The sequence below is a fragment of the Streptomyces sp. NPDC052107 genome, assembly GCF_040680215.1.
Taxonomy (GTDB): Bacteria; Actinomycetota; Actinomycetes; order Streptomycetales; family Streptomycetaceae; genus Streptomyces.
Window position 1 is genome coordinate 1 of record NZ_JBFAWG010000042.1, and the last position, 55,657, is coordinate 55,657.

General features: G+C 70.9%; 55 protein-coding genes and 2 pseudogenes (1 of these 57 cut by a window edge). 34 read left to right on the plus strand and 23 right to left on the minus strand.

From position 1 onward, the window contains the following. Positions 1-246 precede the first annotated feature (246 nt). The 8 genes from AB0M27_RS31200 (at position 247) to AB0M27_RS31235 (ending at position 8,974) form a co-directional block, all read left to right on the plus strand. On the plus strand, positions 247-843 hold the full coding sequence (locus AB0M27_RS31200; protein WP_365726587.1) for a Fur family transcriptional regulator: 597 nt from the start codon (positions 247-249) through the stop codon (positions 841-843). Between the two features lie 102 nt (positions 844-945). Further along, a complete protein-coding gene (locus AB0M27_RS31205; protein WP_365726589.1) occupies positions 946-2,994 on the plus strand; it encodes a SpoIIE family protein phosphatase in 2,049 nt (682 codons plus the stop codon). A gap of 128 nt (positions 2,995-3,122) precedes the next feature. After that, positions 3,123-4,316, plus strand: coding sequence for a PP2C family protein-serine/threonine phosphatase (locus AB0M27_RS31210; protein ID WP_365726591.1), 1,194 nt, complete (start codon positions 3,123-3,125; stop codon positions 4,314-4,316). A gap of 128 nt (positions 4,317-4,444) precedes the next feature. Beyond that, positions 4,445-5,917 (plus strand): catalase, encoded by a 1,473-nt coding sequence (locus tag AB0M27_RS31215; RefSeq protein WP_365726593.1) that lies wholly within the window; start codon positions 4,445-4,447, stop codon positions 5,915-5,917. A gap of 62 nt (positions 5,918-5,979) precedes the next feature. Next, the gene (locus AB0M27_RS31220; protein WP_365726595.1) at positions 5,980-6,210 is read left to right on the plus strand and encodes a DUF2180 family protein; all 231 of its coding nucleotides are present in this window, start codon (positions 5,980-5,982) and stop codon (positions 6,208-6,210) included. Between the two features lie 140 nt (positions 6,211-6,350). Next, positions 6,351-7,652: an MFS transporter gene (locus tag AB0M27_RS31225; RefSeq protein ID WP_365726695.1), complete on the plus strand. Its 1,302-nt coding sequence runs from the start codon at positions 6,351-6,353 to the stop codon at positions 7,650-7,652. A 120-nt stretch (positions 7,653-7,772) separates the two neighbouring features. Continuing rightward, the gene (locus tag AB0M27_RS31230; protein ID WP_365726597.1) at positions 7,773-8,747 is read left to right on the plus strand and encodes an aldo/keto reductase; all 975 of its coding nucleotides are present in this window, start codon (positions 7,773-7,775) and stop codon (positions 8,745-8,747) included. A gap of 38 nt (positions 8,748-8,785) precedes the next feature. Further along, positions 8,786-8,974, plus strand: a complete 189-nt coding sequence (locus AB0M27_RS31235; protein ID WP_365726598.1) for a hypothetical protein — start codon at positions 8,786-8,788, stop codon at positions 8,972-8,974. Between the two features lie 9 nt (positions 8,975-8,983). On the opposite strand, the gene AB0M27_RS31240 is transcribed toward AB0M27_RS31235, so the two are convergent. The 3 genes from AB0M27_RS31240 to AB0M27_RS31250 all read right to left on the minus strand — a co-directional run bounded on the left by AB0M27_RS31240 (position 8,984) and on the right by AB0M27_RS31250 (position 12,115). Continuing rightward, complete coding sequence (locus tag AB0M27_RS31240; RefSeq protein WP_365726600.1) at positions 8,984-10,027, minus strand: cytochrome D1 domain-containing protein; 1,044 nt, start codon at positions 10,025-10,027, stop codon at positions 8,984-8,986. A gap of 51 nt (positions 10,028-10,078) precedes the next feature. Beyond that, complete coding sequence (locus AB0M27_RS31245) at positions 10,079-11,383, minus strand: Dyp-type peroxidase (protein WP_365726602.1); 1,305 nt, start codon at positions 11,381-11,383, stop codon at positions 10,079-10,081. A 300-nt stretch (positions 11,384-11,683) separates the two neighbouring features. Next, on the minus strand, positions 11,684-12,115 hold the full coding sequence (locus AB0M27_RS31250) for a PHB depolymerase family esterase (protein ID WP_365726604.1): 432 nt from the start codon (positions 12,113-12,115) through the stop codon (positions 11,684-11,686). A 108-nt stretch (positions 12,116-12,223) separates the two neighbouring features. On the opposite strand from AB0M27_RS31250, the gene AB0M27_RS31255 reads away from it, so the two are divergent. From AB0M27_RS31255 to AB0M27_RS31270, 4 genes are all read left to right on the plus strand, one after another. Beyond that, positions 12,224-12,535: a hypothetical protein gene (locus AB0M27_RS31255; RefSeq protein ID WP_365726606.1), complete on the plus strand. Its 312-nt coding sequence runs from the start codon at positions 12,224-12,226 to the stop codon at positions 12,533-12,535. A gap of 70 nt (positions 12,536-12,605) precedes the next feature. Next, complete coding sequence (locus AB0M27_RS31260) at positions 12,606-13,442, plus strand: carboxylesterase family protein (protein WP_365726697.1); 837 nt, start codon at positions 12,606-12,608, stop codon at positions 13,440-13,442. Next, positions 13,427-13,885, plus strand: a complete 459-nt coding sequence (locus AB0M27_RS31265) for an SRPBCC family protein (protein WP_365726609.1) — start codon at positions 13,427-13,429, stop codon at positions 13,883-13,885. The genes AB0M27_RS31260 and AB0M27_RS31265 overlap by 16 nt, the downstream gene beginning before the upstream one ends. After that, positions 13,885-14,214 carry a TfoX/Sxy family protein gene (locus AB0M27_RS31270; protein ID WP_365726611.1) on the plus strand — a complete coding sequence of 110 codons (330 nt, stop codon included), beginning with the start codon at positions 13,885-13,887 and terminating at the stop codon, positions 14,212-14,214. Before AB0M27_RS31265 ends, AB0M27_RS31270 begins: the two co-directional genes overlap by 1 nt. Before the next feature lie 165 nt (positions 14,215-14,379). Here AB0M27_RS31270 and AB0M27_RS31275 read toward each other — a convergent pair. The 3 genes and pseudogenes from AB0M27_RS31275 to AB0M27_RS31285 all read right to left on the minus strand — a co-directional run. Beyond that, a pseudogene (locus AB0M27_RS31275) lies at positions 14,380-14,886 on the minus strand (flavodoxin family protein); the annotation flags it as partial. Positions 14,887-15,051: 165 nt separating this feature from the next. Continuing rightward, positions 15,052-15,869, minus strand: a pseudogene (locus AB0M27_RS31280) (SDR family oxidoreductase). A 283-nt stretch (positions 15,870-16,152) separates the two neighbouring features. After that, a complete protein-coding gene (locus tag AB0M27_RS31285) occupies positions 16,153-17,367 on the minus strand; it encodes a helix-turn-helix domain-containing protein (protein WP_365726612.1) in 1,215 nt (404 codons plus the stop codon). Positions 17,368-17,540: 173 nt separating this feature from the next. Between AB0M27_RS31285 and AB0M27_RS31290 the strand changes: the two genes are divergently transcribed. Further along, the gene (locus AB0M27_RS31290; protein ID WP_365726614.1) at positions 17,541-19,859 is read left to right on the plus strand and encodes a molybdopterin cofactor-binding domain-containing protein; all 2,319 of its coding nucleotides are present in this window, start codon (positions 17,541-17,543) and stop codon (positions 19,857-19,859) included. 9 nt (positions 19,860-19,868) lie between these two features. Next, complete coding sequence (locus tag AB0M27_RS31295) at positions 19,869-20,345, plus strand: (2Fe-2S)-binding protein (RefSeq protein ID WP_365726616.1); 477 nt, start codon at positions 19,869-19,871, stop codon at positions 20,343-20,345. A gap of 171 nt (positions 20,346-20,516) precedes the next feature. Here AB0M27_RS31295 and AB0M27_RS31300 read toward each other — a convergent pair whose 3' ends face one another. Both AB0M27_RS31300 and AB0M27_RS31305 read right to left on the minus strand, forming a co-directional pair. Then, a complete protein-coding gene (locus AB0M27_RS31300; RefSeq protein ID WP_365726618.1) occupies positions 20,517-21,197 on the minus strand; it encodes a TetR/AcrR family transcriptional regulator in 681 nt (226 codons plus the stop codon). A 54-nt stretch (positions 21,198-21,251) separates the two neighbouring features. Continuing rightward, positions 21,252-22,202, minus strand: a complete 951-nt coding sequence (locus tag AB0M27_RS31305; protein ID WP_365726620.1) for an alpha/beta hydrolase — start codon at positions 22,200-22,202, stop codon at positions 21,252-21,254. A 253-nt stretch (positions 22,203-22,455) separates the two neighbouring features. On the opposite strand from AB0M27_RS31305, the gene AB0M27_RS31310 reads away from it, so the two are divergent. Together AB0M27_RS31310 and AB0M27_RS31315 are read left to right on the plus strand one after the other, a co-directional pair. After that, the gene (locus AB0M27_RS31310) at positions 22,456-23,127 is read left to right on the plus strand and encodes an HAD family phosphatase (RefSeq protein WP_365726699.1); all 672 of its coding nucleotides are present in this window, start codon (positions 22,456-22,458) and stop codon (positions 23,125-23,127) included. Between the two features lie 45 nt (positions 23,128-23,172). Continuing rightward, positions 23,173-24,393, plus strand: coding sequence for an acyl-CoA dehydrogenase family protein (locus AB0M27_RS31315; protein ID WP_365726622.1), 1,221 nt, complete (start codon positions 23,173-23,175; stop codon positions 24,391-24,393). Positions 24,394-24,441: 48 nt separating this feature from the next. Here AB0M27_RS31315 and AB0M27_RS31320 read toward each other — a convergent pair whose 3' ends face one another. Beyond that, positions 24,442-25,401, minus strand: a complete 960-nt coding sequence (locus AB0M27_RS31320; RefSeq protein ID WP_365726624.1) for a phosphotriesterase-related protein — start codon at positions 25,399-25,401, stop codon at positions 24,442-24,444. A gap of 239 nt (positions 25,402-25,640) precedes the next feature. On the opposite strand from AB0M27_RS31320, the gene AB0M27_RS31325 reads away from it, so the two are divergent. After that, positions 25,641-27,356 (plus strand): MFS transporter, encoded by a 1,716-nt coding sequence (locus AB0M27_RS31325; protein ID WP_365726625.1) that lies wholly within the window; start codon positions 25,641-25,643, stop codon positions 27,354-27,356. 144 nt (positions 27,357-27,500) lie between these two features. Here the strand turns inward: AB0M27_RS31325 and AB0M27_RS31330 are convergent, their stop codons facing one another. Beyond that, on the minus strand, positions 27,501-28,196 hold the full coding sequence (locus AB0M27_RS31330; RefSeq protein WP_365726627.1) for a type 1 glutamine amidotransferase domain-containing protein: 696 nt from the start codon (positions 28,194-28,196) through the stop codon (positions 27,501-27,503). A 186-nt stretch (positions 28,197-28,382) separates the two neighbouring features. Between AB0M27_RS31330 and AB0M27_RS31335 the strand changes: the two genes are divergently transcribed. Then, positions 28,383-29,267: a LysR family transcriptional regulator gene (locus AB0M27_RS31335; RefSeq protein WP_365726701.1), complete on the plus strand. Its 885-nt coding sequence runs from the start codon at positions 28,383-28,385 to the stop codon at positions 29,265-29,267. A gap of 40 nt (positions 29,268-29,307) precedes the next feature. Here AB0M27_RS31335 and AB0M27_RS31340 read toward each other — a convergent pair whose 3' ends face one another. After that, a complete protein-coding gene (locus AB0M27_RS31340) occupies positions 29,308-29,793 on the minus strand; it encodes a hypothetical protein (protein WP_365726628.1) in 486 nt (161 codons plus the stop codon). A gap of 286 nt (positions 29,794-30,079) precedes the next feature. Here AB0M27_RS31340 and AB0M27_RS31345 point away from each other — a divergent pair, with 286 nt between their 5' ends. Continuing rightward, complete coding sequence (locus AB0M27_RS31345) at positions 30,080-30,721, plus strand: phosphoribosyltransferase (protein WP_365726630.1); 642 nt, start codon at positions 30,080-30,082, stop codon at positions 30,719-30,721. 34 nt (positions 30,722-30,755) lie between these two features. Further along, on the plus strand, positions 30,756-32,168 hold the full coding sequence (locus AB0M27_RS31350; protein ID WP_365726632.1) for an RtcB family protein: 1,413 nt from the start codon (positions 30,756-30,758) through the stop codon (positions 32,166-32,168). A gap of 67 nt (positions 32,169-32,235) precedes the next feature. Here the strand turns inward: AB0M27_RS31350 and AB0M27_RS31355 are convergent, their stop codons facing one another. Then, complete coding sequence (locus AB0M27_RS31355; RefSeq protein ID WP_365726634.1) at positions 32,236-32,694, minus strand: archease; 459 nt, start codon at positions 32,692-32,694, stop codon at positions 32,236-32,238. 224 nt (positions 32,695-32,918) lie between these two features. Here AB0M27_RS31355 and AB0M27_RS31360 point away from each other — a divergent pair, with 224 nt between their 5' ends. Then, the gene (locus AB0M27_RS31360) at positions 32,919-33,344 is read left to right on the plus strand and encodes a CBS domain-containing protein (protein WP_365726636.1); all 426 of its coding nucleotides are present in this window, start codon (positions 32,919-32,921) and stop codon (positions 33,342-33,344) included. Positions 33,345-33,405: 61 nt separating this feature from the next. Here AB0M27_RS31360 and AB0M27_RS31365 read toward each other — a convergent pair whose 3' ends face one another. Genes AB0M27_RS31365 through AB0M27_RS31375 form a run of 3 tightly spaced genes read right to left on the minus strand, consistent with a single transcriptional unit; the run spans position 33,406 to position 35,701 of the window. After that, on the minus strand, positions 33,406-34,395 hold the full coding sequence (locus tag AB0M27_RS31365) for an acyl-CoA dehydrogenase family protein (RefSeq protein ID WP_365726638.1): 990 nt from the start codon (positions 34,393-34,395) through the stop codon (positions 33,406-33,408). Next, on the minus strand, positions 34,395-35,564 hold the full coding sequence (locus tag AB0M27_RS31370; RefSeq protein ID WP_365726640.1) for an acyl-CoA dehydrogenase family protein: 1,170 nt from the start codon (positions 35,562-35,564) through the stop codon (positions 34,395-34,397). The genes AB0M27_RS31365 and AB0M27_RS31370 overlap by 1 nt, the downstream gene beginning before the upstream one ends. Next, complete coding sequence (locus tag AB0M27_RS31375) at positions 35,564-35,701, minus strand: hypothetical protein (protein ID WP_365726642.1); 138 nt, start codon at positions 35,699-35,701, stop codon at positions 35,564-35,566. Before AB0M27_RS31375 ends, AB0M27_RS31370 begins: the two co-directional genes overlap by 1 nt. A 78-nt stretch (positions 35,702-35,779) precedes the next feature. On the opposite strand from AB0M27_RS31375, the gene AB0M27_RS31380 reads away from it, so the two are divergent. From AB0M27_RS31380 to AB0M27_RS31395, 4 genes are read left to right on the plus strand one after another with little or no spacing between them, the layout of a single operon-like run. Next, positions 35,780-35,953, plus strand: a complete 174-nt coding sequence (locus AB0M27_RS31380; protein WP_365726644.1) for a hypothetical protein — start codon at positions 35,780-35,782, stop codon at positions 35,951-35,953. Then, positions 35,950-36,738 (plus strand): SDR family oxidoreductase, encoded by a 789-nt coding sequence (locus tag AB0M27_RS31385; protein WP_365726645.1) that lies wholly within the window; start codon positions 35,950-35,952, stop codon positions 36,736-36,738. Before AB0M27_RS31380 ends, AB0M27_RS31385 begins: the two co-directional genes overlap by 4 nt. 14 nt (positions 36,739-36,752) lie before the next feature. After that, positions 36,753-37,370, plus strand: coding sequence for a TetR/AcrR family transcriptional regulator (locus AB0M27_RS31390; protein ID WP_365726647.1), 618 nt, complete (start codon positions 36,753-36,755; stop codon positions 37,368-37,370). A gap of 46 nt (positions 37,371-37,416) precedes the next feature. After that, positions 37,417-38,574, plus strand: coding sequence for an acetyl-CoA C-acetyltransferase (locus tag AB0M27_RS31395; protein ID WP_365726649.1), 1,158 nt, complete (start codon positions 37,417-37,419; stop codon positions 38,572-38,574). A gap of 136 nt (positions 38,575-38,710) precedes the next feature. On the opposite strand, the gene AB0M27_RS31400 is transcribed toward AB0M27_RS31395, so the two are convergent. From AB0M27_RS31400 to AB0M27_RS31415, 4 genes are read right to left on the minus strand one after another with little or no spacing between them, the layout of a single operon-like run. Next, entirely contained in the window at positions 38,711-39,757 is a 1,047-nt protein-coding gene (locus AB0M27_RS31400; protein ID WP_365726703.1) for a nitronate monooxygenase, read from the minus strand. Positions 39,758-39,768: 11 nt separating this feature from the next. Continuing rightward, positions 39,769-40,542, minus strand: a complete 774-nt coding sequence (locus AB0M27_RS31405; RefSeq protein WP_365726651.1) for a CoA-transferase — start codon at positions 40,540-40,542, stop codon at positions 39,769-39,771. Further along, entirely contained in the window at positions 40,539-41,393 is an 855-nt protein-coding gene (locus AB0M27_RS31410) for a CoA-transferase (RefSeq protein WP_365726705.1), read from the minus strand. Before AB0M27_RS31410 ends, AB0M27_RS31405 begins: the two co-directional genes overlap by 4 nt. 14 nt (positions 41,394-41,407) lie before the next feature. Then, complete coding sequence (locus AB0M27_RS31415; protein ID WP_365726653.1) at positions 41,408-42,184, minus strand: enoyl-CoA hydratase family protein; 777 nt, start codon at positions 42,182-42,184, stop codon at positions 41,408-41,410. Between the two features lie 79 nt (positions 42,185-42,263). Between AB0M27_RS31415 and AB0M27_RS31420 the strand changes: the two genes are divergently transcribed. Further along, positions 42,264-43,040, plus strand: a complete 777-nt coding sequence (locus tag AB0M27_RS31420) for an SDR family oxidoreductase (RefSeq protein ID WP_365726655.1) — start codon at positions 42,264-42,266, stop codon at positions 43,038-43,040. A gap of 42 nt (positions 43,041-43,082) precedes the next feature. Next, positions 43,083-43,994: an SDR family oxidoreductase gene (locus tag AB0M27_RS31425; protein ID WP_365726707.1), complete on the plus strand. Its 912-nt coding sequence runs from the start codon at positions 43,083-43,085 to the stop codon at positions 43,992-43,994. Positions 43,995-44,105: 111 nt separating this feature from the next. Here AB0M27_RS31425 and AB0M27_RS31430 read toward each other — a convergent pair whose 3' ends face one another. Further along, positions 44,106-45,821 carry a carbohydrate binding domain-containing protein gene (locus AB0M27_RS31430; protein WP_365726657.1) on the minus strand — a complete coding sequence of 572 codons (1,716 nt, stop codon included), beginning with the start codon at positions 45,819-45,821 and terminating at the stop codon, positions 44,106-44,108. A 269-nt stretch (positions 45,822-46,090) separates the two neighbouring features. Between AB0M27_RS31430 and msrA the strand changes: the two genes are divergently transcribed. Next, on the plus strand, positions 46,091-46,612 hold the full coding sequence (gene msrA, locus AB0M27_RS31435) for a peptide-methionine (S)-S-oxide reductase MsrA (protein WP_365726659.1): 522 nt from the start codon (positions 46,091-46,093) through the stop codon (positions 46,610-46,612). 556 nt (positions 46,613-47,168) lie between these two features. Here msrA and AB0M27_RS31440 read toward each other — a convergent pair. Together AB0M27_RS31440 and AB0M27_RS31445 are read right to left on the minus strand one after the other, a co-directional pair. Further along, the gene (locus AB0M27_RS31440) at positions 47,169-48,242 is read right to left on the minus strand and encodes an NAD(+)/NADH kinase (protein WP_365726661.1); all 1,074 of its coding nucleotides are present in this window, start codon (positions 48,240-48,242) and stop codon (positions 47,169-47,171) included. A 200-nt stretch (positions 48,243-48,442) separates the two neighbouring features. Further along, on the minus strand, positions 48,443-49,189 hold the full coding sequence (locus AB0M27_RS31445) for a helix-turn-helix transcriptional regulator (protein WP_365726663.1): 747 nt from the start codon (positions 49,187-49,189) through the stop codon (positions 48,443-48,445). 381 nt (positions 49,190-49,570) lie between these two features. On the opposite strand from AB0M27_RS31445, the gene AB0M27_RS31450 reads away from it, so the two are divergent. The 6 genes from AB0M27_RS31450 (at position 49,571) to AB0M27_RS31475 (ending at position 54,915) form a co-directional block, all read left to right on the plus strand. Further along, positions 49,571-51,277, plus strand: a complete 1,707-nt coding sequence (locus tag AB0M27_RS31450; RefSeq protein ID WP_365726665.1) for a hypothetical protein — start codon at positions 49,571-49,573, stop codon at positions 51,275-51,277. Positions 51,278-51,568: 291 nt separating this feature from the next. Then, complete coding sequence (locus AB0M27_RS31455; RefSeq protein WP_365726667.1) at positions 51,569-51,712, plus strand: hypothetical protein; 144 nt, start codon at positions 51,569-51,571, stop codon at positions 51,710-51,712. Between the two features lie 10 nt (positions 51,713-51,722). Continuing rightward, positions 51,723-52,046, plus strand: a complete 324-nt coding sequence (locus AB0M27_RS31460; RefSeq protein ID WP_365726669.1) for a DUF2795 domain-containing protein — start codon at positions 51,723-51,725, stop codon at positions 52,044-52,046. Positions 52,047-52,148: 102 nt separating this feature from the next. After that, positions 52,149-53,663 carry a cytosine permease gene (locus tag AB0M27_RS31465; RefSeq protein ID WP_365726671.1) on the plus strand — a complete coding sequence of 505 codons (1,515 nt, stop codon included), beginning with the start codon at positions 52,149-52,151 and terminating at the stop codon, positions 53,661-53,663. Beyond that, on the plus strand, positions 53,660-54,211 hold the full coding sequence (locus AB0M27_RS31470; RefSeq protein WP_365726675.1) for a cysteine hydrolase: 552 nt from the start codon (positions 53,660-53,662) through the stop codon (positions 54,209-54,211). Before AB0M27_RS31465 ends, AB0M27_RS31470 begins: the two co-directional genes overlap by 4 nt. Next, entirely contained in the window at positions 54,208-54,915 is a 708-nt protein-coding gene (locus AB0M27_RS31475; RefSeq protein WP_365726676.1) for a GntR family transcriptional regulator, read from the plus strand. Before AB0M27_RS31470 ends, AB0M27_RS31475 begins: the two co-directional genes overlap by 4 nt. Before the next feature lie 18 nt (positions 54,916-54,933). Here the strand turns inward: AB0M27_RS31475 and AB0M27_RS31480 are convergent, their stop codons facing one another. After that, on the minus strand, positions 54,934-55,657 hold the 3' portion of the coding sequence (locus tag AB0M27_RS31480; protein ID WP_365726678.1) for an alpha-L-fucosidase. 542 nt of this gene lie beyond the right edge of the window; 724 of the gene's 1,266 nt are visible here — the last part of the coding sequence; its start codon lies off the right edge, out of view — the gene reads right to left on this strand; the stop codon is at positions 54,934-54,936.

A 55,657-nucleotide genomic window follows, 5' to 3' on the forward strand; every position in this document is an offset into this window, starting at 1 on the left:
GATCTCCAGCACCAGTGTGTCCAGGCTCGACGCACCCGTGCGGATCGCGATCACCGCCGTACCGGCCACCGACAGGGCCATCGCGGCGGTCAGCACCACGGGGTGGCAGCGGCCGGTTGGCGCGACCGGTCAGCGGCGCCAGTCGCCGACGACCGCCGTCTTTCACGTCCAGTTCTTGAGGGGGATTCTATTGACTTGAGCCGCTCCAGAACTTAGATTGGCTACATAAAGGATTCTGGATGAAGCGTGCAAACGACCTCGACGGCGAGTCTGCACATTCTGGAGGCAACGATGGCCAGGAATCGATCGATGCCGACCGGCACCGGGCACCAAGACGCTCGTCATGCCACGACAGCGGACGGGGATGGAGCAGAACAGGAGCCGATGGCCCGAGCTGCCACGCGTCTGCGCGACGCGCGGCTTCGGGTGACTGCGCAGCGCATAGCGGTACTCGCCGCTGTCGAGGAGCTGTCCGGGCATCCCGAAGTCGAGGCCATTCGGACCCGGGCGCAGCAGGTGACAGGTCAATTGTCGCTGCAAGCCACGTACAACGTCCTTCGTGTGCTGACGGAGGCGGGCATGATCCGCTGCACTCAGATTGCAGGCCTTCCGGCGCGGTACGAACCTGAACGCAACGACAATCACCACCACTTCGTGTGCCGCCTCTGCGGCGACATCATCGATGTGGAATGCGTGATAGGTGCGGCACCCTGCCTTGACGCCGACCTACCCGATTCCTACCGGGTCGACGAAGCTGCTGTCACCTTCTGGGGTACTTGCGAACGCTGCGCATCCCCGGCCGGTACCTCCGGCAAGTCGTCCGGTGACGCCGAGCGGCGCTGATCACTTCGCCGACATATGACCCAGGCGTCCCATGCCCACGACACGCGGCGACGCCTGGGCCTCCTCTCCAAGCCGCGCTTCGCGCCCCATACCGGACTCCCCATGGCGGAGCGACGTGCAAACGTCGCTCCGCCATGGCGTGAGCCGGGAACTGCTCGCTTTGGACGCCGGCCGGTGCTGGTCTCGTGCGCGGCGTCGCACGGCGGTACGTCGTCTTCATGGCGCGCCCGAGGGCAATCCGAGTTCTTTGTCCAGTTCTTTAAGCATTTCCATTGTCTTGAGTCATTCCACAAACTAGAGTGGAACTCAAGAAGATCCGGAACCCCAGTACCGCAGAGTTCAGCGGTCGCGGAGGAACGGATCCCCAGCAGCACCACTGCGCGGTCACACATCCACCAGCGGCGCATCGACGGCGTCCATGGGGTGGGGTCGCGCTCGGCGCCTCGCGAACCGGTGTCTACCCAACACAGGACGATCATCGTGGTTACCTGCATCCGCCCAGGGCCGGAGAGTCCGGCCCTCGGCACCAGCACAGACGTCTTCCAGACCGCAGACAAGCTCGCTCAGGCCGCGGTGGCCGAACTGGCCGACTTCGTCGCCATCGAGGTGTCGGAGCCGATACTGCACGGCGACGTGTCCGCGCCCCGCCCTCTGTGCAGCGGCACACCGTTTCGACGTGCCGCCTTCCAGTCCAAGCCGGGAACCGGCGCCAGGCCCGCGTACGCGGTGGGAGAGGTGTCCCGGATCCCGCGTGCGACCCCCTACCGGCAGAGCCTTGTCGATCTGCGCCCTCGCCTCATCCTCGACCTGGTCCGCGACGGGCGGTGGCTGGTGCGTGATCCCGTACGCGCACACCGCATCCGGGAGGCACGGGCCCACTCCGCCATAGTGATTCCCCTGATCGCCGGGGACGCCGTTCTCGGCCTGGTGGGCCTGTACCGGCGGGCAGAGTCCGCTCCATTCGACGTGGACGACCTCCAGGCGGCCATCAGCTTCGCGGACCGGGCCGCGCAGTGTCTGGACGTGGTCCGTGACCGGATCCAGGGACGTGTCCACGCCCGGCTCCTGCAGCGAAATCTGCTTCCCGAGGTGCTTCCGTCCCTCGGAGCCATCGAGGCTGCCGAAGGGCAGCTTCCGGTGGAAGGCTCAGGCGGCGAGTGGTTCGACATCATCCCGCTGTCCGGTGCACGTGCGGCCTTGGTGGTGGGAGCGACACGAGGGCGGGGCGTCGATGCCGCAGTCGGCATGAGCCAGTTGAGAGCGATGATCATCACACTGGCCATACAAGACCTGGCGCCGGACGAGATACTCGCGCACCTGGACGACATGGCGACCCGCCTGGGGGAGCATCTGTTGTCGGGCCGGCTCCCATCCGACATGAAGTATGCGGGCTCCAGTTGCCTCTTTGTGGTGTACGACCCCGTCACCGGGCGCTGCACCTCGTCCCGGGCCGGCGGTTCGCAGCTCGTGGTCATCCACCCCGACGGTGTCGTCAGCGCGCCGGGCCTGCCCTCCCATCCGACTCTGGGCACCGATGGGCATCCTTACGAGGCCACCGAGGTCGACGTGCCGCCAGGTACCGTCCTGGTCCTGACAAGCGGCGGTATCGACGATGCGCACCGCGATGGCGAGGCGACCGCGACCACAGAACACCTCCATGAGGTGGTGAACCGGTCCGGACCCGACGTGCGGAAGATCATCGAGAGCACGTGTCGCGACATGGCCCTGGGCCATGAGCCGGCCCTGCTCGTGGCCCGTGCACAGGCCTTGGACGCGAAGAACGTCGCGAGTCTGGCCGTACCGTCCGACCCGGCGGCTGTCGCGGCTGTCCGCGCCTGGACCCGCCGGCAGTTGGCGACATGGATGCTCGACGAACTCGCCTCCACCACCACCTTGATCGTCAGTGAGCTCGTGACCAATGCCATCCGCTACGCGACCGGGCCGACAGAACTGCGCCTGATCAACGACGGTCCCACACTCATCTGCGAAGTCTCCGACACCAACGGTGCCGTTCCCCGTCTGCACAAGGCCCGCCCGAGCGACGAGGGCGGCCGCGGCCTGTCCATCGTCTCCGAGCTCACACAGCATCAAGGGACGCGCCTCACCGCTCGCGGCAAGACCGTGTGGACCCAGCAATCCCACTCGACGTGAGTCCATGTCCGAGAACCGGTACCTCCCGCGGGGCGCCGGCCGCCATGGGCGTCCAAGGACGGGCAACAGCATGAACCCCCATCGTCCACACACGGATACGCGCCCCTCGGACCCAAGGAGCTGAAGACATGGGTGTACAGGCCGAAGAGCCCATCCCGTCCCGCTGCAACAAACTCCCATCGCTCGCACGGGCGATGATCCCGAAACGGCTTCCTGAGCGAATGCGGGAGATGAGCGGCGCCTGCGAGTCGATGCTCGTCACCCCTCTGCTGGTGATCGCGCTGGACACGACTGCGGATCTGCTGGCACCCAACTTGCAGTTCAACCGGTTGCTCGGCGTGGCGCCGGCGCTGGCCGCCGCCATGTGGCCCGTGGCCGGCACGCTGGGCATCGGACTGCTGGCCCTGATAGCCGGCATCGCCCTCGCCGCCACCCACCACGATCTCGGACAGACACCCAGTGTGTTCACCGTCGTGGCGATCACGGCCGTCACGCTGGCCGCCGCATACGCCAGTCGGGTACGGCAGCACCGGGAGCGCACCCTCGCCGCGGTCCGCAGTGTGGCGGAAACCGCACAGCACGCACTGCGGCCGCCGATCCCACGGCACCTCGGGCACGTCGACATCGACACCGTCTACCAGGCCGCTGCCGCGCATGCCCGTATCGGCGGCGACTTCTATGAGGCGCGCCGGACTCCGCACGGCGTACGGCTGATCATCGGCGATGTGCGCGGCAAGGGACTTCCCGCCGTCGAAGCCGCATCAACGATGCTCAGCTCCTTCCGGGCGAACGTGCGGGACGCGCCCGATCTGCCATATCTGGCGAACACCTTGGAAACAAGCATGCAGCAACACTTCGAAGAGGTCCTCACCGACGACACGCTCGAGCGCTTCGTCACCATCGTGCTCGCGGAGATCCCCGCCGAGGAGCCCATCGCCCGCCTCGTCAACTGCGGACACCCCCCGCCGCTGCTGCTCCACAACGGCGAGGTGCGCGAGGTGGAACCCAGCGCACCCTCGCCGCCCATCAACATGGCCGCCCTTCTCGGCGACCACTACCAGCTCGACACCATCCCCTTCACCGTGGGCGACCGCCTGTTGCTCTACACCGACGGCATCAGCGAAAGCCGCGACCTGACGGGCACCTTCTACCCCCTCACCCAACGCATCCGCCGATGGGTCTCGGCCCCTCCCCACCAACTCCTCCACCAGCTCCACCGCGACATCAACGCCTACGTTCCTGGCACCCGCGACGACGACGTCGCCGCGCTCGTCGCTCACCGCGTCACACCGGGCGAACGGCGACATCTTCGCCACGTCTGACCCGTCCGCACGGGCCCGGCGGCCGCGAAACCAGGCAGATACACCGACACCGCAAACGAAGCGGCAGGCAGAGGGCAGTCATGTCCGATGCCGGTTTCCTCAACGATCCATGCCAGCGGAGGCACAAGGTGACAACACAAGACGGAGGGCGTCCCCTTCTCACCACCGAGACGGGTGCGCCTGTTGCGGACAATCAGAACTCCGAGACGGCCGGCCCCGGTGGGCCGCTGCTCGTCCAGGATCAGCAACTGTTCGAGAAGCTGGCCCGCTTCAACCGCGAGCGCATCCCGGAGCGGATCGTGCACGCGCGCGGCGCCGGTGCGTACGGCACGTTCACCGTCACCGCCGACGTGACGTCGTACACCCGGGCTGCGTTCCTCTCGGAGATCGGCAAGCAGACCGAGGTGTTCGTCCGCTTCTCGACGGTGGCGGGCAGCCTCGGCTCGGCGGACGCGGTCCGGGACCCGCGCGGCTTCGCGATCAAGTTCTACACCGAGGAGGGAAATTACGACCTCATCGGCAACAACACCCCGATCTTCTTCATCAAGGACCCGAGCAAGTTCCCGGACTTCATCCACACCCAGAAGCGCGACCCCTACACCGGCTCACAAGAGCCGGACAACGTGTGGGACTTCTGGGGCCTGAGCCCGGAGTCCACCCATCAGGTCACCTGGCTCTTCGGCGACCGCGGCATCCCCGCCTCGTACCGCCACATGAACGGCTACAGCTCGCACACTTACCAGTGGAACAACGAGGCCGGCGAGGTCTTCTGGGTCAAGTACCACTTCAAGACCGACCAGGGCATCAAGAACCTCGACCCCGCCGAGGCCGGGATCCTCGCGGGCAAGGACCCCGACAGTCACCAGCGCGACCTGCGCGAGGCGATCGAGCGCGGCGAGTGCCCGAGCTGGACGGTCCAGGTCCAGATCATGCCTGCGGCAGAAGCGGCCACCTACCGCTTTAACCCCTTCGACCTCACCAAGGTCTGGCCGCACGAGGACTACCCGCCCATCGAGATCGGCAGGATGGAGCTCCACCGCAATCCGTGGAACATCTTCGCCGAGGTCGAGCAGTCGGCCTTCTCGCCCGCGCACTTCGTGCCGGGCATCGGTCCCTCTCCGGACAAGATGCTCCAGGGCCGCCTCTTCGCCTACGGCGACGCCCACCGCTACCGCGTCGGCATCAACGCCGACCAACTGCCGGTGAACCGCCCGCACGCCACCGAGGCCCGAACCTACGGCCGCGACGGGGCCTTGTACGACGGCCGGCACGGCGGCTTGAAGAACTACGAGCCGAACAGCTTCGACGGCCCAGTCCAGACCGATCGGCCGCTGTGGGCCGCCACCGCGGTCTCCGGGCTCACCGGCAACCACGCCGCTCCGTCACACGCCGAGGACGACGACTTCGTCCAGGCGGGGAACCTCTACCGGCTGATGTCGCAGGAGGAGAAGGAGCGCCTGATCAACAACCTGGCCACCGCCTTGGCCGGCGTCTCCGCCGACCGTGACGACATCGTCGAGCGGGCGATCGACAACTTCCGCCGTGCCGACTCCGACTTCGGCAGCCGTCTGGAAGCGGGCGTGAAGGAACGACGCCGATGAGCCGGCGTTCCCAAGCCCACCGCCACCGGAATCAACTGAATCCCTCATAGGAGGCAGACTTGATGTGCTACGAGTGCACCCAGACGGGGCGGGGTGACAGCGCCGCCATCGGCGTGTGTTCCCTTTGCGGTCTGGCCGTGTGCGCCGACCATGCGACGATCGGCCCGGCTCCCGGCAAGCGCGTGATCGGCCTCGTCGTCGTGACGCGCCGCGTCGCCTGCACGACATGTTGCGGGACGCGCACCCGCACCGCACCCGTTCCTATCTCTTATCGAGATAACCGTCATCTTTGATCATCTCTCCCAAATGGGAAACAACGGCTGCGTCCGCACGTTGGCATGAACGGCGGCGAACGAGCGGCCGACGCTGGTTCCCCCGCCGACGGAAATCCACCGTCAAAGATCGGAGTGCTCTGATGTCACTGACGTCGGCCATGGGTCCGCGCACGGACGGTGTATCCGCCCGACAGGCCCGCGCGCACGAGCAGACACACGCTGTTCGCGGGTACGGCGCAGGGTTCTGGACGGTTGCCGCCGTGTTCGTGACGGCCATGGCGTTCTCCACGGTTCCCACCCCGCTGTATCCCCTCTACCAGGCCCATGACGGGTTCTCGACCTTCACGGTCACCGTCGTGTTCGCCGTCTATGCCATCGGGGTCCTGACCAGCCTGTTGCTCGCCGGGCACATCTCGGACTGGCTGGGCCGCAAGAAGGTCATGGCGTCGGCGCTGGCACTGGAACTGCTCGCCGCCGCGCTGTTCCTGGCCACGCCGTCCCTGCCGGTGCTGATCGTCGCCCGGCTGGTCACCGGTCTCGGCATCGGCATGCTGACGGCGACCGCCACCGCATATCTGCATGAGTTGCACAGCGCTCACCGGCCCGGAGCCTCGACGCGGCGGTTCGAGATCGTGTCGACCGTCGCCAACATCGGCGGCCTCGGGATGGGACCCATCACCGCGGGAGTGCTCGCGCAGTACCTGGTCGCGCCGCTCCGACTGCCGTACGCGGTCTTCGTCGTGCTGCTGGTGACCGGAGTGGCCGCGATCGCTCTGACCCCCGAGACCGTCCGCAGGCCCGCGGTCAGGCCGGCCTACCGGCCCCAGCGGGTCCGGGCCGCCCACGGCGACCGCGGAAATCTCGCCGCCGCGGCGGCCGGATTCACGTCCATGGCCGTGTTCGGGCTCTTCACGTCCGTGGTCCCAGGCTTCCTCGGCGGGGTCCTGCACCAGCCGTCCCGCGCCTTGGCCGGACTGGCCGTGTTCGCGGTCTTCGGAGCCGCCGCTGCGGCCCAGACGGGTACTGGCCGGCTCGGCACCCGGACGCGCTGGTACCTCGGGCTGCTCGCTCAGGCGGTGGGCATGACCGTTCTCGCGGTCGGTATGCGCCTTGGCAGCCTGCCCGTGTTCCTGCTCGCGGGGATCATCGCCGGAGCCGGCGCCGGGGTGCTGTTCAAGTCCGCCGTCGGACACGTGGCCGCCACGGCCGCCCCGGCTCAGCGCGGTGAAGCCCTCGCCGGTCTGTTTTTCGCCTCCTACCTCGGCCTGGCCCTGCTGCCCGTCGGCCTGGGCGTCGCCAGCCGGTCCATGAGCCTGACCGATGCGGCGACGTGGTTCACCGTCGTCGTGCTGGCACTGCTGGGCGCCGTCGCCGTACGGACGAGCCGCCACGGTCCCGGCGCGGCTGCTGAGACCCCTGGCGACGTGGGGAGTACGGGTCGTGTACGCCACGAAAGGTGAGCTCCACAAGGAAGAGCGGCGGCGCCGAGGTGACCGCTCCGGCGCGCCGCGCGCCGCGGTGTCCGGCGTCACCCGAGCCATCGGAAGAACCAAACGATCAATGACGCACGGAGGACAACCATGCGTAGCACCACACTGGGAACGACCGGCCTGCAGGTCTCCCGCATCGCCCTCGGCACCTGGCAACTGGGCGGCGACTGGGGTGACTTCGCCGAGGACGAGGCCAAGGCCGCCATCCACCGGGCCCGCGAGCTCGGGGTGAACTTCTTCGACACCGCCCAGGCGTACGGATTCGGTGCTTCGGAACGACTGCTCGGCGCCGCCCTGCGGAGCGAACTGCGGTGGCACCGCGACGAGTTGGTGATCGCCACCAAGGGCGGTCTGCGCAGGACCGCTGCCGGTATCGCCCGGGATGCGAGTCCCGAGGCGCTGCGCGAGGGCGTCGACGCCAGTCTGACCGCGCTCGGCGTCGACCACATCGACCTCTACCAGGTCCACTGGCCCGACCCGAAGGTGCCGTTCGCCGAAACCGCGGGTGCGCTGAAGGAGCTGGTCGAGGCGGGCAAGATCCGGCACGTCGGCGTGTCCAACTACTCCGCCGAGCAGATGGCCGACTTCTCCCGCACCCTTCCGGTGGAGACGCTGCAGCCGCCCTACCACCTCTTCCGCCGCGAGATCGAGGACACCGTTCTGCCCTATACCCGGCAGCACGGCATCGGTGTCCTGGTCTACGGGCCCCTCGCGCACGGCATGTTGACGGGCATCCTCAGCGAGGAGACCGTCTTCTCCGCCGACGACTGGCGCGCGAAGAGCAGCGTCTTCCGAGGCGAGACCTATGGGCGCAACCTCGCTGTCGTACGCGAGCTCCAGGAGTTCGCCGCCTTCCGTGACATGACGGTCAGTCAGCTGGCCGTCGCGTGGACCCTGGCTCAGCCGGGAGTGGATGTGGCGATCGTCGGTACGCGGCGCGCCCACCACGTCGAGGACAGCCTCGCGGCGGCAGACATGTCGTTGGACGAGGGCGACCTGAAGGAAATCGACTCGATCATGGCCGCGGCCGCGCCGGTCGCCGGCCCGTCCCCGGAGGGTGTGTGACGGCTGGGCAGGCCGGGAATGGACGGACTACGGTCGCCATGCCGACCGACGGCGCCGCCGGGAGCGCGATGACCGGACCGGACGACGCCCTGACAACATTGTCCCCCGGACTTCCCCCGCACTGCGCGGGCAAGGACCCGGCCCTCGCACTGGAAGCCGCCGACCGCCAGGGGATCGATCCGCCGCTCACCGAGGCTGACCCCGGATTCCGAACCCGCTCGACGTGATCGACTGCCTCAGCTCACCGCCACCCCGTACGGCTGGGAGCCCACCGTGACCGTCGCGACGACCTTGCGGGATGCGGAATCGACGACGGCGAGAGTGCTCGCTCCCTGGTTGGTGACGTAGATCGCGTCGTGGGTGACCTCCAGGTTGAACGGGTCGGTGCCGGGCGGGCCGAGGGCGATGGTCGCCGAGACGTGCTTGCTGCCGGTGTCGATCACGGAGACGTTGCCGGGTCCGAGGTTCGCGGAGTAGGCGTAGCGGCCGTCCGGGCCGATGGCCACGTCGAAGGGGCCCGTGCCGACGTTCACGGTGGTCGCCCTGCCGCTGTCGGTGGCGACAGCGAGGACGTGCCTGCCGACCTCGTCGGCGACGTAGGCGGCCTTGCCGTCCTTGGTGACGGCGACGGCCACCGGGGACTGCCCCGCTGGGAGCTGCCGGGTGACCTTGTGGGTGCGGGTGTCGATGACCGACAGGGTGCCCGATCCCGCGTTCGCGACGTACGCCTGGGCACCGTCGCTGCTGAGGGCCACGTTCACCGGGGACTTGCCGACGGGGATGGTGGCTGAGGCCCGCTGGGTACGGGTGTCGATCACGGAGACGGTGTTCGAGGCGCCGTTGGTGACGTAGAGGGACCCGCCGTCCGGGCTCAGGGCGACTCCGGTCGGGCTCTTGCCGACGGGCACCGTGGCCACGGTCTTGTAGGTGTGGGTGTCGAGAACCGAGACGCGGGCCGAGCCGCTGTCGGCGACGTACAGGCGTCTGCCGTCCTTGGTGACGGCCACACCCTCGGGCGCCGTGCCGGCCGGTACGGTCGCGATCACTTTGTGGGTGTGGGCGTCGATCACCGAGACGGTGTCGTCCTGCTGGTTGGTGACGTAGACGCGGCTGTCGGTGCCGGCAGACGCGGACGACGGGCCCGCGGCCACCGGATGTGCGGAGGCAGTGGGCAGGAGGGAGACCAGCAGCGCGGCAACGCCGACCGCGAGGACCGGCCGTGGTGTCCTGCCGCGGCTTGGGCGACGGCTCGCTGCTGGGATCCGCGCGGCAGACAACATCTCGCCTCCTGTGCGCAGTGCCGTGGTCCGGTCCGGCCGTCCAGGCCGGTATCAGGTCAGCAGCCCGCGGGCGTAGTAGTCCCTGTCGTCCCGGACGCCTGGGAGCGCGAAGAAGTAGCCTCCGCCCCGAGGGCTGATGAAGGGCACCAGGGCTTCGCCCTCCAGCCGGGTCTGCATGGTGATGTAGGTGTTGAGTTCCTGCTGGAAGCAGTTGAACGCGTGTCCCATGTCGAGCTCGGGCAGGTTGGGACTGCGGTCGTAGTCGAAGCTCCGGCGCAGGATGGTGCTGGTCGCCGCGGTCTGCGGGGTCTGGGGGTTGGCGAGCCGGATGTGGCAGTTGAGCGGGGTGATGAGTCCCTGGGGGTCGTTGGTGTAGATGGGGTCGAGCTTGTCGTTCTCGTTCTCGCCCAGCGCGTACAGGGGGGCGCCGCTCGCCTTGCGACGGCCGAAGATGCGCTCCTGCTGGGCGACGGGCACCTTCTGCCACGCCTCGATGAAGAAGTGCACGATCCGCACCACGTGATAGGTGCCGCCCGCGGTCCAGGCCGGTTCAGCGCTCTTCGGCTGGACCCAGACCGCCTGGTCCATCTGGGTGGCGCTGGTGGTGTCCGGGTTGGAGATGCCGTCCTTGAAACCGAACCAGTCGCGCCGGACACCGACGGGGCGGTGCGGATTGCGCTGGCCGTCGATGCGCCAGCGCAGCTTCGCCGCCGACTTGGTGTGCATCAGGATGTCGAGCAGGGCGTTCACCGTCGTGTCCCGGTTGTCGGCGCATATCTGGACCAGCAGGTCCCCCTGGCTCAGCGCCGGATCCAGGTCGTCATGCCGGAACGGCTTCATCGTGACGAGCTGGACCGGCTTCCGGCCGTGCAGACCGTATCGGTCGTCGAAGAGAGAGGCGCCCACGCCTACGGTCAGCGTGAGACCGTCCGCCACGACCGTGGGTCCCAGAATGCCCGAGCTTGACGGAGCCGCGGTCGAAGACGTTTCGGGCGGTCTTCCACCCGCCGTGAGGAAGCGGGCGCGCGCGGTCAGCGTGCGGAACAGCTCGGTGAGTTCCTTGCGGCCGGACGCGGTGACGTCGAGCGCGACAAAAATGGCGACCCGTTGTGGGTGAGGAGGAAGGGCGATGCCCGCCTGGTGGTAGCCGTGGAAGGGAATCGTCCGGGACTTCGGCTCTTGCGTGGGCCCGGGCGTCGTTCCCGCTTCCGCCGTACCGCCTTTGAGGGCGCTCTCGCCCGCCGTTCCGATCACGAGGCCGGCTGCGGTGCCCTGCAGAAACGTCCGCCGGGCGAACGCGTCCATCGGGCAACCCGACCCGCTCCATTCTTCGTCCGGAGACGTCTTGTCGGTCATGACGTCCTCCATTGACCGAGCATTCACCGAACACCTGCTTCATACGCTATTTCGGACGAGTCAGTCCCACCACTCGGGAGCACGACGGCATGGCGCGTGCGGGGACACCACGCGGCGGGCGGCCCGGTCGTCGATGACCAGGGAGTGAGCCAGTTTGCTGCGCTGTCCCAGCTGCCGAGGTGACGTTGAGGGTCAGACAGGTCGCTCTCTGTGATGATTTGGGGTGGATGGCAATCATCGCGCGCAGCCAAGGTCCATCAAGTAAGCGTGCGGGGCGCGGAAGGAGGAGCTGGGGGGCGGTCAGCCGCCCAGGGCTTGCACCATGTTGACGACGGCGGTCATCTGGGGGGCGCTTCTGATCGCGTAGTCGGAGCCGGTGCAGCCGAACCAGTCCCAGCATCCCTGCGGGTTGACGGGCCGGATGCTGGAAACGGCCTGCGGGTAGAGGACGACGAGGTTGTTGGTGTCGGCGTAGGTGTCGAGGTTGCCCTTCTCGGCGAAGGCGGTGCCGAGGAGTTGCTGGGCGGACAGGCAGCCGTGCAGGGCGACCACCAGCTTGCAGGGCGCGCCCTGGGCGCAGTTGGGCGGCACATAGAGCTGGCCGGTGCCGTCCATGGACAGTGCGCGGGCAGAGCCGCCGGGGGCGTAGGCGTTCTGGTCGAAGTAGGTGAGCGAGCCCTCCGGAGCGCCGGTGTCGCGTGGGTTGACCGTGCCCAGCCAGGTGGTGAGCATCTCGCGCTGCGGGTCGTCGTGGCAGTTGTTCAGGAAGGGGGGCAGCGTGAGCGCGCAGGGGACGACGCCGTCGGGTGTGGGCCAGGAATGCCCGGCCGGATCCCAGTCGTGGTACGTGACGTCGGCGCCGAAGTGCTCGTAGAAGTCGACGCCGGCACGGGAGACGAGCGGGTTGACGACCGGGTCGAGGTAGCCGTGGTAGGTGTAGACCGGCTTGCCCGCCAGGTTGGAGACCGGGTCGATGCGGCCCTCGGCCGCCCAGTCGGTGGCCTGCTGTTCCAGTTGGCCGACGCCGAGTCCCAGGTCGCAGGTGACGAAGTCGATGACCTTGCCCCGGCCGCAGTCGTACGGGCCTGCGGCGACGATTCCTGCGCCGTCGAAGGTGCCGGAGTAGGCGACCTGGAGCTGGGGTCGCCATGAAGCCGCCGGAGGAGACGCCGGTGACGTAGGTGCCGGTGATGTCCAGGTCCGGCAGCGGTGGGGCGGCGGCCTGGGCGGGGGCGGTCAGGCCGAGGCCGGTCAGAGCGGCTGCGGCCCCGAGGACCCCGCCCCGGCCAACCTCGGTCTGCCGGACCAGATCGCCGCGCTGGAATGGGTGCGCCACAACATCGCGTCGTTCGGCGGCGATCCCGGCCGCGTCACCGTCTTCGGCCAGTCGGCCGGGGCCATGAGCATCGGCGCGCTCCTCGCCATGCCCGCGGCCAAGGGCCTCTTCCACCGCGCCGTACTGCAGAGCGGAGCCGCCCATCACGTGCTGTCGCCCGGATCCGCCGCCCGGGTCGGGGCCGAACTGGCCGCCGTGCTCGGGGTGCCGCCCACCCGTGCGGACCTCGCCGCCGTACCGCTGCAGCGGCTGCTGCCCGCGCAGCAGCGACTGCGCGCGGAGATCTCCGCGCGCCCGGACCCGGCACTGTGGGGCGAGGCGGCCCTCAACCTGATGCCCTTCGAACCCGTGGTCGACCACACCCATCGAGGCGATCGCGGACGGCACGGCCGCGGACGTCGATGTGCTGGTGGGCTGCACCCGGGACGAGTTCCGCCTGTTCACGGTGCCCACCGGGCTGTCCCCGCTGGTGACCACTTCCTGGACCGCGCGGCAGCGGCCTACGGTCTGCCGCCACAGGGGGTGCTCGCCTACCGCGAGTCCTTCCCCGACGCGACTCCGGGCGACCTCTTCGCCGAGATTGGGGGAGCGGTCGCGGGGCAGGGGAAGGCTGCCGGAGCATCCGCTGTCGTCGTCCCGTCGCACTCGACAGAGATGGAACGTCGCGTCGGCGCGCATCCGCAGGTGTCGGCTGGGATCCTGGCTCCGTGGCCATCGATGTGACGGTACGGCGTGTGATCCCGCTACCGCCCGAGCAAGTGGCCGCCTACGCCATGGACTGGCGCCACGACGCCGAGTGGACCCAAGGGATCCGCACGGCCGAGCTGACCAGGCCGGCGGACGGCGGCGGCTTCGGCGTGGGCGCCGAGGTCACGCGTACGGCGTACTTCCTTACCCGGCGCATCCACTATGTCCTGCGCGTGTCCGCCTATGAGCCGCCGCGGCTGCTGGACATGATCTCCGTCGCCGGCCCGATGCCGATGCATGTCACGTACGCCTTCGAGCCCCACCCGCGCGGCACTCTGGCCCACATCCGTGTCCGCGGAGGACCCGGCGGCCTCTTCCGCCTCGCGGCTCCCCTGCTCGCCCGCCAGGTCCGCGCCAGCCTCACCAAGGACCTGCGCGACCTCGAGCGCCGGCTCACCGAACGGGCAGGAGACGCGTGATGGCGTACGACGAAGGGCTGGCCGAGCGCATCCGGGAGCGGCTGGGCACAGACCCCGGGATCACCGAGAAGCAGATGTTCGGTGGCATCGGGTTCCTCCACCGCGGCAACATGGCCGTCGGTGTGACCGGCGACGACCTCATCGTCCGGGTCGGCCCCGAAGCCATGGACGAGGCTCTGACCCGGCCAGGTGCGCGGATCTTCGGCATGACCGGTCGCCCGATGCGCGGCTGGGTCGTGGTCGCGGGTTCCGCTGTCGCGGAGGACGAAGTGCTCGGCCGGTGGATCGGCGAGGGCCACGCATTCGCGGCGAGCCTGCCGCCCAAGTAAGCACACCCGTCGCAGGGGATCCGCGGCCGGACCGGGCACCCACCGATCAGCGGGGCCGCTCACGGGATCACGCCGGCGTCCGGCGGCCCGAGTGACTCCAGGGCAGCGGTCCTGTCGCGTGCAGCCCTCCCGCGTCGGCGGCCGTGCGGGAGCGCAGGTGCACGCCTACCGGTGCTCGGGGTTCTCGTAGTCCCGTCGGCAGCCGGCGTCCCATGCGGTGCGCTGGTTGCCGTGGGCGGGAATGCCGCTCAGATCCTTCAACGCGCGGGCCAGGTGGAGCAGGTTCCAGGTCATGAAGGTGGTGTTGCGGTTGGTGAAGTCGTTCTCCGGGCCGCCCGAGCCGGGGTCGAGACAGGAGGGGCCGGGGGCCCGCCTCGCCGATCCATCCGGCGTGCGCCTGGGGAGGGATGGTGTAACCCAGGTGCTGCAGGCTGTAGAGGACGTTCAGGGCGCAGTGCCTGACGCAGTCCCGTTGCCGGTGATCAGGCAGCCGCCCACGCGGCCGTAGTACGCGTACTGGCCCGCCTCGTTGAGCAGGCTGAAGCACGCATAGAGGCGTTCGATCACCTGCAGCATCACGGAACTGTTGTCGCCCAGCCGAATGGGCCCGGCCAGCACCGGGATGTCGGCCGCCAGGACCTGCCGGTACAGGTCCGGCCAGGCGTCCGTCTCCCTTTTCGCACAGCAGAACGGGTGGGCCAACGCACAGTTGACGATCGCCAGCGCATGTGGCCACCCACGACCGGCGCTCCCCGCCTCGACCGGCCCCGGCGGCGTTGGATCGGGGTTGCGGCAAGCCGTACGGGGCACGTTGCGGCAGGGGTGACCCCGCCGGTGTCAGAGGTCCGTGCCGGCGCGTGGTGCGATGTGGAAGTCGAACGCGAGGGTCCCGGGATCCAGGGCCGTCGCCCCGCCGTCGACCGTGAGCACCGCACCGTTGACATAGGACGCCGCCGGGGAGAGCAACCAGCCGATCGTCTCGGCGACTTCACGCGATTCGCCCGGCCGGTGCAAGGGCAGCAGCCTGGTCGCCTCCTCGTAGGCGGAGTCCACGCCGCCGTCCTGCAGGCCCGCTTCCCGGGCGAAACGTGCCATGCGCCGGTCGGCCATCTCGGTCCTCACCAGCCGGGACACACGACGTTGGCGCGCACCCCCGCGCGCCCGTGGTCGACGGCCACGGAACGGCACAGCGACAGCAGAGCGGCCTTGGATACGGCGTACGGCACGTTGCTCGGGCCGTTGAGCAGGGCGGAGACGGACGCGACGGCCACGGCTGCTCCGCCCGCCCGGAGCAGATGGGGGATCGCCGCGCGCAGGAGCAGCATCGGACCGGTGACGTTGGTGCGCATCACCTCGTCCCAGTCCGCCGGTGGCAGGTCCCCGACGGTGCCGCCGCGTCCGATGCCCGCGTTGAGGACGACACCGTCCAGTCGCCCGTGGGCGTCGACGGCCGTACGGACGAGGTCTTCGACGGAGTCGGGGTCGCCCGCGTCGCCCGGACACGCCAGTGCGCCGGTCTCCTGCTCCAGCCGCCGCAGCGGTTCCTCCCGGCGCCCGGAGACCACCACGTGATGACCCTGCTCGCGCAGCAACCGGGCGGTGGCCTCGCCGATGCCGGAGCCGGCGCCGGTGATGATGACAACTCGCTTGTCCATTAGAGTGGTTCGGCTTTCTGTTCCGGGAGCACGACAGGAAGCCGATCGTAGAAGGGGCCGCGCGTCGCCGGGCGTCCGGCCACCGGCGGTCTTGAGACAGCTTGCCCGCGGTGCCCAGCGCGCTCAGCATCGCGCCCACCGCCTCGGGGGTCGCCCCCCACAAACATACGTCCGGCAGCCGGCGGTCGCGTCCGTCGTGGAAGTTCACGACGGCCGGCTGACGGATCGCCACGGCCGAGTCGGCGTCCCCGGTCGCGCGTTGCGTGGCCGGGGAAGGCCGGGCTCAGTCCAGCGTGCCGCGCCTGTCGTATGAGCCCGGCCGCCCGCTCAGGCGTACGGCCTCGAGGGCGATGTACAGCTCGGCTGAGGACTCCGCGTCGGTGGTGCGGCGGCCGGTCAGTTCGGCGATGCGGTTGAGGCGGTACAGGACCGTGTTCCGGTGGCAGTGCAGCCGGTCGGCCGCCGCCGTCGTCGATCCGCCGCAGGCGAACCAGGCGTGCAGGGTCTCCAGCAGGGTCGCCTGTTCCTGCGGGGGCAGGGCGAGAAGGGGGCCGAGGACCGCCCCGGCGACCTCCTGTGCCATGTCGGGGGAGGCGGCCGCCAGGAGCGACACCGGGGCGCTGCCGTACAGGTGGGTGCCGCCCGTCCCGTGCGGCAGGCACTGTACGGCGAGTTGCGCCTGCCGCCAGGCCGCCGGGGCGTTCACGGGCGAGGTGAAGGCGCGGCTGACCCCGACCCGGTACAGCGCGATGTCGGACAGCCGCTCGACCGCATGCGCCATGGCGTGTTCGTTGGGAAGGGACAGCAGGCCCACCCAGGCCCCTATCGGCTGGATCCACTCGGAGCCGATTCCGGCGGCACCCAGCCGGCTTCGCACGCTGGGCAGGGGCTCGACCCCGTCGTGGATCTCGGCGCAGACCACCAGGAAGGGGCCCTGCCGGTCGAGGTCCAGGACCCGCGCGATCTCCCAGGCGCTCGCACTGGTACCGGCCCTGCCGTCGAGCAGGGTGGTGAGCATCATGCTCCGGGCCGTGGTGTCGCGACGCGACTGCTCCTCGACGGTGGCGAGGTAGGCGTCGGCGGCCGCACTGGAGTAGTCGTCGATGGCCGCCCAGATGTCGGAGGCCATGTGCAGCAGCTGGACGGTGCTCTCCTCGTCCACGGCGGTCGCGAGCAGCCGGTCCCAGATGAAACGGCCGGCCAGCCGGTAGGCGTGCAGGAGGGCGGCCAGCGGGATGCCCTGTGCGGCCTTCAGCCGCCCGGCGGCGCGAGGCGCTTGAAGCGTCGTGGGCCGCCCCTGCAGCGCCGCGAACATCGTGGTCAGGTTGTCGCGCACCACGGCGCGCAACTGGTCCCGGGCGAGCAGCGTGCTCTCGGCGTAGGAGTGCTCGCCTCCGAGGATCTCGTCGGTGAGGTCCTCCGCGAGCCGGTCCACCTCGGTCAGCAGGCGGCCGACCAGTTCGACGACCCGGTCGGCGGCCATCGGCTGCGTCGTCACGCCCGCAGTGTAGTCCGGCGGGACTGTGCACCGGCACAGTCCCGTGTCGCCTTTTCCCGCCCCCTGCCTATGGCCGAAACCGGTGCCGAGCGGTGGAATCACCGGCGGTGTGTCTCACCGTGCTCGCGCGGATCGGGCATGTGCACAAATCGTGGCGGATCGAAGGAGATCACATGGACAGCTGGGGACGCGCACCCGGTACGGCCGGAATGGGGCGCCGGAGATTCCTCGGGTATGTGCTGGCCGCCTCGACCCTGACCGTGGCCGCCGAACTCGGTGAGGCCGTGTTCGCGCCTGAGGAGGCGGCGGCCGTCGTCCCCTCCGTGCCGGGTCCGGCGGAGATCTACGACCTCAACGACATGCTCACCGATGCGGCACTGCCGACGGCCAACCTGATCACGATCCGGATCGACAGCGACGGCACGGCCTCCTTCGCGCTGCCCCGGGCGGAGGTCGGGCAGGGCATCACGACGTCCAGCGCCATGCTGATCGCCGAGGAACTGGACCTGCCGCTGGAGCGGGTCCGGGTCACGCTCGCGGACGCGCGGCCGGAGCTGCTGTTCAACCAGCTCACCGGTGGCTCCAACACCACGATCTCGACGTTCACACCGATCCGGGTGGCCGCCGCGGTGGCCCGGGGCCGGCTGTTGCGGGCGGCGGCCCTCGAACTCGACGAGGCCCTGGACACCCTGACGGCCAAGGCCGGGGTCATCACCTCCTCGGCCACCGGACGCAGTCTCACCTACGGTGAACTCGCCGAGAAGGCAGCGGCGGTGACGTCCAGTCAGGTGTCGGTCGCCCTCAAGGAGGAGGCGCAGTTCGAGGTTATCGGCACCCCGCAGGGACGCATCGACGCGCGGGACGCGGTGACCGGGCGCAAGAAGTTCGCCATGGACCTGCACATCCCCGACGCCCTGCCGACGATGGTGTGCCGGCCCCCGACGATCAACGGCACCGTACGCTCGGTGGAGAATCTCACCGAGGCGCGGGCGATGCCCGGCATCACGGACGTCGTGGCCGTCTCCACCGGCGTCGCCGTCCGCGGCCGTACGTTCGGTCAGTGCATCGACGCCGTGCGCGCGCTGAAGGTCACCTGGGGCCCCGGAACGGCCGACGCGCAGAGCGACGACACCGTCCGCGACGAACTCCGCAAGGCCGAACTCCCGCTTCCGGCACTGGGCTTGCTGACGAAGTCGGTCGACGCCCGGTTCACCTTCCACTTCGCGAGCAACAGCGCGCTGGAGACCAACTGCGCCATCGCCGACGTACGAGACGACTCGGCCGAGATCTGGGGGAGCCTGAAGTCCCCGATCGTCGCCCAGGAACAGATCGCGCTGAAGGTGGGGCTGCCGGTCTCCGCGGTCAAGGTCCATGTCACCGAGGGCGGCGGCTCCTTCGGGCGCAAGCTCTTTTACGACGCCGCCGCCGAGGCCGCCGAGATCTCCAAGGCGATGGGCAAGCCGGTCAAGCTCATGTGGCACCGTACGGACGACTTCCGGCAGGGCCGCACCCACCCGATGGCCACCTCGCGGGTGCGCGCCACCTACGCGCTCGGCCAGGTCCTCACCTACGACCAGCGGCACACCTCCGTCGCCACCGACTTCGGCCACGGTGTCGGCGAGATCATCACCGCGGAGGCCGCGCGGCTGCCCGTCGGTGGCCTCACCTTCTCCGAGACCATCTTCGCGCTCAGTCAGCAGACCCCGTACAACTTCGGTGTCGTCACCCAGGTGCTGGGTGAGACCGACAAGGGCTTCAACACCGGCTCCATGCGCAACATCTACTCGCCCAATGTGCGCTGTGCGCAGGAGCTGGTGGTGGACGAGCTGGCCAAGCGGATGGGCAAGGACCCCTACCGGTTCCGCCGGGACTTCCTCAAGGACGAGCGGGCGCGGGCCGTCCTCGACAAGGTGGCCGACATCGGGAACTGGGGCCGGAGCATGCCCGCCGGAACGGCGCAGGGCATCGCGCTGCATCCCGAGTACCACGCCTGCGTCGCCGTCCTCGCCGAGATCGACTGCCGCCCGGAGACCACCGGACGCACGGTCCGCGACGCCTACACCGGCCCCCGCGTCACCAAGGTCGTGTGCGCCGTCGACGCTGGTCTGGCGGTCAACCCGCGAGGTCTCGAGGCGCAGATGATGGGCGGCATCATGGACGGCATCGCGATCACCCTCAGCTCCGGGCTCCATCTCACAGGCGGCCACTTCCTGGAAGGAAGCTGGGACAACTACTTCTACACACGGCAGTGGAACACCCCGCCCGAGCTGGAGATCGTCGTCATGCCGCCGACCACCGGGCAGCCCGGTGGAGCGGGCGAGCTGGCCGTGGCGGGTGCGGCCGCCGCCGTGGCCTGCGCCTACGGCCGCGCCACCGGCACCATGCCGACGACCTTCCCGCTCAACCACACCGGACCGCTCGGCTTCGAGCCGCTGCCCACCACGCCGCCGATCCCCGCGTCCCCCACCGACGGCCTCGACCGCGCCTTCTAGGAGACCTCCGTGCCCGAACACACCTTCATCCTCAACGGCAAGCGGGTGACCGTCGACATCGAGGACGACGTCCGGCTGCTGTGGGTGCTCAGAGACGTCCTCGGCGTCACCGGACCCAAGTACGGCTGCGGGCTGGGCGTCTGCCAGGCGTGCACCAGCCACATCAACGGCAAGGCGTTCAACCCGTGTTCGGTGCCGGTGCAGGACATCGGCACGGATGACGAGATCACCACCATCGAGGGCCTGCCCGGCACGGTCGGCAAGGACCTGCACCCCATGCAGGAGGCCTGGCTGGAGTACGACGTCGCCCAGTGCGGTTACTGCCAGCCCGGTCAGATCATGGCCGCCGTCGCCAAGGTCCGCCAGGCCCGCGAGGAGGGCCGGGAGATCACCGAGGCCGACCTCGACGAGATCCGCAACGTCTGCCGGTGCGGCACCTACCACCGCATACGGCAGGCGATCACGGCCGGCGCGAAGAAGTACTGAGGCGTCGTGCTGTCTCTTGCCGGGCTCACTGGCGCCATGGGGGCCGGGGACAGGGCGTTCGCCGTGGCGTACCGTCGTCTCCGACCATGGCGTCCGGCCGCAGCGGGCTGCACCGCTTTCGGGTGCTCGGAGACGGCCCTGTCGACAGCGCCCGAGTTGGTGGCGACGGTCCTATTCGCGGCCGGCGGGCTTCAGCTGCAGTGCGTTCTCCCAGATCTTGTTGAGGGTGGTCACCAGCCGTTCGAAGGGGATCCGCTGCCCGAGCACGAACACGCTGTAGGCCATGCGGCTCACCATGCCGGACAGGGCGTGGGCCGTCACCAGCGGATCGAGCGTGGGGTCGGCCTCGCCGCCGTCCTGCAGGGCGCGGATCATCTTGGCGTTGCGCCGCGCGAAGGCGTTGCCGCGTTCGATGCGCAGGGCCCGGAAGTTGTCGTCGATGTGGGCGACCTGCTCGAACAGGGCCATCAGGCGCGCGTTCTTCTTGTAGGAGCGCAGATAGTCACGGTTGGCCGCGTCGATGAGCTGCCGGGTGTCCGTGATGCCGGTGCGCTCGCGCAGGTGCGGGTGGAGCATCTCCTCCTGCACGATCTCCACGAGCGCCCGGAACACGTCCTCTTTGTCGTTGAAGTAGGTGTAGAACGAGCCGGAAGCGACATGGGCGGCCGCGGTGATGTCGGTGATCCGGGCGTCGAGATAACCGTCGCGCTCGAAGACCTCGCGCGCCGCGGCGATGAGCGCGTTGCGGGTACGCTCGCCCCGCCGGCTGCGCGGGGCGAGCGGTTGCCGGGAGCGGTCATGAGCCGGGGCCTGGGAAGCCAATGCAGTCCATTCGCCGTCGTTCGCACACATGCAGGTGGCAGCCGATGATAGTCGCCGCCGGGCGGATCGGCCCCGGCAGCCGCTTCACTCTCCCGGGCCGAGGGATCCCAGGAAGCGGAGCAGCGCCGCGTTGACCTCCTCGGGCCGCTCCTGCTGGACCCAGTGACCGGCGCCCTCCATGACGACGTGCTCACGCAGGTCGGTGAGGACCGTCCCCAGGCTGTCCGCGGGCATGAAGCGGGCCACGGGATCCCGGGAGCCGGTGAGGAAGAAGGACGGCTGCGTGATGGGGCGGCCCTCCAGTTCGCGGGTCAGCGCCCAGTTGCGGTCCATGTTGCGGTAGTAGTTGAGGCCGCCCGTGAAGCCGGTCTCCTCGAACGTCCTGACGTAATGGGCCAGCTCGTCCTCACCGAGCCACGGCGGGGGCGCGAGTTCCGCCTCGTCGCGGGACGCCCACTCGGCGGAGTAGATCTCCCGCGCGACGAGGGTCCTGCGGACGTTCCGCGCCAGCGCACGGTCCGCGACTCCGGGTTCCTGGAACCACACCATGTAGAAGTCGTCGCCAAGACGCGAACGAAGGATGGGCAGCGGCGGGACGGGGGAGCGCGGGGTGGCGGGGACGCTCATGCCGGCCACGGCGCGCACCCGTTCGGGGCGCAGCCAGGCCATGTGCCAGACGACGCTCGCCCCCCAGTCGTGTCCCACGAAGACCGCGTCCGCGGCGCCCACGTCGTCCAGGAGACCCGCGAGGTCCGCGCACAGGTTCACCACGTCGTAGGCCTCGACGTCCTGCGGCCGTGAGCTTCCTCCGTAACCGCGCATGTCGGGAGCGAGGACCCGGTATCCGGCCTCGGCCAGCGCGAAGACCTGATGCCGCCAGGAGAAGGCGAGCTCGGGGAAGCCGTGGCACAGCACGACCGGCGGTGTGCCGGGCCGGTGCTCGCCGTGCTCGAAGACGCGCAGGGTGATGCCGTTCGTCGCGACATCACGCGGCTTGAGGTGCTCCCAGGCCGCGAGTGAAGCCTTCGTCGTCATGTGCCACCACACCGCCAATCGGCTGATCCCTCCGAGCTAACCTGCCCTGCTCAACGGGGACTTGTAAGTATTGAACTTGACGTTGGATTCAACTATACAGGGTTGTGGCCCCGCGCACCGACGGGACGAGGAGGTCACATGGCGCCGACATGGAGGACCTGTCCAAGGGGCCTGCCGGCGCGATCCTCAAGCGTTCCATCGACCGGACCCTTTCCAGCAGCGACACGTCCGACAAGGTGAGTCAGTCGTGAGTATGGATCTCTTCGGTCAGGGCACGGACACGTCGCCCGGGACCCGCAGTGCCGTCCTGTTCGACTTCGGAGGGGTGCTCACCACCAGCGTGCTCGCGGCCTTCGAGCAGCTGGGGGCCGACCTGGGCTGCGATCCACGGCTGCCGCTGCGGCTCCTGGCCAGGGACAGCGCGAGCGGCGCCCTGCTCGTGGCACACGAGGAGGGCCGGATCGGCGAGCTGGAGTTCGAGCGGGGGTTCGCCGAGCGGCTCCGTGCCCACGGAGTGGCGATCGACCCTGCCGAGCCGGGCGTCGTACGGCGGATCCAGAGCGCGATGGAGCCCGACCGCGCCGTGATCGACCTGGTCGCGCGGGTGAGACAGGCCGGGTATCGCGTCGGGCTGCTGTCCAACTCGCTCGGCGACGACTGCTACGCCGGGTTCGACCTGCCGGGCATGTTCGACGCCGTCACCATCTCGGGAGAAGTAGGTGTCCGCAAACCCTCGCGCCGGGCCTACGAGATCGCCTGCGAACGGCTGGGCGTCCGCCCACGGGACGCGGTGATGGTGGACGACCTGGAGCAGAACATCACCGCGGCCGAGCGCGCGGGTCTCGCGGGGATCGTGCACACGGACGCCGAAGCGACCGCCGCGGCGCTGAAGTCCGTACTCCGCCCGTCCGCGCAGACACCGTGACCCTCCTTCGTTCCGTAACCACCACGAACCCACCGAGGTGAATCCGTGTTCCAGTCGACCGACAGGGCCAAGGCCTACCAGGAGACGCTGCTCGCCTTCATGGACGAGCACATCTACCCCGCAGAGCCCGTCTACGAGGCGCAGATGGCGCAGTCGGGTGATCCGCACTTCCACCCTCCCGTCCTGGAGGAGCTGAAGGCCGAGGCCAGGAAGCAGGGACTGTGGAACCTCTTCCATCCGCATCCCGAGTGGGGACCGGGCCTGACCAACCTCGAGTACGCCCCGCTGGCCGAGATCATGGGCCGCAGCCCGCACCTGGCGCCGGAGGCCACCAACTGCAACGCCCCCGACACCGGGAACATGGAGGTGCTCACGCTCTTCGGCACCGAGGAGCACAAGGAGAGGTGGCTGGGGCCGCTGCTCGCCGGCGAGATCGCCTCCGCGTTCGCGATGACCGAACCGGCCGTCGCCAGTTCCGACGCACGCAACATCCAGCTGCGCATGCGGCGCGACGGCGACGACTACATCCTCGACGGACGCAAGTGGTGGACCTCCAACGTCCTGCACAAGAACTGCAAGGTCCTCATCGTCATGGGCAAGACCGACCCGGACGCGCCCAGCCACCGTCAGCAGAGCATGATGGTCGTGCCGCTGGACACCCCCGGCGTCACCGTGGTGCGCAACCTGCCCGTGTTCGGCTACCAGGACCGGGAAGGCCACGGCGAGGTCCTCTTCGAGAACGTGCGGGTACCCTCCACGGCCCTGCTCGCCCACGAGGGCGACGGCTTCATGATCAGCCAGGCCCGGCTGGGTCCCGGGCGCGTCCACCACTGCATGCGCACCATCGGCATGGCCGAGCGGGCCCTGGACCTGATGATCGACCGGGCCCAGCAGCGGACGACGTTCGGGGCGCCGCTCGCCGAGCGGGCCAACATCCAGGACTGGATCGCCGAGGCCCGTATCGAGATCGACATGGCCCGGCTGCTGACCCTGCAGGCGGCCCATCTGATGGACACCGTGGGCAACAAGGAGGCGCGGACGGAGATCGCCGCCATCAAGGTGGCCGCACCGGACATCGCCCTCAGGGTCATCGACCGCGCCATCCAGGTCCACGGCGGAGCCGGCGTCTCCGACGACTTCCCCCTGGCCAGCATGTACGCCCACCTGCGCACCCTCCGCCTGGCGGACGGCCCCGACGAGGTCCACAAGCGGACCATCGCCCACCGGGAACTGCGCCGTCGCGAGGCCGAGCGAGGCCCGAGGTGAGCGGACGACGTGTCCCTCCGAGGGCTGTGGGCGCCCGCGGCGGAGCCCTCAGCCCTCGAAGTACCGGCGCGGGTTGACGCGGAGAATGATGTCGATGTCGTCCTTCGACACACCCTTCGCCAGCAGTGCCGGCAGGACGTCCTCGCTGATGTGCCGGAAGTTCCAGCGGGGAGCGAGCGCGGCCCGGTCGACGGCGCCGAACCAGTCGATGTGGCACGCCGCGTCGTGCGAGACGGTGATCCGGTCGGTGTAGCCGCGACGCACCAGCTCGACGATGGTGTCGACGCGCTCCTCGGTGGACAGCACCGCCTCGACGCCGAACCGGTCCATACCGAGGAAGGACCCGGCATCGGCGAGCCGCATCAGGTGGTCGAGGTCGGTGGAGTCCCCCGCATGACCGATGACGACCCGGGTCGGATCCACGCCTTCCTCGGCGAGGACACGCTGCGCGACAAGACCGGACTCGGTGTGCGCGTTGGTGTGCACGGTGATCGGTGCGCCCGTGCGCACGGACGCCCGACCCACCGCGCGCATCACCCGCTCGACCCCGGGCGTGAGGCCCGGCTCCTCGATGGCGCACTTCAGGAACGCCGCCCGCACACCGGTGTCCGCGATGCCCTCGGTGAGATCCTTGACGAACAGCTCCACCAGCGGGTCCGGCATGTCGAACATCAGTCCCGGTCCGGTGTAGTGGAACTGGAACGGGACGTCGTTGTAGGTGTAGAGCCCGGTCGCCGGGACGATGTTGAGGTCCGTGCGCGCGGCGATCTTCTGGATCCGAGGGATGTACCGCCCGAGGCCCAGCACCGTCGGATCGAGGATGGTGTCGATGCCGAGCCCCTTGAGTTCGGCCAGCTGGGCGACCGCGGCGTCGACGACCGCCTGCTCGTCCCAGTCCGCGTAGTTCTGCCGGAACTCCTCGCCCACCACCACGACATGCTCGTGGACGAGGACATTGCCGAGCTCGCTGGCGTCGACCGGGCCCCGGACCGTCCAGACCTCCGTCATCAATCCGCCCTTTCGGTGTTGACGTCGGGTTCGGGATGAGCCCGAGCGTGCCGCCGCCGGACCCGGCCGTCAAGGATCGCGACACGGATATTGAAGGTGGATTCACCTTCGAATACCGTCGAAACCGAGCGGGAGGAGCCGTGTGACGAGGCGGTGCCCCCGCGCGCTCCGGATCCGCAGATGCTCACTGCCCTGGTGCAAGAACGGGCGACACGACCCACCGACACCTTGGAGCCGTCATGAGCACGATTCCGTCCGCAACGGGTGAGGCCGCCACCACACCCGATTCCGCCCACGCCCGATCGAGCGCCCTGAGACGCCTGTGGCGCCGCCAACTCCCCGCCTACCCGGCGCCCTTGGCCCGGTACAGCTGCCTCGCGATCGTCGTCCTGTCGACGATCGTCCTCTACTACGCCCTGTACATCCAGTACGGCGTCGGCACCTCGATCATGGCCGAATTCCACATGAGCTTCCTCTACTTCGTGTGGATGTCCGTCATCGGCAACGCCGTGGGAGCCATCGCCTCACTCGTGGCCGGCCTCGCCGACCGCTGGGGCCGAGCCAATCTCGTCGTCTACGGCCTGCTGGTGGTCGGCGCCCTGATGCTCGCGCTGCCGCACGCCCCGGACAAGGGCACCTATCTGGCCATGTTCGAGGGGATCTACTTCGTCGAGGGCTTGGTCCTGGTGGCGACCCCGGCACTGATCAGGGACTTCTCACCCCAGCTCGGCCGGGCCGGCGCGATGGGCTTCTGGACGATGGGTCCGGTGGTCGGCTCGCTCGTGGTCACCGTCGTCACCAGCGCGACCCTCGACTCCACGTCCTGGCGCGACCAGGTGCGGTTCGCGGGGTTCGCCACACTCGCCGTGTTTCTGCTCGCCCTGTTCGGACTGCGCGAACTCTCCCCGCGGCTGCGGGACCAGCTCATGGTGAGCGTGCGCGACCGCGCGCTGATCGAGGCGCGGGCGCGCCGGCAGCCGGCGACGCACAACGCGGCAGGGCACTGGCGGCAGATGCTGCGTCCCGACGTCGTCGGCTCGGCGTTCGCGGTCAGCGTCTACCTGCTCCTCTACTACTCCGCTGTCGGCAACCTGGTCATCTACTACTCGACCGTGTTCGGCTACACCGAGCAGCGGGCCAACGCCCTCGCGAACTGGTACTGGGCCAGCAACGCGATAGCGCTGGTGCTCGTCGGCCTGCTCTCCGACAAGCTCGGCGTACGCAAGCCGTTCATGCTCGTCGGCGCGGCCGGGTCGATCGTGGTGACCTCGCTGTTCGCCCTCGCCGCGACGGACAAGGGCACGAGCTACAACCACTTCGCCGCACTGTTCGTCGGCATCGGCGTGTGCGCGGGACTCACCTACGCCCCGTGGATGGCGAGCTTCACGGAGACGGTGGAACGGCGCAATCCGGCCGCGACGGCGACGGGCCTCGCGGTCTGGGCGTGGCTCCTGCGGGTCGTCGTGACGGTCTCGGCCGCGTGCGTCCCCGTGGTGGTCACCTCGGTGACTCCGCTGGTGGAACACGGCGCCGAGGTCCAGGCCGCCGCCGGCGCGGCGGCACCCGCGCAGCGAGTGATCAGCGCGCATCCCGCCCTCTTCGCCGAACTGGAGAAGTACCGGGCGGGTGAGGTTCCCGCCGGCCTCCAGGCACGGGCCCTGAAGGAGGTGGGCGCCGCGGACCTGGCGCTGGTGCGCGAGGCCCGGCCCGCGCTGCGCACGCTCCGCCTCCACGGAGCCGAGGTCGCCCGGGCGGCGGACGAGGGGCCCGGGCAGTGGCAGACCTGGTGGTGGGTGTGCGTCGGGGGCCAGGCCGTCTTCCTGCCGCTGATGTTCCTGATGCACGGGCGCTGGAGCCCGAGACGGGCACGGCAGGACGCCGAGGAACACCGGCAGTCCGTCGAAAGGGAACTGGCACTGCTGGAAAGCCCGGGCGGTCGGCGGCCCGTGGAGTGAGGCGCCATCGCCTGGCACGGGCGTCGCGCGCGGTTCGTCGTCCGCGCGCGACGCCCGTGGCGCAGACGGCCCTAGGACGAGTGGTCGGGGTGGTGTCTGGTTGCGGACGTACCGCTGGACCGCTGACCGGGACACGCCCCTGGTTCAGCCCAGTTTCTTCAGCAGCTCGGCGGCGAGCGGGGCCGAGGACGCGGGGTTCTGACCGGTGATCAGGTTGCGGTCGACGACCACGTTGGGCGCCCACGGCTCGCCGACCCGGACGTCGACGCCCGCCTCTTCGAGCCGAGTCTGCAGCAGCCACCTGGCCCTCTCGGCCAAGCCCGCCTGCGTCTCCTCGGCGTTGGTGAACGCGGCCACCCGGTAACCGGCGAAGGCGTTGGAACCGTCGCTCCTCTCGGCGGCGAGCAGCGCGGCCGGGCCGTGGCAGACCACGCCCAGCGGCTTGCCGGAGTCGAGCGTGCCGATGAGGAGCCCGCCGGAGGCGGCGTCGACGGCGAGGTCCTCCATGGGGCCGTGGCCGCCGGGGTAGAAGACGGCGTCGTAGTCGTCGAGGCGGACGTCCTCCAGCCGGATCGGGTTCTCGATCTCGGCCATGGAGGCGAGGACGGCGGCGATCCGGTCGGCGCCCTCCTGGCCGCCGTTGACCTCGGGGGCGAGGCTGCCGCGGTCGACGGTAGGAACGACGCCGCCGGGCGTGGCGACGACGATCTCGTGACCGGCGGCCTTGAACGCCTCGTACGGGGCGACGGCCTCCTCGGCCCAGAAGCCGGTGGGGTGCTTGGTGCCGTCGGCCAGCGTCCAGTAATCGACGCCGGTCATCACGAAGAGGATCTTCGACATGGTGCTTCTTTCGGGAGGAGCTGGAGACATCGCCCTCGAACGTAGGGCCCCGAGCCATTTGTTTCCAATGAGCACTCCAATGTCAGGCATTGGAACTTCTATGGCTACATTTGATGCGTGAGCGATACCGACTCCGACGACGGGCCCCCGGCCCCACGCCCGGCCGGGGCCCCGCATCCGCTCGATCTGAACCTGCTGCGCACGTTCCTCGCGGTGTACCGGTCGGGCTCGTTCACCGGTGCGGCCCAGCTGCTGGGGCTGTCGCAGCCGACGGTGACGACACAGATGCGGACCTTGGAGCGGCAGACGGGGCGGGAGCTGTTCGAGCGGCTGCCGCGCGGGGTCGCGCCGACGGCCGTGGCCGACGAGCTCGCGGTACGCGTCGCGCCGGGGCTCGACATGCTCGCCGCCGTGGCCGGCCCGGACGCGGCGGACGGCCGTACGGCCGATCCGGTGCACCTGGCCGGTCCCGCCGAGTTCCTGTGCACCAGCGTGCTGCCGGCGCTGGCGCCGCTCGTGGCGGACGGGGTACGGCTGCGGGTGGCGACGGGGCTGACCGACGCGCTGCTCGACGAGCTGCGGGCGGGCCGCCACGACCTGGTGATCGCCACGCACCGCCCCCGGGGCCGTACGCTGTCCGCGGTGGCGCTGGCGGACGAGGAGTTCGTGCTGGTGGCGGCGCCCTCATGGGCCGAGCGGCTGAAGGGGCCGCTCGCCGCCGAGGGCCCCTCGGTCCTGCACCCGGTCCCGCTGGTGACGTACGCCGAGGATCTGCCCATCGCCCGCCGCTACTGGCGTCACGTCTTCGGTCGCCGGCTCTCCTGCTCCGCCGCGGTCACCGTGCCCGACCTGCGCGGAGTGAAGGCCGCGGTCGTGGCCGGCGCGGGCTTCACCGTGCTGCCCCGCTATCTGTGCGCGGGCGAACTGGCCTCCGGAGCCCTCGTCGCCCTGCACGAGCCCGACGACCCTCCGATCAACACCGGCTACCTGGTCCAGCGACCGGGCGTCCCCGACCACCCGGACGTGATCCGAGTCCGCGACCACCTTCTGCGGGCCTTCCGCGGCGGGTGACGACCGGGACACCGGGCACCGCCAGGTCCCAGCCCCTGGCTCAGTGCGCATGCCTCCCGTCGGGACGTTTCTCGGCGGCCATGGGCAGGGCACGAGGGGTGCTCCCGCCGGTGGTCTCCTCGGCAACCGGAACCGGCTGCCGGTAGCGCGTGGAGGTGTCGATCCTCGGTGCGGTCCGGCTGAGCCGCTGAGCCGTGGCCCTCGCCTCGTCATCGTCCGGCACGGACACCGCGAGGAGCCGGAAGGGAGCCGAGGGCCGCAGTTCGACGACCACGACGGGCCTGCCGGGCCGCAGGGCCACGAAGTCCGTCCCGCCGGGGTGGCCGCGCGTGCCGATGGACAAACCACCGGGAATCCAGGTGCCGCGCTGCCGGACTCCGCGCAGGGCGCGCCACCAGTCGGCGTCGACCGTCACCCGGCACACCGCCGTCAGCGGTACCCGCACATCGCCGCGGCGGGCGGCCACCCGCTGCCACCACGACAGGTGTACGACCACGTCGTCCCCGTCGATGAGAATGCGTGCCATCTTCTCAGCTCCTCCGTTCCATACTCGTCGCTCCTGCGGGCGGCTGCCGGACACCGCCGCGGCCTCTGCCGCTCGTCACCCGATCCGGAGCCGCAGTCCCGTCGGCGTGTCCCGTGTCATGGCGGCCCGGCCCGGGTACCCGGCCAAGGCCCGGAGGGAGGTGCCGTCGTGTCCGTCCGGTCGTTCGAGTGCGAGCAGGCGCACCTGCCGGGCGCGAGCCGTCGTACGACCGCACGCCGTGGCCCGGTGACGAGCACGGCGAAGGTGTGGAAGGAGTCGACTGGGCATGCGGTTTCATGATCGCGTCCATGCCGGCCGGGAGCTGGCCGAGCGGCTGCGCATCCGGCAGGAGGCGGGGGCGCTGACGCATCCGGTCGTGCTGGCCCTGCCGCGCGGCGGGGTGACGGTCGCCCGCGAGGTGGCGCAGGCGCTGGAGGCACCGCTCGACGTGCTGGTCGCACGCAAGATCGGCGCGCCCTTCCAGGAGGAGCTGGGCGTCGGGGCGCTCGCGGGTGACGATCCTCCGCTGTTCGACGAGCGGACCCTGGACGAACTCGGTCTGGAAGAGGCGGCCCTGGACGACGTGGTGGAGCGGGAGCGGGCGGAGCTGCACCGCCGGGAGGAGCGGTACCGGCAGGGCCGTCCCGCGCCCGAGCTGCGGGACCGTACCGTCATCCTGGTGGACGACGGGGTGGCCACGGGGGCGACCGCGCGGGCGGCGCTGCGCTGGCTGCGCCGGCAGTCCCCGGAGCGGGTGGTGCTGGCGGTTCCGGTGTGCTCCCCGCAGGCGTCCGAGCTGCTGCGCGGCGAGGCCGACGAGGTGCTGTGCCTGCAGCGGCCGACCGTCTTCCTGGCCGTGGGGGAGTGGTACGAGGACTTCGAGCAGCTGACCGACGACGACGTGCTCGCCGCGCTGCACGGGCAGTGACCCCAGGGCGCGCCGAGCCGGAGCGGAGACCGCGATGGAGCTGGTCGAGGAACGTTCCTTCCGCTTCCGCATCGAGCCGCACGCGGGCATGCGGGTGCCCGGGGTCGTGTTCGCGTCCCGGGAGCTGCTCGCCGACGCCGAGCAGTCCCTGGAGCAGGTCGTGCACGTGGCCACGCTGCCGGGCATCGTCGCCGCCTCCTACGCCATGCCGGACATCCACTGGGGCTACGGCTTCCCCATCGGAGGTGTCGCCGCCACCGACGTGGACGCCGGCGGGGTGGTCTCGCCGGGCGGTGTCGGCTTCGACATCTCCTGCGGGGTGCGGCTGCTGGCCGCCGACTGCGACGCCGACACGCTCCGGCCCGCGCTGACCGCGGTGATGGACGGCCTGGACCGGGCGATTCCGCGAGGCGCCGGGCCCGGTGGCGTATGGCGGCCGGACGGCCCCGGTGAGCTGGAGCGACTGCTGGCCGGGGGCTCCCGCTACGCCGTGGAACGGGGCCACGGGGAGGAGCGCGACCTGCTGCGCTGCGAGGACGGCGGCGCGGTCGCCGACGCGGACGTGACACAGGTCGGGGAGCGGGCGCGGGAGCGGGGCCTCGGCCAGGTGGGCAGCCTGGGTTCCGCCAACCACTTCCTGGAGGTGCAGCAGGTCGCCGAGGTGTACGACGGCCCGGCCGCGGCCGCCTTCGGGATCGAGCCGGGCCAGGTGTGCGTGATGATCCACTGCGGCTCGCGCGGGCTGGGGCACCAGATCTGCACCGACCATGTGCGGCTCATGGACCGCGCCATGGCCCGCTACGGCATCTCCGTGCCCGACCGGCAGCTCGCCTGTACGCCGGTCGACTCGCCCGAGGGACGGGACTATCTCGGGGCCATGGCCGCGGCCGCCAACTACGGCCGGGCGAACCGGCAGTTGCTGTCCGACGCGGCACGCGGCGTGTTCCGGCGCACCGCCGGTACCGGGCTGACGCTGGTGTACGACGTCTCCCACAACCTCGCCAAGATCGAGACTCATCCCGTGGACGGCCGGCGGCGGCGGCTCTGCGTGCACCGCAAGGGGGCCACCCGCGCCTTCCCGCCCGGGCATCCCGAACTACCCGACGACATAAGGGAGTTCGGGCAGCCTGTGCTGATCCCCGGCACCCTCGGCACGGCGTCGTACGTGCTGACCGGGGTGTCCGGGGGCGACGCCTTCCACTCCACCTGCCATGGTGCGGGCCGCACCATGAGCCGTCATCAGGCCGCACGCAGCATCACCGGCAGCGAGCTGCGGTCGCGGCTTCGCGAGGCCGGCATCGCCGCGCGCCCGAAGTCCTGGCGCGGCCTGACGGAGGAGACGCCGGAGGCGTACAAGGACGTCGACGCCGTCGTCGCCGCGAGCGAGGGGGCCGGGCTGTGCCGGAAGGTCGCCCGGCTGGTGCCGCTCGGGGTGGTGAAGGGCTGACGGCAGCGGCAGGGGGCTGACGGCGGGGGCCGGGGGTGCTCGTGCGGCGGGGGGTGCGCGGGTGCGGTCACACGTCCACGATCACAGTGCAGGACCATCCGTACGCGTCCGGAGCGATGTGCAACTCCTGCCAGGAGACACCCTTGGGCGCGGCACCGGTGACGGTGACGTCAGCGAGGTCGGCGAGCGACAGCCGTACCGCCAGTCCACCGTCGTGGGTGGGCTCCGCTTCCACGTCGACGGGGATCCGGCCCGCCACCTCCAGCCGGTAGACCACCTCCTCCAGCAGCGCGACCAGCAGGTCCGCGTCGTCGCCGGGGGCCAGACGGACCCGTTCCATGGTGGCCGGATGCGCCTCGGACACATCGGCGAAGGCCTCGACCATGGCGCGCACGGCCTCGGTCAGGCACTGTTCCCGGGTCGTGCCCCAGGCCTGCAGACGGGTGTCCGCGGTGTGCGGCATCGAGCGGTGACCGTTCTCGCCCTCGCGCCGTGCCCGTAGCTCGTCGCTGATGTCACCCACCATGGCCGCCGTGATCCCTTCTCCCGCCCCCCTCGGGTTCCATCGTCACTCGCCGGGCGCGGCGGCGCCATGTCTGCTCCTCACCGCTCGGTGCGGGCAGCGGGTGCGGCCTCGGCCCGCGGAGACCGTGCGGGCCGACGCCGGAAAAGCCGGTTTGCCCGCGCCGTCCCGGGCTACGCGGGCGGTCGAGGCGTACGCCTCACCATCTCGGATCCGGGAGGTGCCCGATGACACGGCGGATACGTGAGGTCATGTCGCCCGGCGCGGTGGCCGTGGAGCCGATGACCACGGTGGAACGGGCGGCGCTCCTCATGCGGGAGCACGACATCGGCGACGTCCTGGTCGCCTACGACTGCGATCTGTTCGGTGTGCTCACCGACCGCGACATCGTGGTGCGGACGCTCGCCGAGGGACTGGACCCGCACACCACCACGGTCGGCAGGGTGTGCAGCCGGCCGCCCGTGCTGACCCTGACACCCGAGGACACAACGGACCACGCCGTCGAGCTGATGCGCCGGCACGGCCTGCGCCGACTGCCCGTCGTGGAACACGGCGGCTGCCCGGTCGGCTTCATCAGCCTCGGCGACCTGGCGGCCGTCGAGGACACGCACTCGGCGCTGGCGGAGATCAGCACGGCGAAACCCAACCACTGAAACGGCGCCGGCCCACGCTCGCTCTTCCGGAAGAACCATGGGGCGACCGGGCGACAGCCGGTCAGGGCGCGAGCACCCGGGCCCGGCAGGCCGACGGTGTGCCCCAGGCGGACCGTAGTGCGCGGGCCTTGCGGATCCACAGGGACAGGTCCAGTTCCTCGGTGTAGCCGAGGGCGCCGTGCAGTTGCAGGGCGGTGCGTGCCGCGGCGTACGCGGCCTCGCAGGCGGTGACCTTCGCCGCGGCGATCTCGCGCCCGGACCCGGCATCCTCCCGCTCCAGCGCCAGTGCGGCGGCGTGGACCAGCGGCTGGGCGAACTCCAGGGCGATCAGTGTATCGGCCAGCCGGTGCTTGACCGCCTGGAAGGAGCCGATGGCGACCCCGAACTGCCTGCGCTGCCGGGTGTATTCGACGGTCCGGTCCAGCAGGGCGCGGCCCAGTCCGAGGGCCTGTGCGGCGGTGGTCAGCGCCGCGACCTCGGCGGCGTGCGCGGCCGCGACGGCGACGGCCGGTCCCCGGGCCGGCACGGTGCCGCCGAGCGGGCGGGCCGGCCGCCGGGCCGGGTCGAGCGAGCGCTGTACGGGACCGTGCGCCTCGGCCCGGCGCAGGGTGTCGCCCTCGACGACGAACACCGCGTCGGCGGTGTCCGCGTCCAGGGCATAGGGGCTGTGGGGGGAGAGCAGGCACACGGTGGCGACGACCTTGCCGGTGGCGATCCCCGGCAGCCATGCCGCAGCCGTCGTCGCGTCACCCAGACGGTCCAGAAGGGCCGCCGCCGCGACTGTCTCCGCCAGCGGGCCCGGCACCGCGTGGCGGCCCAACTCCACGAATGCGACGGCCAGTTCAACCGGAAGTACGCCCAGGCCGGCGTACCGCTGCGGTACCGCGAGCGCGAACACCCCGGCCTCGGCCAGCCTGGTCCACAGAGCGCGGCCGGGCTCGGTGTCCCCGGCGGCCCAGGACCGTACGACGGCCGGTGTGCCCGCCGCCGTCAGCAGGGCGTCCAGTGAGCGGGCGAAGTCGCGCTGCTCGGCGTCGAGGAGGAAGCGCATCACCGGCGTCCCTTCGGCAGGCCGAGCAGCCGCTCGGCGATGATGTCGCGCTGGATCTCGTTGGTGCCCGCGTAGAGGGGGCCGGCCAGGGAGAAGACATAACCCTCGGCCCAGGCGCCGTCCGCGGGCGCGTCCGCGGCGTCGTCGGCGAGGTCGCCGGAGGGGCCGAGCAGGTCGAGGGCGGTCTCGTGCAGGGCGATGTCCAGCTCGGACCAGAACACCTTGTTGAGGCTCGATTCCGCGCCGATCGAGCCCCCCGCCGCCAGGCGCGAGGCGGCCGCGTAGGTGAACAACTCGTAGGCGCGGGCGCCGATCACCGCATCGGCGACCCGGTCGCGCAGCGCGGTGTCGGACGGGTCGGCGGCGGAGCGCCACAGCGTGGTGAGGCGGGCCGCGGCGGCCGTGAAGCGGCCGGGGCTGCGCAGGGTGAGCCCGCGCTCGTTGCCCGCCGTGCTCATCGCCACCCGCCAGCCCTGTCCGGGCTCGCCGATGACGTCCGCGTCGGGCACGAAGACCTCGTCGAGGAAGAGTTCGGCGAAGGCGGGCTTGCCGTCGAGTCGCCCGATGGGCCGTACCGTCACCCCCTCCGCGTCCAGCGGGAACATCAGGTAGGTCAGCCCTTGGTGCGGCCGGTCGGCGGCCGGGCCGCTGCGGAACAGCCCGAAGGCGCGGTCGGCGAACGCCGCCCGCGACGACCAGGTCTTCTGGCCGCTCAGGCGCCAGCCGCCGTCGGTGCGCACGGCCGTGGAGCGCAGCGAGGCGAGGTCGGAGCCCGACTCCGGCTCGGACCAGGCCTGGGCCCAGATCACCTCGCCGCTCGCCATGGACGGCAGGACGCGCGCGCACTGCTCCGGTGTGCCGTGCTCGAAGAGGGTGGGCGCGAGGAGGTTGATGCCGTTCTGGCTGACCCGGCCGGGCGCATCGGCCGTGTAGTACTCCTCCTCGAAGATCAGCCACTGAAGGATCGAGGCGTTCCGGCCGCCGTACTCCTCGGGCCAGGAGACCACCGACCAGCGGTCGGCGAACAGGGTGCGCTCCCAGTCCCGGTGGGCCGCGAACCCCTCCGCCGTCTCCAGCGAGGGCAGCGGGATGCCGGGCACATGGTCGGCGAGCCAGGCGCGGGCCTCGGCACGGAAGGCGTCGTCCGCGGCGGAGAAGTCGAGGTCCATCAGCTGCCGGCCTCCTGGATGCCGTTCATCGCATGCACGTCCATGCCGCCGAGCGGGTCCTTGGCGGTCTCGGCGTTGGGGGCGTGCGCGAGGTGGTACAGCACGGGCTCCGTAGGCGCGGTGCGGGCAGCGGACATCCGCCCTCCTTCCCTAACAAGTGTTTGGTAGGTTAACCTGACGGCCCGTCAGTCGTCGAGAGGCGTCCGGAGCCGCCCATGAGCAGCGTCGAGGAGTTCCGCACCGAGGACCGCGCCTGGCTGCGGGGCGCTCGGACCGGCGCGTTCACGGGTCTGCGCGGACGCGGCGGGGAGAACCAGCACGGTGCGGAGACCCAGCGCCCGATCATCGCCGAGCGTGTCCTCGGCCTGCCGAAGGAGGCCCGCCCGTGACCACGCCCCCGCCGCCGTACGTTCCCGGGCACGCCCTCCTGCACGGCCGTACCGCCGTGGTCACCGCCGCCGCGGGCGCCGGCATCGGAGGTGCGACCGCGCGCCGGCTGCTGGAGGAGGGCGCCCGCGTCGTGCTCTCCGACGCCCATGCCCGCAGGCTCAAGGAGTCGGAGGCGGCGCTGGCCGCGGAGTTCGGTGCGGACCGCGTCGCGGCACTGCCCTGCGACGTCACCGACGAGGACCAGGTCGCCGCGCTCTTCGACTTCGTGGCGGAGCGGCACGGGCGCCTGGACGTCGTCGTCAACAACGCCGGACTCGGCGGCACCGCCGACCTGGTCGAGATGACAGACGAGCAGTGGGACAAGGTCCTCGACGTCACCCTCTCCGGCACCTTCCGCTGCACCCGCGCCGCGCTGCGCCGGATGAAGGCGGCGGGCGTCGGGGGCGTCGTCGTCAACAACGCCTCGGTGATCGGCTGGCGGGCACAGCGGGGCCAGGCACACTACGCCGCCGCCAAGGCCGGGGTCATGGCCCTCACCCGCTGCGCCGCCGTGGAGGCCGCGGAGTACGGGGTGCGGGTGAACGCCGTCTCGCCCAGCCTCGCCATGCACCCGCACCTGGTGAAGGTCACCACGCCTGAACTGCTGGAGGAACTGACCGCCCGCGAGGCGTTCGGCCGCTGGGCCGAGCCGTGGGAGGTGGCCAACGTCATCGTCTTCCTGGCCAGCGGCTACTCCTCGTACCTGACCGGCGAGGTCCTGTCCGTCAGCAGCCAGCACGCCTGAACCGAGACCGACCGGTGTCGAAGCGGAGCAGCGAGAAGACCACGGCGGGCCCCTCGCCCGAGCGGCGCGAGGAACTGCTGGCGACCGCCGCCGAGGTGTTCACCGCGCAGGGCTACACCGCCACCACCGTCCGTCGGATCACGGACGCCGTCGGGATGCTCGCGGGCAGCCTCTGCCACCACTTCGACTCCAAGGTGTCGATGCTCGACGAGATCCTCTCGACCTTTCTGGACGTGCTGGGGGGCCGCTACGAGGCCGTACTCGCCTCCGGGCTCGGCCCCCGGGAGACGACCGAGGCCCTCGTCACCGAGTCCTTCCGCGGGATCGGCCGGAGCCGGGCCGCCGTCGCCATCTACCAGAAGGAGCCCAGGCACCTGGTGAACCAGCCGCGTTTCCACTACCTCGCCGACGCGCGGTCCCGCTTCGAGAAGGCATGGCTGGGAACCCTGGAGCGCGGAGTGGCCGCCGAGGTCTTCCGCGCCGACCTCGACGTCCGGCTCACCTACCGCTTCGTGCGCGACACCGCGTGGGTCGCCGCGTCCTGGTACCGGCCGGGCGGACGGCACGGCCCGGAGGAGATCGCCCGCCAGTACCTGTCGATGGTGCTGGAGGGCATCGCCGTGCGCGCATGAGACCGCGGACATCACCGATCCCCGGACCCGATCCCAAGGAGTGGCCATGGCCGAGGCATACATCGTCGAAGCGGTTCGCACCCCGGTCGGCAGGCGCGGAGGCGGGCTCGCCGCCGTCCACCCGGCCGATCTCGGCGCCCATGTATTGACGGCGCTGATCCAGCGCTCGGGCGTCGACCCGGCCGCCGTCGAGGACGTCGTCCTCGGCTGCCTGGACACCGTCGGCCCGCAGGCCGGCGACATCGCCCGCACCTGCTGGCTGGCCGCCGGGCTGCCCGAGGAGGTGCCGGGCGTGACGGTGGACCGCCAGTGCGGCTCATCCCAGCAGGCCCTGCACTTCGCCGCGCAAGGCGTGCTCTCGGGCACCCAGGACCTGGTCGTCGCGGGCGGTGTGCAGAACATGTCGATGATCCCGATCGCCTTCGCCACCCGCCAGGCCGCCGAACCCCTCGGGCTCACCCAGGGCCCCTACGCCGGCTCCGAGGGCTGGCGGGCCCGCTACGGCGACCGGCCGGTCAACCAGTTCGCCGGCGCCGAGATGATCGCCGACAGGTGGGGCATCTCCCGCCGCGACATGGAGGAGTTCGCGCTGCGCTCCCATCGGCGGGCCGTCCGCGCCATCGACGAGGGCCGCTTCGACCGCGAACTCGCCCCCTACGGCGAGGTGACCACCGACGAGGGCCCCCGCCGTGACACCACGCTGGAGAAGATGGCGGGACTGAAGCCGGTGGTCGAAGGCGGCCGGCTCACCGCCGCCGTCTCCTCCCAGGTCTCCGACGGCGCCTCCGCCCTGCTGATCGCGAGCGAACGAGCCGTACGGGAGCACGGCCTGACGCCCCGCGCCCGCATCCACCACCTCTCGGTGCGCGGCGAGGACCCCATCCGGATGCTGTCCGCGCCGATACCGGCCACGGCGTACGCCCTGAAGAAGTCCGGGATGACCCTCGCCGACATCGACCTCGTGGAGATCAACGAGGCCTTCGCCTCCGTGGTGCTCGCCTGGCTGAAGGAGACCGGAGCCGACCCGGACAAGGTCAACGTCAACGGCGGCGCCATCGCCCTCGGCCACCCTCTGGGCGCCACCGGCACCAAGCTCATGACCACGCTGCTGCACGAGTTGGAGCGCACCGGCGGACGCTTCGGCCTGCAGACGATGTGCGAGGGCGGCGGGCAGGCCAACGTCACCATCGTCGAGCGGCTCTGACACCGCCGGTCCGCCGCCTGCGGCCGGCCACGGCGAGGGTGGTTGGCGGCAGACGGCGGCGACGCAGATCGCCACCCCGGTCGGCCGGCGGCGGAAACGGGCAGCGCGCAGCGGATCAACTCCCCCGGGTGGACGGCTACGCCCGGGGCAGTCCGTGGAGCGTGGCCCGGGCCTGCGTCATGATCCGGTCGACGAGCTCTGCGCAGGACGGCAGGTCGTCGATCAGGCCGACGACCTGACCGGAGGCCATCACGCCGACGTCGGTCCGGCCCTCGACCATCGACGCCTTGAGCAGCATCGGGGTGTTGGCGGCCAGCAGGACCTGACTCCAGGTCAGCTCCTTGCCGTGCTTCATCGCCAGGCCGTCGTGGACCATCCGCGCCCAGCTCATGCCGGACAACGCTTTGAAGGACGCGGCGTGCCGTACGGCACGCAGCAGCGCCCTCGCCCGGCCCGCGCGTTCGAGGGAGTCGACCAGCTCCGTGCGCAGCATCCGGTGGGGGAGTCCGTCGACCTTGGTCGTGACGGTGACGTCGTCCACCGCGGCCGCCAGGTACCGGGCCTTGACCGCGTCGGGCACGGTGCTCTCGGAGGTGAGCAGGAAGCGGGTGCCCATGGCGATCCCGGCGGCACCGTAGGCGAGCGCGGCGACCAGACCGCGGCCGTCGTGGAAGCCGCCGGCCGCGATCACCGGGATGTCCACGGCGTCCACGACCTGGGGGAGCAGGACGGTGGTGGCGACCTTCCCGGTGTGCCCGCCGCCCTCCCCGCCCTGCACCACCACCGCGTCGGCGCCCCACGCGGCGACCTTCTCGGCGTGCCGCCGCGCGCCGATGGACGGAATGACGACCACGCCGGCGTTCTTGAGCCGGGCGATCAGCTCCCGGGAGGGCGCGAGCGCGAACGAGGCGACCTTCACCCCCTCCTCGATGATGATCCGCACCCGCTCGCCCGCGTCCGAGGCGTCCGCCCGCAGATTGACCCCGAACGGCGCGTCGGTACGGGACTTGACCTCGCGGACCGCCGCACGGAGCCGGTCGGTCGTCATGGTGGCCGAGGCGAGGATCCCGAGCGCGCCGGCGTCGGCGGTGGCCGACACCAGACGGGGACCGGCCACCCAGCCCATGCCCGTCTGCACGATGGGGTGCCGTACACCGACCAGCTCCGTCAGCGGGGTGGCGATCGCGACGTCGTTCACGCGGGCACCTCGCGCTCGCGCAGCGCCGTCGGGTCGATGGCCTCGCGGATCAACCGCAGCTCCGCGGCGGTGGGTTCCCGGGTGTACGGCACCTCGTCCGGGACGTGGAGCGGGAAGCCGGTGGCCTCGACGACCTGCCCGACAGTGACCCCGGGGTGCAGCGAGCGCAGCCGCATCGTCAGGTCGGGTGCGGGGAAGTCGAAGACGCCCAGGTCGCTGACTACGCCTGCGATGCGGTGGTGGCGGGACGCGGAGGGACCGGCCGCGGCGGCACGGTCGTAACCGACGCCGCACACCATGTCCACCCGCTCGACGAACACCCGCTTCGAGTGGCGCGGCACCCAGTAACTGGTCGGATTGTTGAGGGTGTTGACGGGGGCACCGCGTACGCCCAGCAACTGTCGGGTGGGCCTGGCCCAGTCGCCGATGCAGGAGATGTTCTGGTTGCCGTACCGGTCGAGCTGGCTCGCGCCCATCATCACATGCCGGCGCCCGGTCGCGACCAGGGCGAGGTGCTGCCGGTACGGCAGCCAGCCCTCGACCACCTCGGCCCGGGCACCCACCGCCGGGACGTCACCGATCAGCAGTGCCTCGCCGTCGGTCAGCAGCAGGTCGGAGGAGAAGGTCAGCTTCGCCAGCCGGGCCCCGATCGTCGGGACGGTGCCCATCGGACTGGCCAGGACCTCCCCCGCGTCGCGCCAGACCTCGGCGCAGGCCACCACGCAGTACTCGGCGCGCGTCACCGCCGTCGTCGTACGGGTGCCGGTCATGCCGCCGTCTCCTCCTCGTGGAACGCCGCCACCGCGGCCTGGTACGCGTCCTCGTCGCCGGACAGGAACCGCTCGGCGAAGGCCCGCCAGGTCTCCGGGTCGCGGGCGGCCCGTGCGTAGGCCCGCTGGAACACCTCGTCACGGTCGTGGTCGGGCGCACAGGAGGTGAAATGGGCACCGTTCGAGGTCTCCACGACGCCGTTCACGAACGCGCGCTTGACCAGGAGGGTCTGCGGCCCGGCGTCCTTGAGCAGGTCCGCGCTGTCCACGATCCGCTCGCAGGAGACGTAGGCGGCGTCGGCCGCCTCGCAGAACAGGTCGTCGAAGTACGGGTCGGGGCCGAGGTACTGGGCGTTGCCGTGCACGTCCGCGCGGTTGAGGTGTACGAGCGCGACATCCAGGCGAAGGGCCGGTACGGCGACGAGCTCCTCGCCGTCCTCGTACGGCGAACGCACGGTCCGCAGACGGGGGTTGACCCTCATCACGTCGGATCCGAGACCGGCCCGGACCGGCATGAAGGGCAGCCGGTGCGCGGCCGCCGTCAGTCCCCACATGAACATGGCCTCGTCCAGCTCCACCAGTTCCAGCGCGCCGCGCTGCCGGGCCGCCGTGAAGTGCGGCTCCAGGGGGATGGAGTCGAGGGTGGCGAAGGCCGCGACCAGCGTGCGGATCCTTCCCGCGGCGGCCAGCAGCCCGACGTCCGGGCCGCCGTAGGACACGACGGTCAGGTCGGTGACGTCCGAGCGCAGCAGCGCCCGCACCAGTGCCATGGGCTTGCGCCTCGAACCCCAGCCGCCGATGCCGATCGTCATGCCGCTCTCCAGCCGGCCGACGACCTCCTCGGCGGTCATCGTCTTGTCCCTGCTCACGACTGCTGCTCCTGGTCCGTGCCGACGGTGTCCCGGTCCGTGCCGAAGGTGTCGCGGACCCGGTCGGCGACACCGCTGAGATTGGCCTCGAAGGTGAAGCCCTGCTCGAAGCGGTAGCTGCGGCGCACGTCGACCGGGTCGATGCCGTTGATCGCCGCCTTGGCCAGCCGGATCAAGGACCCGTCCTTGGCGGCGATCTGCCGCGCCAACTCCAGTGCGGTGTCGTGGAGTTGTGCGCGCGGGACCACCCGCCACACCGAGCCGTGCCGGTGCAGTTCCGCGGCGGTGACGGTGCGCGAGGTGTAGTACAGGGCCCGCATCAGGTGCTGGGGCACCAGCCGGAGGAGATGGGTGGCCGCGCCCAGGGCGCCGCGGTCCAGCTCGGGCAGGCCGAACACCGCGTCGTCGGCGGCGACGATCGCGTCCGCGTTTCCGGCCAGCCCGATTCCGCCGCCCAGACAGAAGCCCTGTACGGCGGCGACCACCGGGACCGCGCAGTCGTACACCGCGGCGAACGCCTCGTAGCAGCCGCGGTTGGCGCCGATGAGGGCCTCGTGCCCGGCCGTGCGCTGCATCTCCTTGATGTCGACACCGGCGTTGAAACCGCGGCCCTCGGCCGTGAGCAGCACGCACCGGACCTCCGGGTCGGCGCCGGCGGCACGCACGGAGTCGGCCAGTTCGTACCAGCCGCGCACGGGAAGGGCGTTGACCGGCGGGAAGTCCACGGTGACGACGGCGATGCCCTCTTCGGGGACGGAGGTGGAGACACCCATGAGCCAATCAGCTACCTTTCCACCAAACGTTTGTTAGGTGTGAAGGTAGCAGCGGAGTGCGCGCTGCGGGAGGTGTCAGGTGGCGGCGATCATCGATCTCACCGGATGCGTCACGGTGGTCACCGGTGGAACGCGGGGCGTCGGTGCCGGAATCGCCCGGGCGTTCCTGGAGGCCGGCGCGGACGTCGTGACCTGTGCGCGCCGGCCCCCGGACGAGCCGGTCGAGGCGGCCGGCCGCACGGCTCGCTTCCTCCCCGTCGACCTGCGCGACGCCGACGCGGTCGCCGCCGTCTTCGAGCGGCTGCGGAGGGAGTACGGCCGCCTCGACACCCTCGTCAACAACGCCGGGGGAACCCCCTTTCGGATGCTCGGCGAGGGCGGAGCCGGACGGCATGCCCGGGTCGTCGAGCTGAACCTCCTCGCCCCTCTCACCGCGTCGCTCGCCGCGTACGAGGTGATGCGTGGTCAGCGCGGCGGAGGGTCGATCGTGATGATCGGCAGCGTCAGCGGAACGCGTCCGTCACCGGGCACCGCGGCGTACGGCGCGGCGAAGGCCGGGCTGGAGGGCCTCGCCCGCTCCATGGCCGTGGAATGGGCGCCACGCGTGCGGGTCAACACGGTTGTCCCCGGCATGGTCCGCACCGAACTGTCGCACCTGCACTACGGGGACGAGGACGGCATCGCCGCCGTCGCCCGCACCGTCCCGCTCGGCCGCCTCGCCATGCCCGAGGACATCGGCGACGCCTGCGTGTTCCTCGCCTCCGAGCGAGCCTCCTACATCAGCGGGGCGAGCCTGCACGTCCACGGTGGAGGGGAGCGCCCCGCGTTCCTCGACGCCGCCGGTGTCAACAAGTAGCACCCCCCGCGACACTCGACGAAAGGACCTCCACCCATGACCGTGACCGGACTGTGCACCGGACGCGTGGCCGTCGTCACCGGCGCGGGCCGCGGCCTGGGCCGTGCCCACGCACTCGCCTTCGCCGCCGAGGGAGCCAAAGTGGTCGTCAACGACCTCGGTGTCGGCCTCGACGGCACGGGCGGGACCGCAGGACCGGCTCAGGGGGTCGTCGACGAGATCCGCGCGCTCGGCGGTGAGGCGGTCGCGCACGGAGGCGACATCGCCACGACCGAGGGCGCGGCCTCCCTCGTCGCCACCGCCGTCGACACCTTCGGCCGCCTGGACACCCTGGTCAACAACGCCGGGTTCCTGCGGGACCGCATGCTCCTCAACCTCGACGAGGACGCCTGGGACGCGGTCGTGCGCGTCCACCTCAAGGGCCACTTCCTGCCGCTCAGGCACGCCGCCGCGCACTGGCGTGCCGAGGCGAAGGCGGGCCGCGTGCCCGAGGCACGGGTGATCAACACCAGCTCCGGAGCAGGGCTGCTGGGCAGCGTCGGCCAGGGCAACTACTCCGCCGCCAAGGCCGGGATCGTCGGCCTGACCCTGGTCGCCGCCGCCGAACTGGGCCGCTACGGCGTCCAGGTCAACGCCATCGCCCCGGCCGCCCGGACCCGGATGACCGAGCGGACCTTCGCCGAGACCATGGCCGTCCCGGAGGACGGCGGCTTCGACGCCATGGCCCCGGCGAACGTCTCCCCGCTCGTCGTCTGGCTCGGCTCCGCCGCCTCAGCCGGGGTGACGGGCCGGGTCTTCGAGACCGAGGGCGGCCGCATCACCGTCATGGAAGGCTGGCACCCGGGCCCGACCACCGACAAGGGTGCCCGGTGGACCCCGAGGGAGGCGGGCGAGGCAACCCTGAAACTCCTCGCCGAGACACAGGCCCCACGGCCGGTGTACGGCGCCCGGTAGCCCCTGACGCACCCGTCAGCACCCCCGGGCCCGCCCCGCCGGCGCCGGTGCGCGCGGCGCACTGCCTCTGCTGGAGGAGTGCGCCGCACGCGTGAGGGATCGGGATGGTGCCTAGCCGAGGGTGAAGTCGTCGGCGTGGACGTCGGACTGGCCGTACCAGCCGTGGACGTACACGGTGACGGTTCCGCTGCTGCCCGTCGTGAAGTTGACGGTCAGCTGGTTCCAACTCGTGCTGTTCGACCAGGTGCTGGCGGTGGCGCCGCCGCTGACCCCGAGGTAGGCGTAGGGGCCCTGGACCCAGCCGGTGAGCGTGTAGCTGTGGTTGGGGGACAGGGTGACGGTCTGGTCGCATTCGCCGGTGCTGCTGGAGCTCGGGGTGACCTGGAGGGCGTGGCTGCCGCTGTGGGCCGGGCTGGATACCACCGTGCTGCCGCCCGTGCAGGTCCAGGGGCTCAGGCCGCCCGTCTCGAAGCCGGCATTGGTCAGCGAGCCCCCGCCACCGCCTCCGCCACCTCCGCTCGAGGTGACGGTCAGCGTGTAGGTCGCGCTGTGGCTGCCGCCGGCGGCGCTGCCGGTGACGGTGATCGGGTAGGTGCCCGCGGCCACGGACGAGCCGACCGTCGCCGTCAGCGTCGAGGTGCCGCCGGATGTCACGGTCGCGGGGCTGAAGGAGACGCCGACGCCGGACGGCGCGCCGGAGGCGGACAGGGTGACGGATTCGGCGCTGCCGGAGGTGACGGCCGTGGCGACGGTCGCGGTCGCGGAACCGCCCTGGGCGACCGAGGCGGAGCCCGGTGACAGGGACAAGGAGAAGTCACTCGTCGTGCCTCCGCCGCCGCCCGAGCTGCCCTCGTAGGGCACGAACGCGTCTGTGAACGCGAGGCTGTTCTGGCTGATCTCGCTGCACGTGGGCAGCGAGTTGGCGCTTCCGCTGCACGGCTGGTCACGGTTGACGGACCAGAAGGCGAGCCGTCCGACACCGTTCTGCGCGGCGAAGTTCTCCACGGTCCGGGCGTCGGCCAGGGTGAACGTCGAACCGTCGTCGTTCTTGCCGATCATCGGGGTGATCCCGAGGTCGGCGTAGGTGTAACCGGAGTCGACGGACTGCATCTGCGCCAGCGTGGCCTTGGCCGCGTCGATCGCGCCCTGGCCCATCTCGGTGCCGGTGCCGGCGTAGTAGTCCATGGCCATGATGTTGACCACATCGATCTTGACGCCCGCGTTCTTGGCGGCCTTGAGGATGTTGACGCCGTCGTTGGTCAGGCCGCTGGTCAGCACCGGCAGGGTCATGGAGAACTGCAGGCCGGGGTTGGACGCCTTGAGATCCTTCATCGCCTGCATCTGGCGGGCCGCTGCCGCGGTGTCCGCCACGGCGGCGCCCTCGACGTCGAAGTCGAGCCGGGTGACGCCGTAGTCGCTGATGAGGGCCTGGTACCCGGCGTCGATGCTGCTCTGGGTGGAGCACGTCCAGGCGAGCGGTTCGCCGCTCGCCCCGCCGGAGGAAATGATGACGGAGGCGCCCTCGGACTTCGCCTTGGCTATCTCGGGGTCGGTGTAGGAGTCGTTGCCGACGGGGAGGGTGTCGCCCCAGATCTGGTTGCAGCCCTCGCCGAGCACGAACGCCGCGGTGTAGGCCTTGAGCTGGTGTCCGGTGATGGCGGTGTCGAGGAGTCCCTCCTGACTGTTGGACATGTCGACGTAGGGAGCCACGGAGTAGACGCTGCTCGCCGCCGCCGCGGCGCTGCCGGCCGGGGCCAGAGTGACGACGGCGCCGGTGGCCGCGAGGGCGAGCGCGCAGGCGGAAGCCGCAGATCTTGCCAGGTGCATGACAGTGCCCCTTCCGGGGATGCCTCGGGCGTGGAGTGGTGGGGTGGTGCCGTGATGTCGTGCGGGGCCGAGTTGGTACATACCAAAGCGCCAGTGAGTCACCTCGTCAAGAGGACTAGACCAACTCGGCCCATCCGGATTTCCGATGCCCGGGACCGCGTGGGGGTGCCTGACCTGAAGGTTGGTCGCGCGCGGGTCGTATTAGGCTGGGTGACCGTGTAACCGGCACGTCGACGACCGCGCCGGGTCCGAGCTTCAGGGAGTGACCGATGACCGTGGGAACCGAGCGGGCCGTCCTGGCAGGCGGTTGTTTCTGGGGCATGCAGGATCTGGTCCGAAAGCAGCCGGGCGTGGTGTCCACACGCGTCGGCTACAGCGGCGGTGACACGCCGAACGCCACGTACCGCGATCACGGTGACCACGCCGAGGCCATCGAGATCCTCTTCGATCCCACGGTGACGAGTTACCGGGACATCCTGGAGTTCTTCTTCCAGATCCACGATCCGACCACGCGGGACCGCCAGGGCAACGACATCGGGCGCAGCTACCGGTCCGCCATCTTCTACGCCGACGAGGAACAGCACGGCGTCGCCGAGGACACCATCGCGGACGTCGAGGCGAGCGGGCTGTGGCCGGGCAAGGTGGTCACGGAGGTGGAGCCCGTGGGCGACTTCTGGGAGGCCGAGCCCGAGCACCAGGACTACCTGGAGCGCTACCCCAACGGCTACACGTGCCACTTCCCGCGCCCGAACTGGAAGCTGCCGCGGCGAGAGTCGTCCACGACGGACTGAGCGGAGGTCAGGGGCGGGGCCCCATGTCGTCCCCGTTCGTGACAGCAAGCACCCGCACGGCCGCACTCCGACCTTCTCGATCGGTCCTGGAGCCGCGGCCGTGGCCGGGTTGAGGACCGACCCTCACCGCCTCTGAGGCCGCCGCAGCTCCTGGCAGTGGCCCGGACGGCTGTGAGGTGTTCGCAGTGCCGGCACGAATCCGACGAGGGCCGGCGCGCCCATGCCGATGGCGTCAGCGACGCGACGCAGCGGGCAACACCCGGGGTCCATGCTGGGAGTGAACATGGCCGCGTTCTACTCGGGCACCCGGCTGAGCTTCCTCAACACCGACACCAACAAGTACATCCGCGTGCCGCTCGTGGAGCGGCACGCGTCCCGGACCGGCTACAGCGACGTCTCCATCCACGCGGGCCGGCGCTCGCCGGCACCCGCGGACTTGTCACCGGCCACCGACGCCGCCGATGTCACCCGCACCGCCCCCCGGAACGGGGACACACGCGTGGGGCTATCACGGGAGGCGCGCTCCCAGGGCCGGCTCCCGTATCCGTGCCGGACCTCAGGACAGCCGGCGCCCGTCCTCGGGAGCCGGAGGCAGGGCGAGGTGGGCCAGGTCGCCCGGCCGGGGTGTGGTCACCGGCCAGAGCGGAGCGGCTGTGCCGTCGGCGAGCGCGGCGGGCGCGTCGGTGAGGTTCATCCGCTCGCGCAGCCGGCCGTAGAAGTCCATCGGGCCCAGCCGGACCGCCTTCAGCCGGCGTGGTGCGGCGTACACACCGATCCAGTCCCCGGGATTCAGTACTCCGCGCAGCTGGCCGTCGATGCTGACGGCGGCCTCGCCCGACCGGTCGAGGATCCGCAGCGCGATGGGCTCGTCGGGGGCGGCCACGACCGAGCGGTTGAACACCATGTGCGGGGCGACTGGTGTGAAGACCAGGCCCTCCGCGCGCGGCGAGACCACCGGGCCGCCTGCGGCGAAGCTGTACGCGGTGGAGCCCGTGGGCGTGGCCACCAGCAGCGCGTCGGCGGAGTAGCTGGCCAGGAGCCGGCCGGCCAGATAGACGGCGACCGACACCTGTCGGTCCCGGGCCAGCTTCTCCACGACGACGTCGTTGAGCGCGGTGACGTTCAGCGCGACTCCCCACTCGCCGCCCGTCTCACACTCCCCACGCACTCGGGGCGGCGGCAGCATCGGCCCGCGGCCGTACTTCAGAAGCGCCTCCATCTGCGCGGGCACCTGCAGCCGGCAGGACGCCCGCATGGTCAGCAGCATCCGGCTCTCCACGTTGATCCGCTCGGACCGGACCGCGTCCAGCGCCGAGCGCACCCCCGAGGCCGGAACCTCGGTGAGGAAGCCGACGCGGCCGAGGTCGACGCCGAGGACCAGGGCGTCGTTCTCGGCCGCCAGCCGGGCACCGCGCAGAAAGGTGCCGTCCCCGCCGAGAGTGACGATGAGGTCGGGATCGCCCGCCGAATCGACCTCCTCCCGGGCACTGTGCCGCGCGCCTTCCTGCCACACGTCGATATCGGCGCATCCCACGGCATGCTCCGCGCACCACTCGCGCACCACACCCGCGGCGGCCACGGCCTCGGCACGGCCGCCGTGCACCACCAGGCCGATACGGTTCACCGTCATACCCACCTCCAGCCGGCTGCTCCCGCCCGCCATCCTCACCGCGTACCGCTCCGGCACCGCACACGCCACGCCGCCGACACGGCCACCTGGGCAGGCGTGGGTGGAGCGTGAGTACAGCCGCTCAGGCAGCCGGAGCCTCACCGGTGTGTTTGCGTTCCTGGTCACCGGACCGAGCCGCGCCTGCCCCCTGGGCGCGGGAGTCAGCCGAACGGGCCGCGGGAGCCGGGGGTGTGGCCGAAGGTGCGCCGGAAGACGTCGATGAACGCGCTGGCCGAGGACCAGCCGGACCGGTGTGCCACCGTCGTGACCGGCGTCTGCTCCGCCAGCAGGACCAGGGCGTGATGCAGCCGCAACTGGGTGCGCCACTGGGGGAACGTCATGCCCAGGTCGCTCCGGAACAGCCGGGACAGGGTACGGTCGCTCGCCCCGACCTCCCGGCCCAGCTCGGCCAGGGTGCGGCCGTCGGCCGGGTCGGCGCGCAGGATGTCGCACAGGGCGCGCAGCAGCGGGGAGGAGGGCGTGGGCAGGTGCAGGGGCTGCTGCGGCGAGGCCCTCAGCTGGTCCAGCAACACCGCGCGCAGCCGGGCCCGTTCGGGGCTGCCGTCGTCCGGTGTACGGGTGTGGGCGATGATCAGCTCGCGCAGCAGGGGGGACACGACGAGCACCGTGGGGGTGTCCAGGGCCAGCGGGTCCTCGGACGCCGGCAGCCCCACCAGGTGCAACTCCAGCTCGCCGTGCGCCTCGTGGGCGTGGACCGTGCCGGCCGGCACCCAGATGGCGGGGGTGGCGGGGGCGACCCACGAGCCCGCGTCGGTGGTCGCGGCCACCACGCCCCGGCCCGCGTACACGATCTGGTGGTCGTCGTGCCGGTGGGCCTCGATCGCCGCGCGCGGCGCCAGCCACCGGGTGAGCGTCGGAGCGGCCGGCAGGTGGCGGATTTCCGTCATCACCTGGCAGTTTATCGGAAGTGCGACATCCCGCCTGGGCCGGAGCACGACGGGGTGCGAAGGAACACCTCGATCCCCCTCACCCCGCTCGTCCTCATGCCGGCGCTGAGCTGGCTGCTCCTGCGCACCCTGCCCGAGCCCGCAACTCCGCGGCCCCCCGCCGCAATTCCCCCTGAACTGGCCGAGAGGGAACCGATCGAGCCGAGAAGAACGACGAAACGCGACCCCACCCGACGGCCCCGCCTCGGTGACCTGCGGCGATCCGCCTCATCGTGTCCGCCGCCGTAAAGAAGGCGAAACGGCCAGGTAATGGTGCGGCGCGAACCTTCCCTGCAACGCCCCGGGCCCCACCGGGGCGGACCGCAGGAAGAGGGAGCAGCCGTGACGGAGACCGTCGACAAGCAGGCGCCGCCAGCCCCGCCGTCCTCCCCGGGCGGCCGGACGTACAACGGGTGGACCCGGAACGACACGCTGGAGGACTACTCGCTGCGCTACGCGCCGAAGTCCTTCCGCCGCTGGACGCCGTACGTCGTGGGCACCACGGCCCTCGGCGGCATCGCCTATCTCGCGGATTTCGCGATCGGCGGCTCGATCGCCGTCTCGCACGGCTTCTCCAGCGCCATGGTGGCGATCCTGACCGCGGCGGTGGTCATCTTCCTCACCGGCATCCCGATCTCGTACTACTCGGCGAAGTACTCCATCGACATGGACCTGCTGACCCGGGGCGCCGGATTCGGGTATCTGGGCTCGACACTGACCTCGGTGATCTACGCGAGCTTCACCTTCATCTTCTTCGCCCTCGAAGGCTCGATCATGGCGCAGGCCCTCGAACTGGGCCTGCACATACCGCTCCCCGTCGGCTACGTGATCTGCTCGCTGATCATCCTGCCGCTCGTCGTCTACGGCATGACGGCACTGTCCAAGATGCAGGTGTGGACCCAGCCGGTCTGGCTGGTGCTGATGGTGGCGCCGTTCGTGTCCATCGCGATCCAGGACCCGGGAAAGTTCGCGGAGTTCACGCACTTCGCGGGTGACTCGCCCACCGGGTCCGGCATCAGCATGCTCGGGGTCGGGGCGGGCGCGGGCGTCGCCCTGTCGCTGATCGCGCAGATCGGGGAGCAGGTCGACTATCTGCGCTTCATGCCCGACAGGACGGCCGCCAACGGCAGGCAGTGGTGGGCCGCGGTCCTCGGCGCCGGACCCGGATGGGTGGTGCTCGGCGCGCTGAAGCAGTTCGGCGGCGCCTTCCTGGCCTTCTTCATCGCCGGGAGCGTGGGGCTGGCCAAGGCCAACGAGCCGATCCAGCAGTACGTGCACGGTTTCGGCACGTTCGCCGCGCCCGTCGCCCTGGGACTGGCCACCTTCTTCGTCATCCTGTCCCAGATAAAGATCAACTCGACGAACGCGTACTCTGGTTCGCTGTCGTGGTCGAACTTCTTCTCCCGGCTGACACATCGTCACCCCGGTCGTGTCGTCTACATATTCCTCAACGTGGGCATCGCGCTCGCCCTGATGGAGGGCGGCGTCTTCGGCTTCCTCAACACCGTCCTCGGGTTCTACTCCAACGTGGCGATCGCCTGGATCGGCGCGGTCGTCGCCGACCTGGTCATCAACAAGCCGCTGAAGCTGAGCCCGTCGTACATCGAGTTCAAGCGGGCCCATCTCCACCACTTCAACCCGGTGGGTTTCGGCTCCATGCTGATCGCGTCGGCGGTGTCCATCGCCGCGTACTTCGACGCCTTCGGCGCCTATGGCAAGGCGTTCTCGCCCTTCGTCGCGCTGTTCCTGGCCATGGTGCTCTCGCCGTTGTTCGCCGTGCTCACCAAGGGCAGGTACTACATCGCCCGCGCGGACCTCCTGGACGAGCCGCTGCTGGGACCCGACGGGCTGCCCTCGGCGGCCGCGCTGACCTGCTCGGTGTGCGCGACCGTCTTCGAACGGCCCGACATGGCCGGCTGCCCGTTCCACCAGGGCGCGGTCTGTTCGCTGTGCTGCAGTCTGGAGAAGGACTGCCACGACTCCTGCAAGACCGGCAAAGCCGCGGGCCCGGTCGACCTGGGCGTGCCCGCCGTCCGCGCCGTGCGCTGAGCGCGGGCACGGATGTCCGGAGCGTGCGGCGGCCGGAGTGGTGTGCTCCGGCCGCCGCACGCTCGTGATCCGGTCACTCGTTCTGGAAGACCGCCTTGCTCACCTCGGCTGCTGGATCCGTACGCCGGCGCCGCATACCGCGCCGGGACCGGTCAGGTGCCCATCCCTCTGCCGCGGATTCACGGATCCCATCCGGTCCATGGGAGGTGAGAGTGCTCCCCGGTCATGGGAAGCGGGAGGGACGGGTACTCGGGGTCTTCGGAACCGGCACGGACGCGTGGGGGAGGTCCGATGGGTGAGAGCACCCCTTCGCAGACCGAGGGCGAGCGGGAGCCGGGTACCACGGAGGCCGAGCAGCCGCCGCGTACGACTCCGTCCCAGGCAGAGGGCGAGGACACCGCGGACGAGAGCGCCGAGGAAGGCGACGAGGAGTGAGGGAGGCGCCATGAGCACGGCACACACCAGCGTCCCCGAGGTGCTGGCCGCGCTGAAGGACGTGTCGTACCCGGCCGACAAGGACCGCCTGGTCACGGCCGCGCGTGAGGCGGGAGCGTCGGACGAGGTCGTCAAGGCCCTGCGCGGCATCCCCGCCGAGCAGTACACGGGCCGTGACGACGTGGCGAGGTCCGTACGGGTCGACCCGGACTCGGACATCGGTCGCACGGCGGCACGGCGCGCGGAACAGGCACGGCAGGGCGGGAAGCCCGGCCTCTCCCAGCACCTGCGGGAGGAGCCGAGGACGCCGATCCAGGAGGAGTTCGACCGCTGAACCGCGAGCACCGCCGGGCCGTCGGGCAGCCGTCGTTGACGGCCCGGGCTGCCGCTTCTACCGTGAGTAGACACGTCTAGACAGGCAGGCAGGGGCTCGGGGATGACGCAGCCGCAGGATCCGCGACGAATAACCGACGGCAGATCCACCGGCCGCCCGTTGCAGGTGGAGACGCACGGACTCGACGTGATCGGGGACGCCGAGCGCAAGGGCACCCCGCGGACGCTGTTCTGGCCCTGGTTCGGCGCCAATGTCTCCGTCCTCGGCCTGAGCTACGGCGCCTTCGCGTTGGGCTTCGGGATCTCCTTCTGGCAGGCCCTCGCCGCCGGCGTGCTCGGCATCGTCGTCTCGTTCCTGCTGTGCGGCTTCATCGCGGTCGCCGGAAAGCGCGGCTCGGCGCCCACGATGGTGCTCAGCCGGGCGGCGTACGGAGTGCGCGGCAACCGGCTGCCGTCGGTGATCTCCTGGATGCTCACCGTCGGCTGGGAGACCGTCCTCACCGCGCTCGCCACGATGGCCACCGCGACCGTCCTCGGCCGCCTCGGCTGGGGCGGCGGTAGCGAGACCAAGGTCGCCGCGCTGGTGGTCGTGGCCGCGCTGACCGTCGTCGGCGGAGTCATGGGCTTCGACCTGATCATGCGGCTGCAGACGGCGATCACCGTGATCACCGGTGTCCTCACCGTCGTCTACGTCGGTCTCGTCGCCGACCACATCCACTGGAGCACGGTGAGCGCCGTCCCGTCGGGTTCCGCGCAGGAATTCATCGGCGCGCTGGTGTTCATGATGACCGGCTTCGGCCTGGGCTGGGTGAACGCCTCCGCCGACTACTCCCGCTATCTGCCCCGGAGTTCGTCCGGCCGCGGCGTGATCGGCTGGACCACGTTCGGTGCCTCGGTGGCCCCGCTGCTCCTGCTGGTCTTCGGCCTGCTGCTGGCCGGTTCCTCGCCACGGCTGAGCAAGGCGATCGCGGCCGACCCGATCGGCGCGCTGACCACGATCCTGCCGACCTGGTTCCTGGTGCCGTTCGCCGTGGTCGCCGTCCTCGGCCTGGTCGGCGGCGCCGTCCTCGACATCTACTCCTCGGGCCTCGCCCTGCTCTCCGCCGGCCTGCCGGTGCCCCGCTATCTGGCCGCCTTCCTCGACGGCGTCCTGATGATCGCCGGCTCGGTCTACATCGTGTTCTTCGCCGGTGACTTCCTCGGTCAGTTCATGGGCTTCCTCACCACGCTCGGCGTCCCCATCGCCGCCTGGTGCGGCATCATCCTCGCCGACCTCGCCCTGCGCCGCCGCGACTACGACGACGGCGACCTCTACCGCCCGCACGGCCGCTACGGCGACATCCCCCTGCCGCCCCTGCTGCTCACCCTCGCCGCCACGGCCGTCGGATGGGGCCTGGTCACCAACACCGCGGCGAGCTGGCTGACTTGGCAGGGGTATCTCCTCGGTCCGTTCGGCCTCGGGGGCAAGACCAGTGCCTGGGCGTACGCCAACCTCGGCGTCCTGGTGGCGCTGGTTCTCGCCTTCCTCGGCACCCTGCTGACGGGCCGGGGCCGGGTCCGCGCCCAGGAGACGCGGACACCGAGCCCGGTGACCGACGAGGGGGTGCTGCACCCATGACCGCCGGACACCTCGCCGTCATCGACATGCAGCGCGTCTTCGCCGACCCGGCGAGCCCATGGGCCACCCCCCGGTACGCCGACGCGGTGGCGGGCGTACGCAGCCTGCTGCCGGCCTTCGCCGACCGCGTCACCTTCACCCGCTTCCTGGCCCCCGCGACACCGGCCGGGGCCTGGCGCGCCTACTACGACGAGTGGCCCTTCGCCCTGCAGCCCCCGGACGCCGAACTCTGGCACCTGTCCGAGGAGTTCGCCGATCCGGCCGGCCATGTCGTGCACGCCACCACCTTCGGCAAGTGGACCCCGGAGCTCGCCGCCCGCGTCGGCCCGGAAGACCGCCTGGTCCTGGCCGGTGTCAGCACCGAGTGCTGTGTGCTCTCCACCGCCCTGGCCGCCGCCGACGCCGGCACCGAGGTGCTGGTGGTCGCGGACGCCTGCGCGGGCGTGGACGACGACTCCCACCTCAAGGCCCTGCAGATCATGGAGCTGTACCGGCCGCTGGTCCGGGTCACCACCGTCGACGAGCTGCTCGCCGGGGCCGGGCCGTGACCGGCGTCCCGCTCAAGCACCAGCGGATCAGCCGGATCCTCGCCCGGGAGATCCGCGACGGCAGCCGCGCGGCGGGCGAGCGGCTGCCCGGCGAACACACCCTCGCCGAGCGGTTCGGCGTCAGCCGTACGACCATCCGCGCGGCCCTCGCCGAACTGTCCGAGGAGGGCCTGATCACCACCCGCACCGGCAAGGGCTCGTACGTCCAATTCGACGGCCGCCCGCCGGACGACCGGTTCGGCTGGGCCCGCGCCCGGGCCGTGCAGGGTGCGGACACCGCCGTGCGGACCCTCACCGTACGCCAGACGCACGAGGGCGCCCTCGCCGCCGAACTCGGCCTGGAGAAGGACGAGTTCGTGTGCGTGGAGCGGACTGGTGAGCTGGTCGGGGACGGGACCGTGGTGTCGTACGAACGCAGTTTCCTGCCGCCGGTTCCGGTGATCCGCGAGCTGCCCGCCCGCGGCCTCGGCCGGGAGTCGGTCACCGAGCTGTTGCTGCGCGCGGGGCTGCGGCCCGACCACGGGGAACAGCGGGTCTCCGGGCGGCCGGTCGACGCCCGGGAGGCGGAGCTGCTGCGGCGCGCTCCGGGGGACTGGTTCCTGGAGACGCGGCGGACGAGCCGGGCGGCCGACGGCACCTTCGTCGAGCATGTCGTCGGCCTGCTCGACCCCGACCACTTCGAGCTGACCCTGACGTTCGGCTGACGCCGACGGGTTTCCGCGTCAGGAGCGCCCCGTGCCCCGGTAGAGGTCCAGTTCCCCGTCGAGTTCCACGGCGAGCACGGTGGCGTACTCGTCCACGTCCCCCGCCGCCGGCGCGTCCAGCCAGGTCACCCCTGGTACCTCGTGCAGCCCGCCGGTGACCCGGTGGCCCAGCTCGGCGCCCGTCCCGAGCACGCTCACCCGGCGCACCCGGTTGCGCAGGCCGCGTACGGAGACCGTCTCGCGCGGCGCGTCGAAGCAGAAGAGGTACAGCGTCCGCCGGTCGGCCGACAGGGTGCTCGGGCCGTAGTGATGTCCCGGAGGCAGGCCCGCCACCGTGCCGTACACGGCCTCGGCGTGCCGGCCGATCCACGCCCCGAGCCCCGCCAGGCGCTCCTCCTGCTCCGCGGTGAGCGTGCCGTCCTCACGCGGGCCCACGTCGAGCAGCAGGTTGCCGCCCGCGCCGATCGTCTCCGTGAAGTAACGCACCAACTGGAGCACCGACTTGTGGTTGTGGTCCCGGTGCTGGAATCCCCAGGAGTCGTTGACGGTCAGGCACAACTCCCAGGGGCCGTCGGGAGCTTGGAGCGGCGCGCCCTGCTCCGGGGTGGCGTAGTCGCCGTGGCTCAGCATGCGCGCGTTGAGGACCGTCTCCGGATGGCCGGCCAGGATCCGTGCGGCCAGGGCGTCCATGCCCCACTGCTCCTCGGTGCGCTCCCACTCGCCGTCGAACCAGAGCAGATCC

Excerpts from the sequence above, each read along its gene's own strand:
- AB0M27_RS31240 (WP_365726600.1), bottom strand. The coding sequence starts at position 10,027 with ATGTTGTCTGCCGCGCGGATCCCAGCAGCGAGCCGTCGCCCAAGCCGC.
- AB0M27_RS31440 (WP_365726661.1), bottom strand. The coding sequence starts at position 48,242 with ATGACGGTGAACCGTATCGGCCTGGTGGTGCACGGCGGCCGTGCCGAG.
- AB0M27_RS31325 (WP_365726625.1), top strand. The coding sequence starts at position 25,641 with ATGAGCACGATTCCGTCCGCAACGGGTGAGGCCGCCACCACACCCGAT.
- AB0M27_RS31465 (WP_365726671.1), top strand. The coding sequence starts at position 52,149 with ATGACGCAGCCGCAGGATCCGCGACGAATAACCGACGGCAGATCCACC.
- AB0M27_RS31300 (WP_365726618.1), bottom strand. The coding sequence starts at position 21,197 with ATGTGTGCGAACGACGGCGAATGGACTGCATTGGCTTCCCAGGCCCCG.
- AB0M27_RS31210 (WP_365726591.1), top strand. The coding sequence starts at position 3,123 with ATGGGTGTACAGGCCGAAGAGCCCATCCCGTCCCGCTGCAACAAACTC.
- AB0M27_RS31445 (WP_365726663.1), bottom strand. The coding sequence starts at position 49,189 with ATGACGGAAATCCGCCACCTGCCGGCCGCTCCGACGCTCACCCGGTGG.
- AB0M27_RS31360 (WP_365726636.1), top strand. The coding sequence starts at position 32,919 with ATGACACGGCGGATACGTGAGGTCATGTCGCCCGGCGCGGTGGCCGTG.
- AB0M27_RS31410 (WP_365726705.1), bottom strand. The coding sequence starts at position 41,393 with ATGACCGCCGAGGAGGTCGTCGGCCGGCTGGAGAGCGGCATGACGATC.
- AB0M27_RS31320 (WP_365726624.1), bottom strand. The coding sequence starts at position 25,401 with ATGACGGAGGTCTGGACGGTCCGGGGCCCGGTCGACGCCAGCGAGCTC.
- AB0M27_RS31380 (WP_365726644.1), top strand. The coding sequence starts at position 35,780 with ATGAGCAGCGTCGAGGAGTTCCGCACCGAGGACCGCGCCTGGCTGCGG.
- AB0M27_RS31470 (WP_365726675.1), top strand. The coding sequence starts at position 53,660 with ATGACCGCCGGACACCTCGCCGTCATCGACATGCAGCGCGTCTTCGCC.
- AB0M27_RS31350 (WP_365726632.1), top strand. The coding sequence starts at position 30,756 with ATGGAGCTGGTCGAGGAACGTTCCTTCCGCTTCCGCATCGAGCCGCAC.
- AB0M27_RS31455 (WP_365726667.1), top strand. The coding sequence starts at position 51,569 with ATGGGTGAGAGCACCCCTTCGCAGACCGAGGGCGAGCGGGAGCCGGGT.
- AB0M27_RS31415 (WP_365726653.1), bottom strand. The coding sequence starts at position 42,184 with ATGGGTGTCTCCACCTCCGTCCCCGAAGAGGGCATCGCCGTCGTCACC.
- AB0M27_RS31330 (WP_365726627.1), bottom strand. The coding sequence starts at position 28,196 with ATGTCGAAGATCCTCTTCGTGATGACCGGCGTCGATTACTGGACGCTG.
- AB0M27_RS31220 (WP_365726595.1), top strand. The coding sequence starts at position 5,980 with ATGTGCTACGAGTGCACCCAGACGGGGCGGGGTGACAGCGCCGCCATC.
- AB0M27_RS31395 (WP_365726649.1), top strand. The coding sequence starts at position 37,417 with ATGGCCGAGGCATACATCGTCGAAGCGGTTCGCACCCCGGTCGGCAGG.
- AB0M27_RS31290 (WP_365726614.1), top strand. The coding sequence starts at position 17,541 with ATGGACAGCTGGGGACGCGCACCCGGTACGGCCGGAATGGGGCGCCGG.
- AB0M27_RS31235 (WP_365726598.1), top strand. The coding sequence starts at position 8,786 with ATGCCGACCGACGGCGCCGCCGGGAGCGCGATGACCGGACCGGACGAC.
- AB0M27_RS31305 (WP_365726620.1), bottom strand. The coding sequence starts at position 22,202 with ATGACGACGAAGGCTTCACTCGCGGCCTGGGAGCACCTCAAGCCGCGT.
- AB0M27_RS31250 (WP_365726604.1), bottom strand. The coding sequence starts at position 12,115 with ATGCTCACCACCTGGCTGGGCACGGTCAACCCACGCGACACCGGCGCT.
- AB0M27_RS31245 (WP_365726602.1), bottom strand. The coding sequence starts at position 11,383 with ATGACCGACAAGACGTCTCCGGACGAAGAATGGAGCGGGTCGGGTTGC.
- AB0M27_RS31230 (WP_365726597.1), top strand. The coding sequence starts at position 7,773 with ATGCGTAGCACCACACTGGGAACGACCGGCCTGCAGGTCTCCCGCATC.
- msrA (WP_365726659.1), top strand. The coding sequence starts at position 46,091 with ATGACCGTGGGAACCGAGCGGGCCGTCCTGGCAGGCGGTTGTTTCTGG.
- AB0M27_RS31225 (WP_365726695.1), top strand. The coding sequence starts at position 6,351 with ATGGGTCCGCGCACGGACGGTGTATCCGCCCGACAGGCCCGCGCGCAC.
- AB0M27_RS31430 (WP_365726657.1), bottom strand. The coding sequence starts at position 45,821 with ATGCACCTGGCAAGATCTGCGGCTTCCGCCTGCGCGCTCGCCCTCGCG.
- AB0M27_RS31375 (WP_365726642.1), bottom strand. The coding sequence starts at position 35,701 with ATGTCCGCTGCCCGCACCGCGCCTACGGAGCCCGTGCTGTACCACCTC.
- AB0M27_RS31370 (WP_365726640.1), bottom strand. The coding sequence starts at position 35,564 with ATGGACCTCGACTTCTCCGCCGCGGACGACGCCTTCCGTGCCGAGGCC.
- AB0M27_RS31365 (WP_365726638.1), bottom strand. The coding sequence starts at position 34,395 with ATGCGCTTCCTCCTCGACGCCGAGCAGCGCGACTTCGCCCGCTCACTG.
- AB0M27_RS31270 (WP_365726611.1), top strand. The coding sequence starts at position 13,885 with ATGGCGTACGACGAAGGGCTGGCCGAGCGCATCCGGGAGCGGCTGGGC.
- AB0M27_RS31340 (WP_365726628.1), bottom strand. The coding sequence starts at position 29,793 with ATGGCACGCATTCTCATCGACGGGGACGACGTGGTCGTACACCTGTCG.
- AB0M27_RS31405 (WP_365726651.1), bottom strand. The coding sequence starts at position 40,542 with ATGACCGGCACCCGTACGACGACGGCGGTGACGCGCGCCGAGTACTGC.
- AB0M27_RS31355 (WP_365726634.1), bottom strand. The coding sequence starts at position 32,694 with ATGGTGGGTGACATCAGCGACGAGCTACGGGCACGGCGCGAGGGCGAG.
- AB0M27_RS31310 (WP_365726699.1), top strand. The coding sequence starts at position 22,456 with ATGGATCTCTTCGGTCAGGGCACGGACACGTCGCCCGGGACCCGCAGT.
- AB0M27_RS31205 (WP_365726589.1), top strand. The coding sequence starts at position 946 with ATGGCGGAGCGACGTGCAAACGTCGCTCCGCCATGGCGTGAGCCGGGA.
- AB0M27_RS31345 (WP_365726630.1), top strand. The coding sequence starts at position 30,080 with ATGCGGTTTCATGATCGCGTCCATGCCGGCCGGGAGCTGGCCGAGCGG.
- AB0M27_RS31460 (WP_365726669.1), top strand. The coding sequence starts at position 51,723 with ATGAGCACGGCACACACCAGCGTCCCCGAGGTGCTGGCCGCGCTGAAG.